Raw genomic sequence first — 56,537 nt, forward strand, 5'->3', positions numbered from 1 at the left:
AACTATATCGAGAACCGTGCCCTTCGGGCCGTCGCAACGGGCGCCGTAGGAGACGGTGAAGCCGCTCTCCGTTTCGGTGACAGCAAGGTTAGACAGCGTGGGGTTGTAGGTGCCCCAGTCGCAGTCGCGGACCACATAGGAAATGGCGCGCAGGACTTCGACGCCGTCGTAGATGATGGCACGAAGGTTGCCACCAGCAAGTTGCGCCGTCAGTTTTCCGGCCCTCAGGAGACGCGGGACGGGTTCGGCCTGGATGGTTCCGTAAAGCCGGAAGGCAATTGCCGTGTCGCTCATTTCAGCAAGGTTCCGATCTCGACGGTCGCCTTGGAGGCGGCGCTTTCATAGGCGGCTTCGACGAGGGCGAAGGTCTTCAGATTGTCGGCGCCGGAGGTGCACGGTTCCTCTCGGCGGCGGAGGCAATCGGCCCAGTGCTGCTGGATGGCAAAGACGCTTTCCTGGATATTGTGCCACGGCCGCGAAGCCCAGGGCAGCAAGATTGGCGCGACGTCGGTGTTCGTCGTTCCCTCGGCATTGGTGACCTGCAGCTCGTAGCCCTGTGACAGGCGCAGCGAGCCCTGCGTACCGTCGAGCTCGATCAGCGTTTCGGGGAAAGACTCGACGGATTGTCTGGTTGCATAGCTGACATCGACGATGGAGGTCGCGCCGTTGTCGTGGTCGAGCAGGATGGTCGCCACGTCCTCGCCGCGGATTTTCGGATTAACGCGCTTTGTTCGCGCGGACAGGCTCGTCACGTCGCCGAGAATGTAGCGGGCGATATCGAGCGCATGGATGCCGAGGTCCTCGATGATAAAGCGTTTGCCGTCCGCCAGGTATGGCTGGCCGGAGAAAACATCGTAGCCGGAGCGGAAGGAGAAGCGGCCCCAGAAAGGGGTGCCGATTGCGCCGGAATCCAGCGCCTTGCGGACGGCCTGGATGGATGTCTGCCAGCGGAAATTCTCGTGGATCATAAGGGGGATTCCCGCGATATCGCAGGCGGCGACCATGGCTTTTGCGTCGGCAAGCGTCGGAGCAAACGGCTTCTGGCAAATCGCCGGAACCTTGTGGGTGGAGGCCAGCTCCACCAGTGTGCGATGACTGTTTACCGTGGTCGCGATATCGACGAAATCGAAACCGCCATCGGCGAACATCTGCGCTGCATCGGTGTAGCGCCGCTCGACACCGAACTGGTCGCCGACGAGCTTCAGCCGCTCGGGGTCGCGGTCGCAGATGGCGACGATGGACACGCCTTCGACATCGTTCCAGCCGTGCATCTGGTTGACGGCGAAAAAGCCGCAACCGACCAGGGCGCCGCGCAGTTCCATCATCTTCTCACCCCCTCTTCGCCAGCTGCATCAACGTCACCTGCTGCTGCAAGCGGCGCTGGGCCTGGTCGACCACCACCGCAACAATGATGACGATACCCTTGATCACCATCTGCCAGAAGGAGGAGACCCCCATCATCACCAGACCGTCTGACAGAATACCGATGACGAAAGCGCCGATGATGGTGCCACCGATCGTACCGCGACCGCCGGACATCGAGGTGCCACCGAGGACGGCTGCGGCAATGGCGTTAAGTTCGAAGGAGTTGCCAGTGGCCGGATGCGAGGCCATCAGCTCCGACGAAATGACAATGCCGACGATGGCGGCGCAGAAGCCGGAAAACATGTAGACGAACATCTTGACCCGGTCGACACGGATACCGGACATGCGGGCGGCGCGCTCGTTGCCGCCGACGGCGAAGATCTGACGGCCGATCGGCACGTATTTCGCGACATAGGCGGCGGCGAGTGCCACGACGATCAGGATCCAGATCGATACCGGCAGGCCGATGATGCGGCCGGAACCAAGGAAGCCGAAGCCGGTCGTTGCAAGCTCCGGCTTGCCGACGAGGTTCGGGAACGTCTGGCCGTCCGAGGAGAGGAGGGCGAATCCACGGGCGACGTAGAGCGTGCCGAGCGTAGCGATGAAGGGGGCGACATTGAGCTTGGTGATCAGGAGACCGTTCACCGCGCCGATCACAACGCCGACCGCGAGCGTGATCAGGCAGACCTCGACGACATTGAAATACATCGTATAGCCGAACTGCAGATCGATGCCGTTGAGGATCAGACCGCCCGCGACCATGCCGCAGAGGCCGACGATCGAGCCGACCGAAAGGTCGATGCCACCGGTGATGATGACGAAAGTCATGCCCATGGCAAGGAAGGCATTCAGCGCCACATGCTTCGACATCAGGATGATATTGGCCGTCGACAGGAAGTTCGGCGCGAAGATCGAGAAGAAGGCGATGACTGCAAAGAGCGCGATGAACGTCCTGAGCTTCATCAGCGTTAAAAGGACGGAGCCGCTATCGGTTGCCGGTGCTTTTTCGGTCGCGGTTGCGGTGATCATTACGCAGTTTCCCCAGTGGTTTTGTGTTCGGCCGATTTGTGTCCCTCGGACGCAGCCTTGACGATGAGCTCTTCTGTGGCGTCTGCCCTGTCAAGGATCATCGTTACCCTGCCGTTGCTCATCACGGCGATGCGGTCGGAGAGCGCCATGACCTCGTCGAGGTCGGAAGTCGAAAACAGAATGGCGAGGCCTTCACCAGCGAGCCTGCGCATGGTGCGGAAGACATCAGCCTTGGCGCCGACATCGATGCCGCGGCTCGGCTCGTCCATTAGCAGCACCTTCGGGTTGGTCATCAGGGCCTTGCCGATGACAACCTTCTGCTGATTGCCACCGGACATCGAGGTAACGTCGAAATCCGGATTCGGCGCCTTGATCGAGAGGTTGCGGATCTGTTCCTTGATGGCCGTCTGTTCGCGGTCGCCGGCGATGTGGAAACCGAACTTCACGAATTTCTCGAGGCTTGCCAGAGTGAGGTTAGAAGCGATCGACAAGACCTGCACGAGGCCTTCCCGCTGCCGGTCTTCCGGGATGAGCGCAAGGCCTTTTCGGATACGGGTGGAGGTGTCCTTAGCGAAGATCTCTTCGCCCGAGACGAAGATCTGGCCGGTGGAGTGCGCATAATGGCCGATGACGCATTCGAAGAACTCGCTGCGGCCGGCACCCATGAGGCCGTAGATGCCGAGAACCTCGCCGGCCCTGACCGAGATAGACAGGTGATCGACGGCAAGACCGCCCGTCCTGCGCGGCAGGCAGATATTCTCCGCGCGGAAGGCTTCACTGCCGAGCTTGTGGTCAACGGATTTGGCAAAATCCTTGGCATCGGAACCGATCATCGAGCGGACGATCCATTTGGTGTCGATATCTCGAACCATTGCCTGGCCAGTGATCTGGCCGTCGCGCAACACGGTGATGTAGTCGCCGATGCGCATCAGCTCTTCCAGCCGGTGCGAGATGTAGACAATGGCGACGCCTTGCGCCTTCAACTCGCCGATGACCTTGAAGAGGATATCGACTTCAGCGGCCGACAATGCCGAGGTCGGCTCGTCGAGAATGAGGATACGGGTATCGAGCGAGATCGCCTTGGCGATTTCCACAAGCTGCTGTTGACCGATCGGCAGGTCCTCGACCATGGTTTCGGCGCTGATGCCAGCGTCGAGCTTGTCGAGGAAATGATTGGCCTTTTCGACTTGCGCCTTGTGATCGATGCCACGAATGCCGCGGGTGATTTCGCGGGTGGCGAAGATGTTTTCGGCGACCGAGAGATTGCCGAACAGGTTCAATTCCTGAAACACCATGCCGATTCCATGCCTCTGCGCATCGGCTGGGGAGTTGAACTCGACCTCCTTGCCGTCGAGCAGGATGCGGCCGAGAGAAGGTTTCTCGACGCCGGCGATCATGCGCATCAGCGTCGACTTGCCGGCGCCGTTTTCGCCGACGAGCACGTTGACCGCGCCGCGCTTCAGCTCGAGGCTCGCATGCTTGACTGCAACGATGCCCGAATAGACTTTAGTGACGTCGTCGAGCTTTAGGATGGTCTCGTGTGTCTCGGCTGCCATGTCAGCCGCCGATCGTGATGGTGGCGGGGGTCAGCAATGCCGGCTGGCCGTTGGACGGCAGCGGATAGGCGCCGAGCGCTTCCACGTTTTTGCCTTCGAGGCCTTCGCGCGGCAGCTTTTCGAGGGTCAGGCCGTTGACATGGATGTTGAAGGCCTTGCCGAATTCAGCCCACTGGATCTGGTTCTTGAATTCGTTGAAATTGACGAAGTCGAGGCTGTCGCGGATCGCGGTGCCCTTGATGACCGGGCCGATCTGGACGCGCACATCCGCCTTGCCGTCGCCATCGACATCAGTGTCGAGGTAGGCAGCACGGGATTTCGTTTCGGCCTTGACGATCGTGCCGGAGACTTTCGCGGCAAATGTCCAGGGGGCCGTGCCGTCCTTTTCCTTGTGGCCGTATTTTGCCGCGGCGGCATCGAGATCGGATTTCGACAGAGCGGAAACCTCCTGGAAGGTTCCGGCGCGCGTTTCCAGGAACGGAATGACTTTTGCTTCCCATACTTCCGCGACCTGGCGATCGGGATTGAACCCGCCGCTTGCAGCTTCTGCTGCCTCTTCGGCCGTCGGCGTCTTGATGATCTTGCAACCGGGCAGGGCCAGCACGATGGCGAGCGAGATTGCGGCGGCTGTCACGACGTTCGGCATGGAATTCTGCTCCGGCACATGGAAATAAACGCAGGGCGGAGTGTGTCCGCCCTGCGCGCATCCTTTGGGAGGATCAGTTGGTGAGCGCGAAGGTTTCGAGCTTGGCGGAATTCTCGCCGTTGATCAGCACGCAATCCATGAGCTGCTTTTCCTCGGCCGGTCCCTTACCCGTCTTGATAAAGACGTCGGCCTGCTCGACTGCCATCTGAGCCTGCGCGTACGCGGGTTGCAGCACTGTCGCCTTGATGCCGCCGGAGGCGATCGAATCGCGCACGTCGTTGGAGCCGTCGAAGCCGACGACGATCACGTCCTTGCGGCCGGCGGCCTGGAGAGCGGCGATCGCGCCCATGGCCATCGTGTCGTTGCCGGAGATGACGCCCTTGATATCCGGGTTCGCCTGCAGGATGGTCTCCATCTTGGAGTAGCCCTCCGTCTGGCTCCAGTTGGCCGACTGCTGGGCAACCATCTTCATGTCCGGATATTCGTCGATGATGTCGTGGTAACCCTTGGAGCGGATGCCGGCGTTAAGATCGGCTTCGCGGCCGAGCAGTTCGACATAGTTGCCGGCCTCGCCCATCAGCTTGACGAACTCTTCGGCACCGAGCTGCGCGCCCTGATAGTTGTTGGAAACGATCTGCGAGACGGCAACGCCGGTGGCATTGATTTCGCGGTCGATCAGGAAAGAGGGGACGCCTGCGTCCTTGGCCTTCTGAACGGCGGCAATCGAGGCTTCCGAGCCGGCATTGTCGAGAATGATCGCCTTGGCGCCGCGGCCGATAGCGGTGTCGATCAATTGCGACTGCTTGTTGGCGTCGTCATCATGGACGAGTACCAGGGTCTCGTAGCCGAGTTCCTTGGCCTTGGCTTCCGCGCCGACGGCTTCCGCCTTGAAGAAGGGGTTGTCGTGCGAGGGGGTGATGATTGCGATGAGGTCGGCGGCAAAGACCGGCATGGCAACGCCCAGTGAAAGGGCGCCGGCAAAGGCGGCAAGGGTTAGTCTGCGTGTCAGTTTCATGTGGTTCCTCCCAAGTGAAAAAATTGAACGACCCCGCTCCCGTCAGGGCCGATGATTGACGGGGCTTTCGCCCCGTTTCGTCAGGTGATGCGCCGAATGCTCTCGGCGATCTCCTGTGGTTCGAAGACTTTTTTCCAGTCGTCGCGCATCAGCGCCGGGATGCCGAATTCAATGGCTTTGTTGCAGGCATCGGAGAACACGCCCTGGACTTCGCCGAAGATCACGGCGCCGAGCACGTTCATGTGGCCGAGCAGGAAGTCACGGGCGGCCTCCTCCGGCACACCGCGTTTCACACACTCGTCCATGGCCTGCTTCATGACGACCAGCAGCGAAGCGCAGACGGTTTCCGATAAGCCCGGCTCCAGCATCGCCATCTGCTCGACAGTAACGCGGTGCGAGCGCATGACCGGCGACCAGATGACCTTGGCGATCTCTTCGCCGAGGGCGTAGGCTTCTTCCGGTCCCTGCATCAGGGCGGAAACGATATGCTGCTTGGCAAACAGGCCGCCGAAATGATCCCTCTTCGCGGCCATGTCCGTTTCGTCGTTGAAGATCGGCGGATGGCAGGGATGGGTGACGAAATAGGTGAGGTCGGCCCGCACCGGCAGGTGGCCGGCAAAGGGGGCCGCTGCGTCGAGAGCCACAACCATGGTGCCCGCTGCGAGCTTGTCGACGATACCGGCCGCGACCTTGCCGATTGCCGTATCTGGAACGGCGAGAATGACAACGTTGGCGCCATCCAGCCCGGCATTGGCCGGTACGCAGGAGATCCCGAGATCGTTTTTCAGCCGCGCCTGGCTCGCATCGCTGACTTCGATGTGGCGCACGTCAAAGCGTGAGCCTTTTAAGTTCTTGGTCAGCCGGTAGCCCATTTTGCCGCCGGCGCCGAAGAGAGCAATTGAAGTCATTTTTCCTCGCGTGTGTCTGGTTGGCGACGACTATAGCCAACTGGTATAATGAGTCAATCAGTATATCAGTAGAGCTGACGAATTTTTTCGCTTACTAAGAAAAGAAAATTCAGCGGCATCGCAGTCCGCTTGCTCGGTTACTTCACCCTGTCCAGCCGGTTGATGGCCTCAACATTTTCGGCCGACGCGCCGTTGGGGTCGAAGTCGGATTCCAGCCACTTGTCGACGATTCTCTTGGCAAGTTCCGGGCCGATGACACGGGCACCCATCGTGATGATCTGCGCGTTGTTAGACTTCGCCGCGCGTTCAGCCGAATAGGTGTCGTGGGTCAGAGCGGCGCGGATGCCGGGAACCTTGTTGGCCGAAATCGCTACGCCGATGCCCGTGCCGCAGATCAGAATGCCGCGCTCGTTCTGACCATCGATGATGGTCTGCGCCAGCGCCAGCGACAGGTCGGCATAGTAGCCGGATTGGCTGAGGTCGCTGACCTTAAGGTGCGGCCGGGTGGCGAGGTGGGCGGCTATGACGTCGAGCAGCGGCTTGCCCGCGCTGTCTGCTCCGATCGCGATATTCATGGGGTATCCTTCCGTTTTTCGTGGCCTGGTTGAGGGAGCGCCTTGGAGACGCGGCCGAGAATGTCGAGATAGCCGGAAACCGCCCAGGCCGAGCGGCCGATGAACAACCCGTCGATATGGCTGCAGGCGGCGAACTCCACGCAATTGTCTGGATTGACGCTACCGCCATAGAGCACCGGGATTTTTCGCCCGAGCACGGCTTGCGCGGCTTCGGAGATCTTCGCATGGCGCGCATCGGCATAGTCCGAGGATGCCGGAATGCCCTTGACGCCGATCGCCCAGACTGGCTCGTAGGCGATCAGGATGTCAGCATTCTTAGCCTCGCCTTGAAGCCGCCCAAGAGCACCTTCGACCTGCGCCTTCAGCACCGCATCCGCCCGCCCGCCCTCGCGCTCCACAAGCGTCTCGCCGATGCAGATCAGCGGAATCAAAGCATGACGCACGGCGCTCTCGACCTTCAATCCAATGGTCTCGTCCGTCTCGCCGAAGAATTCTCGGCGCTCGCTGTGGCCAAGTTCGACCAGATCGAGCCCGCAATCGACCAGCATCGGCGCAGAGATCTCGCCGGTCCAGGCGCCGGCATCATCCCAGTGCATGTTCTGGGCTCCAACCCTCACAGAGGTACCGTTCAGCGCCGCCTTGACCTCACGCGCGGCGGTGAACGGCGGGATGACAAAGCGCTGAATGCGCGCATCGCGCGCGGCATCCGTAACGACAAGAGCATTCGCAAAGGCGAGAGCCTCCGCGAGCAGCTTGTTCATCTTGAAGCTCGTCCCTACCCAGAACGTCATCGTTTCATTCTCCCTCGATTACGCCTGCACGCCGTCCCGGATCTGCGAGAAATAGGCATCCGATCCCACCTGGCCGCCCTTCAGGGCGATCTGCAGTCCGTTCGTCGCGGCGTGCGTGCCATGGGCTGTACAGAGGGGGGAACCGGGCGTCTGGGGCAGCGGTAGCAGGGTCGTCAACGCCTCCACGTTCAACTCCCGCAGCGCATGGCTTGACGTGTCTCCACCAGCGATGACGACGCGTTTCAGGTGCTGTTCCTCAGTGAGGCGACGCAGGATTTTGCCGAGCATTCGGCCGAGGCGATGGCGGCTACCGGCAATCCTGTCGATATCGCTGCGACGGTCAGCGGATGGGCCGAGTGCAGTGTTGAGGATGACGCTGCTGCCCTGTTGCAGACATTCGATGCCCGCGGCGACGGCACGTTCCAGCGCAGCGTTACCGTTCTCGCCGAGCAGTTCCATCGGCTCGAGGTTGATGCCGGCAAAGCCGTTTTCGGTGGCGTGGCGGATCTGGCGCTCTGTGGTGGGCGAGACGCTGCCGGAAACGACGGCGATGCGATCAGCCCTTCCGGGGAGAGGAAACGTCCCGCGTCCCGACGTCAGCCCGGCTTGCGACCAGGCGGTAAGGAGCGCGTATTCGACGCCAGAAGAACCCGAGACGAACCAGCCGTTGCCGGGCTTCAGCCGGAAGAGCTGGCGACCGGCATTGATCTGGCTTGCGACGCTATCGACGTCGAAGAGTACCATGCCGTCTGCGTGTTCGCAGAGGGCATCAATCTTGTCATCGGCGTCTGTGGCGGCCAGCATCGGGAGATCGGCAAGCCGTGTCTCAAGCGCCGTCTGTTCTTTGAGGTGCAGACGCAGGTCAGCCTCGGCCATGGGGGTTACAGGGTGGCGGCTCATCACCGGGTGCCGGTCGATGCGATAGACCTCGCCCTGATAGGCAGCGAAGAGTTGGCCAAAAGCTGTATAGCGTTTCAGCTGCGGCGCGCCGACGACGAGAGGAACATAGGCCTGATCGAACAGTTTCTTTCCGATCTCGACCGCCTTGCCGATATTGCCGATTTGCGGGCTCGAGTCGAAGGTCGAGCAAACCTTGTAGTGGCAGATGGCGGCATTCAGGCCTTTCAACCAAGCAAGGGCGAGCGTGAGGTGTTCATCCATCCAGTCCGGGGTTTCACTGCGGCTCGTGCCGGCAAGACCAATCGCGCGGCAATGGCTGAAGCGATGCAGAAGACCTTCATCCGGGATGTCCATGAACAGGACAGTCTCCACGCCGTTGGAGGCAAGCGCTTCCATCACATCGGTGGAACCGGTGAGGTCGTCGCCATAATAGGAAAGGAGTAGATCGTGTTTCGTCATGGCTCTCACTCGCCTTTGCCGAATTTCTTGAGCGACGCCGCCAACTCCGGATGGTCCTCGGCATAGGTTTCGAGCGGAATGTTCGCAACCGCTGCTTGCCAGGCCTGCTGCACGGCATGCACACCGGCGGCGGGGCCACCTGGATGACTGACGATGCCGCCGCCGCACAGATAGAGAAGATCCGTCGTGCGGCCGGTGCGGCGGTAGGTTTCGGGCGCTTGCCCGCCCCATTGACCGGAGCCTGCAACGGGAAGCGCGCAGTCGGACGCGTCGAACAGTGGCGTAGTGACAGCCTTGAAGGATTCGACGAAGCTCTCGTCCGGTTCCCAGTATTTGACTCCGATACCATTGATCTGGAACTGGTCGACGCCGAGCAGACGCCAGAACTGCTGCCAGACCTTGAAATCGAAACCAATGCCGGGATGACGCGTCAGCACGTCCCAACCGTTGCGATGAGCATGCAACACGAGGCCAGAGCGTTTGCGCAAAAATGCCATGGCGCCCATGCCGATGGAGTTGATGTTGACGACGGCGCAGTTGCCACCCGCCTTCAGAACGAGGTCGTGGTTTCGCATCATCTCGTCCGGATCAGTGTGGGAGATGCCGAACGCATACATCACCTTCTTGCCGGTCTTCTGCTCATGATCGAGGATCCTGGGCATGATGGCGGCAATGCGTTCCCCGAGCGGAGAATAGACCGGGCTCATCAGTTTCTCGTCGTCCTTTATGAAATCGACGCCGGATTGGATGAGTTCGCCGACGAGTTCCGCGGTTTCCTGCGGACGCAAGCCAAGCGCCGGCTTGACGATGGTGCCGATAATCGGGCGGTCGTAGACGCCGGTGAGCCTCCGGCTTCCGGCAAGACCGAACTGCGGGCCGGGGTAGGCGCCGCGATATGCCTCCGGCAGCTTGAGATCCACAACCCTGAGGCCGGTCAGGCCGCGAATGGAAAAGATGCCGCCGACAGCAATGGTCATCAAGGCAGAGAGATCGGTGCCGATGGCATCGAGCGGAAAGGCGATATCGGTGTCGGCGCGGTGGATGACGCCGTGCCCCGCCGGTGCTTCCGGCCAGCTTGGGGACGGCGCGTCGGGAAGAGGACGAATGGCAAGCACATGAGCGGCGACGCGCGCCTTTAGCTCCTGCGTCTCCCCTGGAACCGGTACGAATGTGCCTGTCGATTGATCGCTGGCGATCTTTTCCGCCATGCCCTCGACGCTGCCGGGCGTTTCAATACGGTAGGTGATGGTGATCATCATGAATTGTCCGTTGCTCCTTTATGCCAACACGTTTATTGATGACGTCACCTCATGATCTGGTATAATGAGTATTCCATTCGCGCAAGATGTTTTAGGCTGTCCCTGGAAAGTTTTCGGCTCAAAAAACGGCCACTTGATCTTTCCTTGCCAGCTCACTCAGGTGCATAAGGAGGGGAGACCTTGATCCAGCGAGTCAGCATGAGCCAGCCAGTAGAGCAGATCGTGAGGCGCAAACTCTCCGATGAAGTGTTTGACCGCCTTGAGCGGATGATTACATCGGGTGAATTGAAGCCGGGCGACGACATGCCGTCGGAACGTGTCCTCATGGAGCGCTTTGGCGTGGGGCGCCCGGCGATACGCGAAGCGATGCAATCGCTGGCGAACATGGGCCTCGTGGCGATTTCGCATGGCGAGCGCGCGAAGGTTTTGGAGTTGACCGCGCAGTCCATCTTCCGGCAAGTCGATGCGACCGCGAAGATCATGTTGTCGCGATCATCCGACTCGCTGGAACACCTGAAAAGCGCGCGTATTTTTTTCGAGCGGGGCATGGCGCGCGAAGCAGCGGCAAAAGCCACGGAACGGGATGTCGAAGAACTGCGCGAAATCCTCGGACGGCAGCGGCGATCGTTGGGAAAAGCCGAAGAATTCATTTCCGCCGATATGCAATTTCACACTCGCATCGCTCAGATCTCGGGCAATCCGATCTTCGTTGCGGTCAGCGAGGCGATGTTAGCCTGGCTCAAGGAATATCACACCGACATGCTCATTTGGACCGGCAAGGAAAAGTTCACGCTTGTTGAACACGAGAAGATAGTAGATCGACTGGCAGCAGCGGATGCCGATGGGGCCGAAGTCGCAATGTTGGTGCACCTTGAGAGATCAAGCGCGCTGTATGTGAAGTAGCTGTGGGGCTGTATTTTCCTCCAATGGCCGACTCGTCGAGGCGCGCCAGCGCCAAATCCTTGAAGAGACGGCGCATGCAGACGGAAGCGAACGATCTGCTTTGCGATCTGGAGAACCGGATCGCATAACATCTCCTCGGGAACCGCGGGTTTCCTGATCGTGCAGCCGGTTGCTTGCCGTGGGCTGGACGCCTGGTTCGAAGGTGAGGAGGTCGAGTTTCGCCGCTTTGCGCGACTGTTTCGCAGGCTCCAGACTAAGGCTCGTTAACATTGTCCTGCGCGCAGGAAGATGAAGGCCTGGAAGATGGGCCGATGCTCCACGTCGGATTGGATGAGCCCTACACGGCAATCCCACGAGTGAGCCTTAGCAATGTCCGTTCAGTTTGAGGATCTTATGCGCCTCGATCGATGCACGAAGCTCGTCTTCGGAGGTACGGCTCCCTTGGTTGGCGTCGGGATGGTGCATTTTGAGCCGTTCCTTGTAACGGGCCTGATTTCCTCCGGTGTCGCCTCCGGCGAAAGACCGAGTGTCTCGAAAGCCTTGGCTTCAAGCACTTTGAGTTTTCGTCTTTGGAGACTGCTCTTTTGTGCCTGGTGCTGTGCGGTGGCTCTGCGGGCATTTAATGCCCTCGCAGAACCGTGTGTTTAAGCATGGAATGTTGACCCCTCTGTGGAGTGCGCCCATGAGGGCGGGCAGTGATCAGGCCGCTGTTTTGCCAGTCTGCCGGATCCGGATTTGCCTATCTTCCCGAACCCGAGGTGCTGCCCTTCATCGAGAGTGGCGAACTTCTGCAGGTTCTGGCGGACTGGTCGCCGTATTATCCGGGCTACCACCTCTACTACCCGAGCCGGCGCCAGCCGACCCCTGCGTTCAGCCTGCTGGTGGATGCGCTCAGGCACCGCCGGGGTTGAATAGGGTTGGAGTCCACATGGTCATCAGCGCGGTCGCGACGACCGCTGATCATCAGGCAGCCAGGAGTGGTAGAGCGGATGGTCAATCGTGATAGGAAGGGCAGCGGGCCGACCTGTGCGCTGGCTGTGGTAGGCAGCCGTCACCAATTCCAGTGAACGGCGAGCGTCAAGAAGCGTCACCGGCAGTTCTCTGCCTTCCGTGATTGCTTGATGGAAAAGCTCGAACTGGCGGGTGTAGCCGTATTCCTTCACCTCGTAGTCCGCAAGCGTTGGTCGACAAGCTTCTGTTGTGCCTCGTCTCCTGCCGTGAAGCTCCAAGGGTCGCGACCCATCGTATAAGGATCGAGAGTGCTTTCCGCCACGAGGTCGTGGAAACAGAAGCGGAGACGCGATATTTCCTTTACGGAGCCGAGCGTCATCGAAAGCGTGGCAAGGGAGCCGTTTGCCATTCTGACCGAAAGGGCGGCCGTATCTTCGACTTCGATATCGTTGACAAGCGTTGCGTCGAACGAGAACACGTCCTGGCATTCGCCATGAACGTAGTTGAGCATATCGTGTGCGTGGATCGCGTGTCCGAGAAGCCCGCCGCCCAGCTCCGATTTCCATTTGCCGCGCCATGGAACCTGATAGTAGTCCGGCCCGCGCCACCAGTGTGTTTCAATCGTGGTCAGGAACGGACGGCCCGTCAGGGCCTTCTCGATCAGCAACTTCAGCTTTTTGGAGCCCAGATCCATATCGGTACTGAAAGATCGGCATCAGCCTCTTGCCACCTGCTCTGGCAACGATTGTCGACATCTCATCGACTTCAGCTATGGAGCCAAACAGGGGTTTTTCGCAGATGACGTGCTTGCCCGATTCTAATGCCTTCCTGCAAAGATCGAAATGAGAGTCAGGAGGCGTGCACACATCGATGACATCGAGATCATTGCGGGCGAACAAAGTGTCGATATCGGTGGTGAATTCAGCGATCCCATGGCGGGTGCAGAGATCGCGGCCACGCTCCTCATCAAGAGAGCAAAGCACCGCGACGTCGAAGAGGTCCTTCGCCCAATCGTATCCGGAAAGGTGGCGAGCCGCGATTCCAGCTCCGACAACGCCGACACGTAATTTTCTAGTCATTGCCGATCTTTCCCTGTTGGTTCCCGATTCGGACGGCTTTTGCCTGTGCTTCCAGCGAGAGCCGGCAGACCTCGTAGACATGCGCCTGCGTCATCGCAGTTGCGGTCCGATCGCGCACATCATTTGCAAACGCCTGGAAATATTCGAGCTTCTCACCGCTGCAATCGATGTAGGTGCTCCCCGCGTCATTCACGAGGAACAGGTGGTCCTTGCCGGGGCGACCCGAGATATCGATGTATTTGCGAAGCTCGATGTAACCTTTGGTGCCCAGGATCGTCAGCCGCCCATCCCCCCAGGTTCCCAGTCCGTCTGGCGTGAACCAATCGACCCGGGCAAAGCCGGACGCAGTCTCCGAGCGCAGCAGCACGTCCGCGTAGTCTTCGAACTTCGGTTTGTCCGGCATTGCGAAGTTGCCGACCGTGCTGGCAATGACGTCGGCAGTCTCCGAGCCCGTATAGAACAGAAACTGATCGATCTGGTGAGACGCGATATCGACGATGATTCCCCCGAAATATTCCGGATCGAAGAACCAGTCCGGGCGCGCCGATAGCTGAAGCTGATGGGCCTCCATTCCCATCGTCTGGACGACTTGCCCGATTGCTCCCTGCTGAACGAGCTTCCCCGCCTTAACTGCCGAGCGGACGCTGTGGCGTTCCGTGAAGCAGATCGAAAAAATCTTTCCGGTTGCTTCGACGGTGTTCCGCACCGACGACAACTGTTCGACGGTCGTGACGCCGGGCTTGTCCGTCATGACATCCTTGCCTGCACGCATCGCACGTATGGCGAGGCCCGCCCTGTCGCGAGGGATCGAGGCAATGCAGATGATATCGATTGAGGGATCGGCGAGGATCGCGTCGCGATCGGCCTGCGGGACGTCGAGATAGTCCGTCGCAAGCTTTACCAGAACGTTGGGTGGGGTGGTCTCGGGACAGTATCCGACGAATTCGCACCCGGCGGTAAGCAGGCCTTTGATGTGGTCGAAAACGTGTCCATGGTCGATGCCTACCGCTGCAAACCGAAGCATAGCGTCCCTCCTGGCAATCCCAGCCAACATTGCAAATCCACCATTCGTCTATCGACTGTTGGCAGCTCTTCGAAATCAATGACCGCGATAACAGTGATCAGCAGGACCTTCGAGGATCAATCCGAACTCAATGCAAGGCTTCTACCACTTGCCACACCATAGTAAAAATACGAAATATCAGCACTAATATAGATCTGGTCTATGGGAGATAGATATGGATAGGGCGCTGGTGCAGTTCCTCGAGGTTGCCGACAAGGGAAATATCAGCAGGGCGGCGGCCTCGCTGTCGGTCACCCAGCCCACTCTGACGTTCAACCTTAAGAAGCTTGAGCAGAACCTCGGCGTCGAGTTGTTCGAGCGCTCCTCTCGTGGCGTCGTCCTCACCACCTACGGCGAGACACTCTACGAACATGCCACTCTGATGCGTCGGCTCTATGCCAACGCTCTGGCGGCGATCGAACGTCAGAAACTGCTGCGGCAGGAGAGGCTTAGTATCGGTACGGGTTACTCCTGGTGGGAGCTGCTGCTGAAGCCGATTGTTATGGACTACTGCGCGACGCACCCCGAATTCCCGGTAAACGTGAGCCTCGGCAGCACGCTTCGCTGTATGGACCAGCTTCTCGCCGGAGATATCGTGTTTTTCATCGGACACAGGATCGAGGCTCTTGCCCGAGGTATGCGTGTCGATTTCATCCAGCTCGGAATGATCCGGGACGGCTATTTCAGCCGGGACGGCCACCCGTTGCTCGGCGCCAGACGCAGCATGCAAGAGGTCTTGAGCTATCCTTCTGCCGAGGCTTTCCCGTCCGAGGCGAGACACCAACGGCTCCTGCTGGAAGCGGAGGCCATCGGCCGGCCGGGTGAGCTTCCGGACTATGTCGCGTTTACATCGGACTCTCTCGAAGCCTGTCTCGAGTATGTGGCTTCGAGCAATGCGGTGCTAAAACATACGGATCTCATGGCGCCGATATTTCGTGCCAAAGGGTTCCAGATGGTCGACGTGCTCGCGGGAGAAGTGCCCCCGAAGCAAGCCGTCGGGATCTACATTCTTCCAGAACGGCGATCCGACCAACGCATCGCCGAGCTCATCGAACTCATTCAGGATAAATCAAGATTGGTAATCAGTCCCCGGTAGGGCGTGAAGGTCTCGCGGGAGTTTCGGCGCGGGTTGCTGCCCTGAGCCATAAGGGCAGCTCCCCCGCCTCGGCCACAGCGACGAAGTGCTGGAAGACTTAGCTCAAGCGGATCAAAGGTTGATTTCGTGGATGTTATGAAATCAGCGACGACCGCTGCCTGTCGGAAACGTCCATCGTGATCTGGAAACAGCGTCCGGTCACCGGGCTAAAGATATACGCCTTGCTTTCATGTTGAACGGAATCTATTTTATGTCTAACACAGGAGGCTAGCATGGGTGCCCAAATCCGTTCCGCTGCAGAAAACGAGGCAAAGGTTGCGTTGACTCGCAACAAGCTGGTGCTTGAGCAAGCGCGGGCCGTTGGCCTTCTCGGCACTGCGAAAAATACACGTTTGTCAGGGCGTGTACCATCGGAGTTGATCGAAGCCGCGAAGAAACGAGCTCACGTCACTTCCGACACGGAACTGTTGGAACTGGCACTGTCGCGGTTAGCGCTGGAGGACGACTTTGGCGGCCGCCTTGTCGGCCGAAAGGGCAGCATTCCAGCGGACATCGATCTTGGGATTTGATCTCTTCGAGACCCTCCGATCACTGAAGCCCCAAAAACGCTTAGGAACGCTCGAACGTCGGGCCGATGATGATTTGCTCTGGGTCGATGACGAGCCAACCATTGGTGGTCCACTGTTTCTGGACACAAGCGTCTATCTGGATGTGCTGCAGGGACGATCACCGGCAGAGGTCGATGCGCTTCTGACATACCGGCTATGTCACCATTCGGCTGTGTGTCTCTCTGAACTGACCCACGCATTTGGCCGCCTGGATCCGAAACATGCTTCAACGAAGTCGGTCCTGGAAACAATTCAGGCGACGGTAGACGACATACCGGAGCACAGACTTCATGCCCCGGACGCTGCTATCTGGGGGCAAGCCGGCGTCCTCGCCGGCTTGCTCTTTCGGTTGAGCAACGTGCGAAAGGGTGAGGGTCACGAGCGCCGGTTTGTCAACGACGCTCTGATTTTCCTGCAGGCGCGGCAATTGGGTGCGAGTGTCCTTACCGGAAACATCCGGGATTTCGACTATCTTTCCCAGATCATTCCAACGGGGAGCGTCATTCTGTACCGATCTCCTGAAGCGCCACGATGAAGAAATACGTGGTGGTTAGAGCCCACCTCGACCGCGCCAAGCGAGGCTTCCGTTTTTTAGTTATGGCAACTGTATTGGGGACTGTCGGATTATGCAGCGCTTCCGAACACACGAGATCCTGGGCGGCGCATGGACGGTTTGTCGCTTCCCGAACACGGCGCAGGGTCGCAACTGTCGGCGACTAGATAGCCGTCATCCCTCCGGCGCGTTCCCGCGGCGGTTATAGCGTCGGCGAAGTTCATGAGTTCTCTCCCTGCCCGTTGTGATGGCCGGTTCGCTGCTAGTTAGAATCAGGGGTAGCGCAGGCTTTTGCCGTGCCTTAAAGTCGCCACATGGCAATGGAGGTTGCCAGAGGAGGATCTCATGAACGACTCCATCATTGGATTTTTGGTCGCAGGTGAACTTTCATGCCTATTCTGGGCTGCAGTGTTCATGTTTGCCGGCTAAGCCCCAGCGCTGCATCAATCTTCCTTGACCTCTTGGAATATCTCCGGGCAAAGCACGATCTCGCCCTGGTAAGGCTCGACATCGGCAAGGTCTGGTGAATCCGGGGCAGCGCCGCGCTCGTCGGCGCTCTACAGTGTCGCGACCATAATCGCTGGAGTTGTGATATGGTACTCCGTTATACTTCCCGGAGAGCCTGACTTCAAAGCGACGCTTGACAGCAGTCGAATCCCTTGCCTTCCGCGCTCGGTGTCGATGTGCAGCAGATCAAATCCACAGAGGATGTCGATGTTGAGTTGGAGCCGCGAAGCAACATGGCTCGCCAAGCGTGATTGATCGACTAAGGGCTGCGGGCACCGTCCCCTGAATGATCCACACCGACAATCACTGATATAGCCGCAATGAGAAACAGGCTCGTGTGGCTTCCGCGCCTGGCGCAAAGCGGAAGCGAACGATCTGGGTTCCCGATCCGTGCTCGCAGGATCGCATAATGCCTCCTCGGGAACGGCTTTACGACGACCGTCGCTGCCGCTGGCTTGAGGGCGAAATAGGCTCGAATAATTTGAGGGCGACAGCGCCGGTTCATATCCCTTCAAGAACTGCAATGAGCACCTCCATTGACTGCCTTACAGACCTTTCGCCGAACGGCCGCTTCGCGCCCTCAAGACGGTCGTTGACACACCCGGTTTGTCGTTCTGAAAACTGCCGGTCGGCTACGAAAGCGACAATGCCGCCAGTGAGCCGTTCAGGCGGCCAGCGTCTTTCCCGCAATAATCGAGTGCTTCCCATCCCATTCACAATACTTTCAGGGCTTCAGGAGAGTTGAGCGAGGATATCGTCGACGACACTTGGGACGGTACCCGCCGTGTCGATATTGATCCCGACGGGAAGATATTCCCGGGTATGATGGTAGTGGAGTACCAGCGCCCGCTCGGCCGGCTCGAAGCCCGGCTCATTTGGCCGCCCATCTAATCGCCGGTTCAATGTCTCAACGTCTATATCCAGCACGAAAACCTTGTCGAATAGGTCTAGGAATTTATCGAAATTGCGCGAGCCGCCACAGAAGAAGGTGGCAGGATGGGTGGTGTCGGCAGCAATAGCGCGGACCTTGTCGACCGGCCAAATCCAGTGCGCGTATCCCCAAACGATGCGGTCCGCGCCTTTGGGCGGTCCTGCGAGTGCGTGGCCTGTCTCGGGGTCGCCGACATAGGCCAAGACCCGGTCACCATGGACGACATGGTAGCCCCGCCGCTCCAGTTCGGTAGCGACAGACGTTTTTCCAGTGCCGGAACTGCCTTCGATCAGATAGTTCTTTATTCCCATAGGCGCCGTTTATCACGGCCTTCAATCCGGTGAGAAGACACTCTGACCTGATCAAGGTAGCTTTCGGTACTTTTCGAATTAGCGGCGAATGTCTGGCGGATACACGCCCTCGCTCTGGCCGGAAAGGCCGGTGGGGTCACCTCCCCAAGAGCAGACGTTCCCCGAGGCGAGTTTCCCGACCCGCGCTACTCGCCTATGCTGGAAAGCAATTCGTCGAGCTGCTCCAACTGCTCCGGCAATGCGGCCGCCGAGCCCTGTAGTGCTTCCTCAAGCGCCTCCTTGGACGGATAGACTTCGCGGAAATTCAGCAGCGTCCTCCCGCCTTGGTCCTCGAAGGTCACGGTCGTGACCGCGCCCTCGTCGCCCTCGTCGTTGGTCCAGACGATGCGCTCGTTCGGCACCACCTCGAGATACTTGCCGTAGAAGGCCATGGTGTCCGAACCGCCGGCGCCGAATTCCAGCCGATATTTGCCGCCGGTACGGACGTCCATATCGCACGATACAAGCGAAACGCCGGATGCCGATTTTGGCACCCACCAGCGCTGGAACAGCTCGGGCTGGCTCCACGCCCTGTAAACCGTGCTCGGCGGCGCATTGAATGTCCGCGTTACAACGAGTTCGCGGTCCCCTCGGCGCTCGACTGACGTGAGGTTCTTCGCACCACCTGCACTGTTAACTTGCTGATTCATCGCTTCCCTCCTGTTTCATTTCGCTGATGATTTCGTCCAATGCTTCGAAGCGGGCCTCGAAGAGCTTGCGATGCGCCTCGATCCACTCGGCCTCCGCCTTGAGGCCACGTTTCCCAAGCTTGCAGGTTCTCACCCGTCCGACCTTCTGCGTGACGACCAGCCCCGCCTGCTCGAGAACCTGGACGTGCTTCTTCATGCCGGTCAGCGTCATCTGGAACTTATCCGCGAGACTGGTGATCGACGCGTCCCCTCGCCCAAGCTGATCGATGATCCCGCGGCGGGTCGCATCGGACAGCGCCGCAAACGAGAGATCGAGGGGAGGACTTATATACTGAACCATCTAGTTCAGTATATAACCTGCTCGCGCAGGAAGCGCAAACATCCCGAACTTTCCATGCCGTAGGTCGGCCCCCAACCAGTCATCCCAGCCAGGCCAAGTTCATGTTTTGGCTAGAGAATCTGATACAGATGAAAACTGTAACAACAGGGTCGTTGGTTCTGATCCCTTCAAGGCGCACAAGTTTTTCTGCCCTTTTCACTTTGACAGGGGCGGGATGTCGAGATGCTGGCTTCCAACCAAGCTGTGCGGCGAGCTGATGTCGGACGGCGCAGCGCCTCCGGATATCCAGCTTCAGACGGTTTCCATCAGATCGCGGCATAGATGGTTCCTTCGTCAGCCACGGGAGCTTCTCCCGCGAACAATCGATCCAGCAAGATCCTGGCTTGAATGGATTTCTGACTGCGTGAAGGGTAGGAGCGGGGCGACCGCCACGGGACGAGTATATCCTGACGCTGGCTGGACAGGATTTACTTCCCTGTTGTTTGATCCTTGGCGCGTGGGCGAGCAAGCACCGTCGCGGCGGAGACGTCACTCGACCGGATAAACCGGTGCACCGATCGGTACTCGTTCCATCCGCACTGTCATGCCGCACTGATGCCGAAAATTGTCCAAGAAAGCTGGCTCGCTGGCGCCAGGCAAGGAAGCAGACATCATCTTCGAACGATCTGCCTGCATAATTTTAAAAGAGATATGCAGGCATTCAACACTGATCGCTCAGGGTTGCGCCTTAAGATAGGATATGAGGTCCTGCCGGTCCTGGTCTTTGGATATCCTGACTGTCATCGTCGTGCCGCCTACAAGGGTGACCGGCGCGGCAAGATATGCATCCAGGTTCTCCTCCGTCCAGACAAGATCTGCCTGGGCGAGTGCTTTTGAATAGCGTGCGCCTTTGACCGAGCCGGCTTTGCGGCCGACGACACCCGCGAGCGATGGGCCGATCTTGTTCGTGCCATTCACCGTGTGACATGCGCTGCAGCGGGTAAAGAGCTTTTCACCCCGGCTCGCATCGCCTTCTGCGGCGGCGACCGACGGACAGAGCGCCAGTGCGGTGAGAACGACAATTGACGCAGTTTTTTTCATGGTCATGGCCGAATGATGCCCTCTCGGTTTCAGTTTTGGGGGATTGGCACGTCTGCCATCCTGTGGACAGGCTCACAATTTACGCCTGCGTGCGGAGCAGCCGGGAGATTCAGTAGCGATCTTCCACCCGGCGCGTTAGCTCGATCCTGTTATATTCTTGCCTATTTCTGTCGACATCAAAAAAATGTGATAAGACAGAAAATAGTCTTCGGGATAGATGATTAGAGTCGAAAGAGGGCCTCCAATGGACCAAAACCCACAGCGAAGCGAGGAGTTGAGTGCGCGAACCGCGTCTATTCGAGTGCGTATTCTCGACGCGCTCTCGCACTTGTCATGGGACGGTTTCAGCTTCAAGCATTCAATCCCAGGACTATCGCTCTACAGGATTGTGGAGTCTGTCGGTCCCTTTTCCAGTGTGTACGAACCCAGTGTCTCGCTGATCATCAAAGGCAGCAAGCGGGTTAACGTCGGCGACGAAACGCTCGTCTACGATGAATCATGCTTCTTTCTGACCGCCGTTGGCCTACCTATGACCGGCCAGATTTGTGCGGCGAGCGAGGAGGAACCCTATGTAGCAGCTATGTTGCGGCTTGACCTTGAGAAACTGCGGCGCCTGATTACCGAATACGATATACAGCCGGCGGAGATGCCCGATCCTGATCGCGGCGTCGCGATCGGCGCGGCCACCCCGGAATTGTTCGATGCTTTCCTGCGGCTGATTTTACTCGCAAATTCGCCGAAGGACATATCATTCCTTGCCAATCATATTCATGCAGAAATTCTCTATCGGCTGCTCTCGGGCGAGCAGGGAGCGCGACTGCGGCGTTTTGCGCTTGCTGGCACCAACAGCAACCGCGTGGCAAAGGCGGTTGCCTGGCTTAAGGAGAACTACACCTTGCCGCTGCGCGTCGAAGAGTTGGCTGACATGGCGAACATGGGCGTCTCCACGCTCCACCATCATTTCCGCGCGATGACTGCCATGAGTCCGCTCCAATTCCAGAAGCATCTGCGGTTGCATCACGCGCGAGAGCTAATGCTTTCCGGGGCGCTTGATGCGACAACTGCCGCGCTCAGGGTCGGCTATGAAAGCCCTACGCAGTTCAGCCGGGAGTATCGGCGCAAATTCGGTCACCCCCCGCTACGTGACATAAGGGGGATTCTGGATTCCGACCCTTCGGCAGGGCGCGGCCCAGTGGGTTAGCTAACAGGATGCCGGGCCTAAGGTGACGGCCATCCGAGCAGGCCCTTGAAGTCGCGTGTCGCGAAAGCCGACAGGAATAGGCAATAATCAGACAGGATCGAACCTACCACGCGTCACGGTCGTGCTCTACAGTCGCGCAAGACTGGCAAACGGCAGCAGTGCGTGATCCGGCGTGTGCGGATCAATCTCTGCCATCGCGCCCACCACAAGGAGAACACGATGGTGACTCTAACGATCAACGGCACCGAGCATCAAGTCGAAGCAGAGGCGGACATGCCGCTTCTGTGGGTGATCCGCGACCTCGTCGGCCTGACCGGCACAAAATTCGGTTGCGGTATGGCACAATGTGGTGCCTGCACCGTCCATGTCGATGGTGTCCCCGTGCGGTCCTGCCAGACTTTCGTCGGCGATCTCGACGGAGCGAAGGTCACGACCATTGAGGGGCTGACGGGTAGGGTAGCGGAAACTGTACAGACGGTTTGGGCTGATCTCGATGTCCCGCAATGCGGTTACTGCCAGTCTGGCCAGATCATGTCGGCTGCCGATCTCCTTACAAACAATCCGAAGCCGACCGACGACGACATCGACGCAGCGATGGCCGGCAATCTCTGTCGGTGCGCCACCTATCACCGAATCCGCGCCGGGATTCACGAAGCTGCCAAGCGTCTGGAGGCCTGAGCCATGATCCCGAAACTGATGCAATCTCTCGTTCGTCCCGCCGCACAGGTGCAGGCATCCCGGCGACAATTCCTACTTGGGGCACTTTCTGTCGGCACCGGTGTCGCAATCGGCTACCGCATCCTGGCGGCGTCGCCCGCGAGCGCAAGTGAGACGGCAGCAGATGAGAGTGGGTCGCATGCCTTTACCCCCTATCTGACGATCGGCGGCGATGGCAAGGTCACCGTGCTTTCCGCTCAGTTCGAAATGGGGCAGGGATCCTATAATGGCCTGGCGACACTGGTGGCGGAAGAGCTCGACGCCGACTGGTCGACGATCGACGTGAAGGGCGTTGCCGGCAATGTGAAGGCTTACGGCAACATCGCCTTCGGCGGCGCCATTCAGGGAACGGGGGGCTCCACGTCCATGGTCACCTCATGGGAGCGATATCGCAAAGCGGGTGCTGGCGCGCGCGCCATGCTGGTTGCCGCAGCGGCGTCAGATTGGGGTGTCCAATCGGCTGAAATCACGATCGCAAACGGTATCCTGACGCATCCGTCCGGAAAGAGTGGCGGGTTCGGAATGTTTGCAGCCAAGGCGGCGACAATGCCGGTGCCGAGCGAAGTGACGCTCAAACAACCCGGGGAATGGAAACTCATCGGCAATACCAAGCTGAAGCGCTTCGACAGTGCCCGCAAAGCCAACGGGACCGAGCAATACACGATCGACGTCAAGCTTCCGGGCATGCTGACCGCTGTGATGATTCACCCGCCGTTGTTCGGCGCCAAGGTCAAGTCTTTCGATGCCGCAGCGGCCCGTTCCATGAAGGGCGTCGTCGACGTCGTCGAGACGCCGCGTGGCGTTGCCGTGGTTGCCGAGCAGATGTGGGCCGCGATCAAGGCCCGCGATGCAGTGACTGTGGAGTGGGATGAGACCGGTGCCGAAAAGCGCAGTACGCCTGACTTGATGGCGATGTATCACGACATGGCGGGCAAGGCTCCGGCAGCCATTGCGCGCAAGGATGGCGACGTCGATGCCGCTTTTGCGTCCGCCGCCAAGGTCATCGAGGCAAGCTTCGAGTTTCCCTATCTGGCGCACGCCGCGATGGAACCGCTGAACGCTGTCGCGCGCAAGAACGAGGACGGAACGCTGGAAGTATGGGGCGGGCATCAGTTCCCCGATGTGTACCAGACGCTTGCCAGCGAAATTGTGGGTATCACGCCCGATAAGGTGCATCTGCATGTCATGAAAACAGGGGGCAGTTTTGGTCGGCGTGCGGTATTCGACGGCGATGTGATCGTCGAGGCGGTGCATATCGCCAAGGCGCTCGGATACAGGGCACCTGTGAAGGTACAATGGACGCGGGAGGACGATATGCGCGCCGGCCGCTATCGGCCAGCCTATGTGCACAATTTAAAAGCCGGGATAGACGGTCACGGCAAGCTCATTGCTTGGACCAATCATGTGGTCGGTCAATCCATTGTTTCGAAAACCATGTTTGACGGCATGGTCCAGAACGGTGTCGATCCGACATCTGTGGAAGGGGCGAGCAATTTGCCTTATGCCATTGCCAACCAGACGGTCGGTCTGACGACAACGGAGGTCGGCGTTCCGGTCCTGTGGTGGCGATCGGTAGGTTCGACGCATACCGCTTTTGCCGCAGAAGTCTTCCTGGACGAAGTCGCCGAGGCGACGGGGCGCGATCCGATCGAGTTCCGCTTGTCGATGCTCGAGCCGCAATCGCGCCACGCGGTCGTCCTCAAGCTCGCGGCGGAAAAGGCCGAATGGACAAAGCCCTTGCCGGCCGGCCGCTTCCGGGGTGTTTCCGTTGCGGAAAGCTTTGGTACGGTGGTGGCGCAGATTGCTGAGGTTTCGGCCAATGACAGCGGAAACATCAAGGTCGAGCGGGTTGTCGCAGCCGTTGATTGCGGGTTGGCGATCAATCCCGACCAGGTCCGAGCCCAGGTAGAGGGCGGCATAGGCTTCGGCCTGGGCGCCATAATGGGTGAGGAGATCACCTTGTCCGAGGGAAAGATCGATCAAGGCAACTTCGATTTGTACACGCCGCTTCGGATCGACGCGATGCCAGCCGTGGAGGTGCACATTCTCGCCTCTGCAAACCCGCCTTCGGGGATCGGTGAACCAGGCGTTCCGCCCATCGGCGCCGCAGTCGCCAATGCCGTGTACAAAGCACTCGGCAAGCGGATCCGGGTCATGCCTTTCGCCAAATCGCTCAACGCTTGACGAAACATCCCCGGCCGGGTGCGGCCGGGGATTGGTCCTTATGGAAAAACGCCGGCAGCCTGCGCGCCGTTCCTCAGTCGTCGAGAAGAGATTGCCGCGCAGCGATGGGCGGGGAAGCCACCCGGTCAATCGATGCACAATTCGCCAAGCTTCGGTTCACCATTTTGATCAAGACGCCTGCGCACTCGTCCGCCGTACCCCAGGATAGTCTGCCTTCACGCCACAAAGGAGTCGAAGGCTTGCTTCCGGGCCTGCTTCTTGTTTTCATCCAGGCTTGCGACGTTCGGGAGCCTTGCGCGGTTTTTGGAGGTTGAAGAGGATATACAGATGAAAGTGAAACCCGGGATCAGCACCGCACATCAAACGCTAATGCCATCCGAGATTTCTGATCCGCTTGTGACGGCAGAAATCTGGAAAAAGGGTGGCCGCGAGGTTGCGATTGCGACCGTGATCGAAACATGGGGGTCGGCGCCCCGATCAGTGGGAAGTCACTTGGTCATTGACCGAGACGGTAATTTTGAGGGCTCCGTTTCGGGAGGCTGCGTTGAAGGTGCCGTGATCGCGGAAGCGATCGACATCATCAGTGACGGCAAGGCAAAGCTTCTGGAGTTTGGTGTTTCGGACGAGACCGCCTGGCGCGTCGGACTTTCGTGCGGCGGGCGCATCAGCGTCCATGTCGAGAGGCTCGACTGATGGATTTTACCGTTCTGATGCGCCTGAATCTGGCCCGTCGATCTCGCATTCCCGTGGTTCTCGTCAAGAACCTTGAGCGAGGCACGGACCGCCTGATCACTGAAGACGAAGATCCAGGTGGTGCATTGGGTGAAGCCGTTTCGCAGAGCTTCCGCTCAGGTCGGTCCCGGCTAGTGGAGGTGGATGGGGAGAGGCTGTTTCTGAACGTGCAATTGCCGCCGCCGCGCATGGTTATCATTGGGGCGGTTCATATAAGTCAGGTGCTCGCTCAAATGGCTTTGCTCGCTGGTTTCAATGTCAGGATCGTTGATCCACGGACAGCTTTTGCCACCCCCGAACGCTTCCCAGGCATCGAACTGGCTGCGGATTGGCCAGCCGATGCGCTTAAGGAGCGGCCGCTTGACGCACAGACTGCGCTTGTTGCCCTAACACACGATCCGAAGATAGACGATTTCCCAATAGCCCATGCGATCCGTTCCGGCTGTTTCTATGTCGGTGCACTCGGCAGCCGCAAGACCCATGCGTCGCGTATCGAACGCCTGCAGGCAGGTGGCTTGAGCAAGGATGACGTTTCGAGAGTTCGGGCGCCGATAGGCCTCGACATCGGAGCTGCGAGCCCGGCTGAAATTGCCCTGGCTATTCTGGCCGAAGTCATTCAGTCCCTGCGCCTTCGCGACATATCCTCACCAACGAAGATCATTTCATGAAGTTCGGTACGTATCCAGTCGCGGTGGTGCAGGGGATGGTACTTGCCCATTCGGTCAAGTTGCCTGAGGGCGCGCTTCCCAAAGGACATGCGGTAACCGCCAGTGATATCTCACAGCTGAAGGCTGCCGGCATCGAGCGGGTAGTGGCCGTTATGACAGAGGGTGGCGACCTCAGCGAGAATGAGGCAGCATGCCGGTTGTCGCAAGCCATCGCCCCCCGCCATCTACGCTACTCCCAGGCGACAACCGGACGCGTCAACGCATATGCGGCAAGCTCTGGCCTTTTTGTCGTCGACAAAGCAGTTGTCGATCATGTTAACCGCATTGATCCTGCAATCACGCTTGCCTGCCTTGCTGACCATACGAGGGTGAATGCCGGGGACATGGTTGCGACCATCAAGATCATCCCGCTTGCAGTGCGAGGGGCAGCCGTTGAATCAGCCTGCAGCGCACTTCGTGCAGCCCCGGTGTTCGAGATCAAACCGTTTTGCAAATTTTCGGTTTCGCTTATATCAACCGAACTGCCGTCGCTTAAAGTCTCAGTCATGACCAAGACGAAACGCGTCCTCGAACGGAGGCTTGCTGTTTCCGGAAACGGTATTGTCCGCGAGCAGCGCGTGGCGCATGAATGCTTGGCTCTTTCCAGGTCGTTGCAAGACGTGATCTCGGCAGCGGATGAAGCGCCCAAGCTCGTCATCATTTTTGGCGCCTCGGCCGTCGCTGACATAGCCGACGTCATTCCAGAAGCAATCCGAGCGGTAGGGGGAGAAGTGGTGGCTGTCGGAATGCCCGTTGATCCCGGCAACCTCCTGGTCCTCGGCCGCGTTGACAACACTTACGTCATCGGTGCGCCTGGCTGCGCGCGGAGTCCAAAGGAAAACGGCTTCGACTGGGTCCTGGATCGGATCGTCGCTGGCGAGAAGCCCGACGCTCACGATCTGGCTGGTATGGGTGTGGGAGGACTTCTGACGGAGATAACCATGCGGCCCCAGTTGCGCGATGGCCCGTCTATGCAGACTACGACCCCATCGGTTGCGATCGTTCTTCTTGCGGCCGGTCGTTCAAGCCGCATGGGCGAGGGCGGTTCTCATAAGCTTTTGGCGGAGTTCGACGGAGTGCCGCTTGTGCGACGTTCGGCTCAAACAGCACTGGAAAGCAATGCGCTTTCCGTGACGGTCGTCACAGGACATCGCCGAGTTGAGATTGAGCAGGTGTTGTCGGGATTGTCTGTCAACCTCATAGAGAACCCGGACTACGTGTCCGGCATGGCAAGCTCGCTCATTACCGGCATTTCGCTAGAGGCGGTACGGGACGCCGATGGAATCCTGATTATGCTTGCTGACATGCCGGGCGTTTCGGCGGACGATCTCAATATCTTGATCGCTGCGTTTGTTGACTCGGGGGCGCGTGCCATTGTGCGCGCTGTCTCACGTGGTAAGCGTGGCAATCCCGTTATTTTACCACGCTCACTGAATGCAGCCATTCTGCGTCTCGAGGGCGATGTCGGCGCGCGGCATATCATTGAGACAGCGGGTGTCCCAATTGTCGACATCGAGATCGGCGATGCGGCCCACCTCGACGTCGACACGCCGGAAGAGGTGATTTTGGCAGGTGGTCTGTTGAGAAATTAGTCCCTGGGAGCTGAAGTCTTTGGCAACGAATGGCATCACCGTGTGTCGATTGATCAATTAAAAGTGTGCGGCCGCGTCTTTGAGGCCTTAAATAGGCTTACGGTGCAGGCGCTTGAACTACATGGGCGCGGTCAAGCGCACAAGTGTTGGAGCAGGGGAGACGCCGATGGAAGCTCAGCGAAACTCTTAGGCTTTACCGGACTAATTCTCGGCCACGCTTGGCGCTCTCGCCCGCAAGCGGCTCCGTCGACGTCGGCTGACCCGCTTCGTTGAACCAAATGCGGCGTCTTGCCATCCCTAACGCCGAGTCCGCGGCGCATTGGTCGACCTCCTTTGCGCACGGCGGTTGGCTCCTGGACTGGTCATCTTCGGATGTTGTGCTAGTTGTGAGAGTGGGCGTCGCCTCTCTCGAGGGCAAGTTGCCGTGGCGTGCATTTGGCTGATCACGACTGGGGGAACCATAGCTTCGAGATACATCGGAGCTTCTGGCCACGTTGACGCGCCAACCACTCGCCGTTGGTGACATCAGCTAGCTTTGCGACACCGGGGTCACGCCGCTTGCGGCGTCGCAATTTCCGAGTCGCGATAGCAAGGCCACAAATGCATCGTGCCAGGTTCGGATTTCCCCCGCATTGTAAACAGGCCCGCTTGGCGACGAGGTGCGTTCCAACTCTGTCCCATGCGGAGCCACATGCCACAATCCAGTTTGCTCCGCCTTTACCAACGAGAAAGCCTCTGAACCTTTTCCGGGATAGCCGGCGTTCGATCCGTGGTTCATGCGGTCAGGACATCCTCAATCTTGATCGGCAATGTCCGCACACGCTTGCCCGTCGCGTGGAACACTGCGTTGGCAATTGCCGGAGCGGTACCCACCAGCGCGATCTCGCCCAGCCCTTTCACGCCAAGTGGGTTCACATGTGGGTCGACCTCGTCGACGAACAGTGCCTCCAGCTCCGGAGTATCAAGGTTCACAGGCATGAGGTAGTCAGCCATGTGGGCGTTGACCGGCCGTCCGTCACGCACATCCAGAACAGTGCGTTCCATCAACGCCATACCGATGCCCCCGATCATGCCGCCCGTGCATTGGCTTCTGGCAAGCAGCGGGTTAACTACCCGCCCGATGCCATACGCACCGACAAGGCGACGTACCCTGATCGTTCCGACGTCCGGATCGACCGAAACTTCGGCAAAAACTGCCCCGAAGGAATGCATCGAATACTTTTCGGCAGTCTCCGGATCGCGTTGGGCCGAACCGTCAACCTCGATCGGATTGCCCGTCTTGGCCAAGATGTCCTGGTAGGATAGTCCCGGGGATGCGTCTCCGCGTCGACGGAGGCGTCCGTCCACCCATTCAAGGGCTTCTATCGAAGCCTCAAAGACAGGCGAGCCAGCATCGGCAATCGCCTGGCGAGTTGCCTGCGACTGCACTTCCAGGCAAGCGGCACGGATGGCGGACCCCACCGAGGCCATCGTCCAGGAGCCGCCGTGGGAGGGTGTTGGCGGGTAGTCCGTCGTGCCAAGCCCGAACCGTACCTGTTCCGGCTGCAGGCCCAGGAATTCTGCCGCCACCTGCGTCATTGACGTATAAGTGCCCGGCCCCATGTCGCTGGCGGCCGCTTCAACTTCGGCAGTTCCGTCCGCGAGCAGCCGCACCCTGGCGCTCGAGGGCGCATGGAAAGCTGGGTAGGTGGCGGTTGCAGTGCCCATGCCGATCAGAAGACGTCCATCGCGCATGGAACGCGGTTCGGGAGTCCTTCGAACCCAGCCGAAGCGTTCGGCACCAAGTCCATAACATTGGATCAGCGAGCGGCTGGAGAAAGGCTTGTTTTCAGCTTCGTCAATCTGCGGCTCGTTCCGGCGTCTCAACTCGATCGGGTCGACCCCTAGCTTGTAGGACAGCTCGTCCATGGCACTTTCGAGCGCAAAGATACCGCTTGCCTCGCCGGGGCCGCGCATGTGGTTCGGCGTGGCCGTATCGAGTTGTGCAAGGCGGTACTGGGTGCGCACGTTTGGGCAGGAATACAGGTAGTCGGTGACGGCGGTCAGGGCTTCCGTGAACTGCTCGTAACGGCTCGTCTCTCCGGTACCTTCGTGGATAACGCCCGTAATTTTGCCATCGGGAGTGGCACCCAGCGCAACCCTCTGGAGCGACCGCGGCCGATGGCCGGTCGTGAAGAACATCTGCTTGCGGGTGAGCACAAGCTTGACTGGCCACCCGACATGACGCGCCGCAAGTGCCGCTAGCGTCACATGCGGCCATGTCCTCAGGCTCGTGCCGAAGGCACCGCCGATGAAGGGACAGATGACCTCGACGTTGTCGACGGGCAGGCCGAACACCGCGGCGATCTCCGCCTGCTCGTTCATGAGAAACTGGCTCTTGCTCCATAGGGTCAGCCGATCGCCGTGCCAGGCGGCGATCGTCGCATGCGGCTCCATTGGGTTATGGTTCTCACGGGCTATGTCATAGACCTCGTCGACCTTGACGGCCGCCTCCGCCACCGCGGCATCGGCATCGCCCCGCGATCTGTCGGCAGTGCCCGTCCCCGGAACGATTCTGGCTACCTGCTGATCGGCGTGGTCGACGATTGGTTGACGGGCGTCATAGGTGATACGCATCGCGGCGGCGGCGCGCTCGGCATGGTCGATGGAATCCGCCACGATGATGGCGACGGGCTGGCCGTAAAAGCGAACGCTGTCGTCCTGCAGTACGTGAAGGCGTTCACCGACCGCTGGATCGATGACGGCCTTGTGCGGCAGATAGGCCAATTTCGGAGCATTGCGGTGCGTGATCAACGCAACGACACCCGACATGCCCTCAACATCGGCGCTTTCTATCCCGGTCAATCGGCCAAGTCCGACGGTCGCGCTTACGAGCACGGCGTAGAGCTGGCCTGGCTGGTTGAAATCGGCGGCGTAGCGCGCCTTGCCCGTGACCTTGGAGCGGCCGTCGACGCGGGTTAAAGGCTTTCCAATTACGTTCATCTTCATGCGACCTCTCCCGCCATTTCCAGCGCTCGGACGATCGTCCTGGGCAATAGCACGACCTTGAAGGCGTTATGGTACAACGGCCGAACGCCCTCGGTGGCCAGTTGCGCAGCTTCCTCGAAGGCCTGCCTGTCCGGCTTTCTTCCGCCAAGCGCGGCCTCACACGCGCGCAGCCGCCAGGGACGCGTACCGACGCCGCCTGCCGCAATGCGGGCCTCGCGGATCACGCCGTCCTCGATTGCGAGGACGGCAGCGGCGGACACCAAGGCGAATTCGTAGGAGGCACGATCGCGGACCTTGAGATATCGGGCGCTGCGCGTATAGGGTCCGCTCGGCACGCGGATTTCGACGATCAGTTCGCCTGGCAGCAACGTATGTTCGAGATGAGGCGTATCACCTGGCAGCCGGAAGAGTTCCTCCACCGGGAAGCTGCGCTCGCCCTGCGGACCTTGAACCCGCATGGTGGCGTCGAGCGCCACCAGCGCCACCGCGACATCGGAGGGATGCGTCGCCACGCAATGGTCGCTCGTGCCGAGGATCGCATGGCCCGCGTTCAGCCCCTCGATCGCGGCGCAGCCTGATCCGGGCGTGCGCTTGTTGCAGCCGGCATCAAGCATGCGGAAATATGGACAGCGCACACGCTGCAGCAGGTTCCCGCCCATCGAGGCCATGTTCCGCAACTGAGGCGACGCGCCTTCGATCAAGCTTTCCGCGATCAACGGCTGCAGGCGCTTGACGTTTTCGTCGGCGGCGACTTCGGCCATGCGCGCGAGCGCGCCAATGACCAGGTCTTCGCCTTCCACACGAATGTCGCCCAGAGGCAACCTGTTGATATCGATGAGCCGCTCCGGGCGCTCCACCTCATCCCGCATCAGGTCTACGAGAGTGGTTCCGCCGGCGATGTAGCGCGCGCCCGATGCGGCAGCGGCGATCGCGGCCTCGGTGCTGCCTGCCTTTTCTAGCGTGAAGGGAAACATGGGTCAGATCCTTTCCGCCGCGTCCGCGACAGCCGCGACGATGCCCGGGTAAGCGCCGCAACGGCATATGTTCCCGCTCATCCAGAACTGAATCTCCTCAGGCGATCCCACATGACCTTCGGCTATGCAGCCAAGGCCGGACATGATCTGGCCCGACGTGCAGAAACCGCATTGGAGGCCCTCGTGCTCAACGAAGGCCGCCTGAAGAGGGTGAAGCTCACCGTCGTTTTCCAGTCCTTCAATAGTTTGGATGTCGGCACCGTCGTGCATCGAAGCTAGCGTTAGGCAAGAGACGATACGTTTTCCGTCGACGAGAATAGTGCACGCGCCACAGGCACCCTGATTGCAGCCCTTCTTGGTTCCGGGGAGATCGAGCGTCTCTCGCAGGACATCGAGGATAGACTGACGCGGGTCGACAATGAGGGTATGGGCACGACCGTTCACGTTCATCGATACGGCTATGTCACTGCTGACGCCTGCAGGAGACCTTCTCGCCGCCGCTGATTGAAGCGGCAATGCGGCCAGCGCTACCGCCCCGGCTGTTGCCTGAAGCGCTTCCCGGCGCGATACGATTGGACCAGACGAATGCATTTCCGACGAAATCTCGGCCATGAAGGAACTATCCTCTTCAGCTCAGATGATCGCGAAGAGGATAGTTCCTATGCCGCTGTGACACAGTCGCGTTATTTCGGGAATTGTCTTAATCTTGCGGCAATCGGCGGAGAGCGAGACGGCACAGCGCAAAGGCTTGGTGCGGACCCGTTCAGGGGATTTGATGGCCCGCGACGGCTGGGGTTGGGGTGCCACGATCAAAGTCGGCGACGGAACTCGCTCGGCGTGAGGCCAACCACCTTGTGGAAATTCGCCGAGAAAGAGGAGGGTGTTTGGTACCCTACGACAAGAGCTATGTCGGTGATGCGCAACGTCCCGTCTTTCAGGAGCTTCTTCGCATAGGCGATCCGCTGCCGGGTCAGCCATACATGCGGCGTACACCCGGTCGCCATGCGGAAGGCCGTGCAAAAATGGAAGCGGCTCAAATTGACCAGATCGGCCAATTCCTGGATGCGGATATCCTGCGCAGAATTTTCCCGCATATAGGCGGTGACGCGCTTGACCTGCCAGCCCGCCAGCCCGCGCCGCGGTCCAGACGAGATCGGCATCGAAGTTGCTGAGTGGGCTCTGAGGAGCTGAAGGCACACAAGATCGAGGAGCTGCTCAACGAACAGGTGCGACATCGCGTCTCCCGAACTGATCTCGTCGTTGATCAATGACATGATCGTAAACAGTTTGGAATCGCTAAAATTTACGCGGTCAAGTAGCTCGGGCTCGCGGCCATTCCCTACCTGATCGGCACACGACAGGAGGCGATTATGGCCCAAAAAGATGTTCGAGACCTCGACGGCACCGTCCACCCGCCACTGACCATCATGCCCTCTCGGTGCGAATGTTATCGTCCCGATCGCCGCGGGAGCGCGAATAATCTGGCGGCCTATCTTCACCGAGGCCATACCATGGCCTGCGTACTTCGCAGAGATGACATGATCTTTGAGGGGCGGTAAATTGTATTCGAACGGCTCGTTCCGCCATCGGCCGACTAGACGGGTATCGCCTGAAAATACCTCTGGAATCACGGGTGGCAAAATGCCCCGCTGCAAACGACCTATATGAACCGTCGTGTCCGCAAGCGCTTGATGCAGCCTCATCTGGATTTCTCTTGTCGAGCTGTAAGAGCCTTTGTCCTTGCGCGACACTAGCATTTGTCGCTTCGCCCGAAAACATCGTTCTAACAGCTAAACCTACATCTTTGAAGATGTAGGTACGACTCGGGGCGCGGACGAGGTGGTCACAGCCCGACACCTTTCGTCAAACCAAGTGCGGTCAGTTAACCTTCAGCTTCACGTATTTCGGGTCGTGGTCGCTCGTCTGCTTCGATTCCGGCATTACCGAATTAACGTGCAACGTTGTCAGCTCGGCCGTCTGGTTCGCGCCGAGTTTTGCGACTGCGAGCTTCTGTCGAAGACGTAACTTATCCGTTCCACTCTCGGTTCAGCCATTGCGAGGGTTGACAGTGCTGGGTCCCCGCCAATGATGAGCATCATGGGCTCCTCGTACCAGAGCGTATTGAAGTCCCCCACGATCAGAATCGACCGGTTCGCGTCAAGCCTGCGAACGAATTCACACACCGCCCGTGCCTGCTCGGTCCGCGCGGTGATCGTCGCGTCCTCCGGAGGCTGGTTCTTCCCATAAAGCGGTTCGCTCCCGCCTTTCGACGAGAAATGGACGTTGATCACCATGATCTGTTTTCCCGCGAAGACGAACGGGACGGCAAGGCGCAGGCGCGTGCGCCCGAGAATCTAACAACAGCGGTAGTCGCGTTAAACGCCTGGTGCGGTGCGCGTTCCATCTCGGAGAAGCCCCAGAGCTTGCCAGAAGGGACTTTTCGGCAGGTTTGGGACCTCTTGCTTGCCATGGCGTGAGCGGCGGCTAACCGCCTTGGACGGCTGCGACTGCGGCTTGCGCGACCTGGAGGTCCTGGGCTACCGCCCCTCCGGACACGCCGACCGCGCCGAGCAGTGCGCCGTTCTCGTCGCGGATCGGCAGGCCACCGGCGAAGACGACGAGCCCGCCGTTCGTCAGCTCGAGGCCGGGCGATGTACCGCCCGGTTTGCTGAATTCCCAAATCGCCTCGCTGCTGAGCCCGAACAGGGCAGCGGTCCTGGCCTTCCCAAGAGCGATGTCGATCGAGCCCAGCAAGGCTCCATCCATGCGGGAGAAGGCTTTCAGATGAACACCGGCGTCGAGGACGGCGATGTTCATTGGAACGCCGATTACCTCGGCGGCCTCCCGGGCCGCGGCGAGCGCCGCTTCGGCCTGAGATAGGGTAATGCTCATGTCAGTGCTCCTCGAGAGAAAGGTCCGGCCGTAACGTGACGGGGCAGGGGGTGTTCGCATCACGGCCGGATGGGGCGTCAGATCTGATTTTCCCAGGCGGCGATCTGATGGTCCTTCAGCATCTCCTCGATGACCTTCGGGACGACGTTGCGGAACTTACCGGTATCCGCCGGAACGACATCGATCATGCGGTCGATCATTTCCTTCGGGTCCAGCCTGCCTTCCGGGGTTGCGAAGAAGTCGTCGAAGCCTTTGCGCAGGTCGGCGCGCTTGGTGATGTTCTTGCTGTCGTCCAGCCAGCGGAACGGATTGTCGGCCATGGTTTCGTTGTAGCCGGTGTAATAGGCGCCCGGATTAATCGTCTGGATCTTGATCCCGTATGCGGCCAGCTCCTGCTGCAGCGCCTCGGCGATCGACTCCAGTGCGTGCTTGGTGGAAACGTAGGTGCCCCAGTTGGCCGGGGTGAACAGGCCGCCCATCGAGGAGGTGAAGACCACCTTCTTGCCCTGGCTCTTGCCCTCGCGCACCCACTTCTGAACGACGCCCTGCGTCAGCGTGAGTGGCAGAAAGACGTTGATCTCGAAATTGCGACGCACGATGTCGACCGGAATTTCCCAGACCGGGCCGGGCTCACCCTGACCGGCATTGTTCCAGAGAATGTCGAAATCCCAGCCCTCGGCCTGGCGGATGTCGTAGGGATCGGTGAGGTCAAGCCGCTCGACGCGAATTCGGTCGGCCAGACCGAGCGCCTCCACCTCGTTGCGCAGTGCGGTGACCATCGGCGAAACCTGGCAGGTGGCGATGATGCTGTGGCCGTTCTTGGCCATGCCGATGGCGGCGCCCTTGCCAAAGCCCGAACCGGCGCCGGTGATGAGAATGGTCTTCTTGCCCATGATCAGTTTCCTTTTCTGCGGTGAGGCGGTATTGCCGTCGAAGAAAAGAATTACGTATTGTGCTGAAGTCGGGCCGTCGCTCGGTTGCGACAAATGTTCGTAGATTGCGGCTATCGCACTCTGAGAGGGGTTGATGACATTTCCAACGCGAGCAACGACTGCGGAAAATGCCCGCGATAAGGCATCCATTCGCCTCGCTGGTGATGCCGTCGAAAGCATTGGCAGGATCCTGGACCGTCCACCCGCTCTGGTGGGCGAGGCGCTTCGAAGTAAAACCCGACTGACCACGCGCTGGAGCCATGGGGCGCTGCACGATTCGCTGCCAGGGCTATCGAGCCATGTGGTGATGACCTATTACGGTGCCGACCAGGAGATATCCTGGCGTTGCGGTGGCACGCGCCATGCTTCAAGGACAAGGCCCGGAACGATCACGCTCATTCCAGAAGGTCATGACGGGCGCTGGGATATCGCCGGGCCGATCGAGGTGTCGCACGTCTATTTCCCTCAGGAGCGGCTCCAAGCGAGCGCTGATCTCCTCGCCGGCGGCAAACGCGTCGAGTTGATCGGGCGCGTCGGCTTCGAAGACCCTTCGGCTGCGCGCATTCTCGAATTGTTGAGCCGCGAGGCGCGGCTGGACGACCCGTCGTCACGCTTGTTCGTGGAGCAGGCCATTGACCTCCTGTGCCTGCAACTCGTGCGTGGACACTCCTCCTTTGGGGCGCTGGCGGTCGAGGAACCTCGCGGAGGCCTTGCGGACTGGCAGGTCAAGCGCGTGACCGCCTATATGCGCGCGCACCTTGAGGAGGAAATCGGGCTCGGTGAACTGGCGGCAACGGTCAATCTCAGCCGCTTCCATTTCTGCACCGCCTTTCGGCGTGCCACAGGACAGACGCCGCACCAATGGCTGGTCAATTTGCGGATTGCGCAGGCGCGGCAGTTGCTGGCCATGCCGGAGCTGCCGGTGACGGAGATCGCCCTCTCGGTCGGCTACCAGACACCCTCGGCGTTCGCTGCGGCGTTCCGTAAGGTCACAGCCACCACGCCGACGGAGTATCGCAGAGCGCTGTTGGGGACGGGGCTGGGGACCTAAGCTCATTCAAGCAAGGGCGGCACCCCTAGAGGTCTCGCCTGCTTAGCCGCCATGCTTGCTGGCAAACAGTTGTAGTCTGCAAGACACGTTGGCCAGGCGACTACCTGCCGCCGGTACTTCCAAGCTTGCTCGTGTCGCTCGGATCGTCGCCAAGCGCGAGTACGATCGATTGGGCCCGGTGGCGATGGCCGGCAAGTTCATAGCCGACGATCGTAACGACTGGTGCCAGCATCAGGATGATCAGGCACACGGACATTGGAATGCCTGCCAAGGCAGCGGCGATGGACGCCGCTAGCACCACAGCCGTCCCCGACAGGAGCCAAGTATGGAGGCGGTCCGAACGGCGCAGCAGATACGTGTACATGGCGTAGATCAGCGCCACGTAGATCGCGACTGGAACAGCAACCGTCAGCACCGTCGCCACCGAGGAAATATGCGCCTTGTGCTCGATGTAATAGGCCGCCACATGCAGGCCTGCGCCGGTCGCAACGATCGAGGCGAAGATCGGGATGTGACCGTAGCCCCAGACGAAGCAGCGCTCACGGAAGCGGTGCAGGATCTCCGCGCTCGGAAGCAGGAAATAGATCCACCACATGCCGAAGGTCAATCCTGTCCCGGCGATGCAGACGAGAGCGACGTCGAGGTTCCAGCCGTGCCCCTCGACAACGGCCGTGACCGACGCAACTGTTCCGACCACGCCCTCGCCAAGCGCGATGATGGCAAGCAGGCTGTGGCGTTCGGCGACATGATGGGCATGCCAGGGCGTTCCTCCCTGGTGTGATTCCGCAATCACAGGCCCGGTCATTTCGACCGCCGTTAACACGACAACGAAAGCAAAGGTCATGAGAAGCGAGAAGTCGAGGAAGATCAGCACTGTCCAGCCGAACTGGGCAATAGCGATCGCCGCCGCGTAGGTCATGCAGGCTCTGCGGCGGAGCGGATCCTGGCGCGCCGCCCGAAGCCACTGGAACACCATCGCAATGCGCATCAGGACATAGCCGAGCACCATGGTGCCGTTGTCCAGATGCTCACCCTTGTCGATGGACTCAAACATCGGAGGAAGGCCGATCGCAAGGATCAGTACTCCGGCCATCTGCACCATCGTCACTATGCGGAAAACCCAGTCATCCGTGTCATAGGCGGATGCGAACCACGAGAAGTTCACCCAAGCCCAGCAGATCGAAAAGCTGGCAAAGCCGAACCCAATCAACCCGGCCTTGAAGTGGCCCTCCGCTAGGAGGTGCGCGAGTTGCGAGGCAGCCAGACCGAAGGCGATCACGAAGGTTAGATCGAAAAGTAGTTCCAGCGGGGTTGCCGCGCGATAGCCCTCATGTGGATCGCGACCCGTCATTCTCGATATGTGGTGCGCATGCGAATGCGCCAACGGCTTGGTCTTGGACATTTGAGCGCTCCTCATCGAGGTTGTTCGAACAGTTGCTCAGAATACTCGGGATCGTGACAACATCCTCGCACCTTCGAGTGCCCGAGTCGCCACGCTTTACAGATGACGCGCGCCGGCAGGCGGTGTACGCCGACGCGCACGAACTCAGGCGTTCGCCGGCTCAGGCGCGGCAAAGTCCGTCGAAAGCGAGACCTGCCGCCATTCTGCCATGATCGCTGTGTCGGCGGCGTGCTTCGCTTCGATTGCAGCTACAGTGTCGCTCCCCAGCGGCAGCCGCACCGGCGGATTGACCGCATCCGCAAAGGCCACGAGCACGCTGGCAAGCTTGGCTGGATCGCCGGGCTGGCTATGGTTGAGGTCGGTTGCGCGGCTGCGTGTGGCGCCAGCCGTGCCGTTGTAATCCTCAATGCGTGTGGGGCTCACCGAGAGCGACGATGAATCCAGGAAGTCGGTCCGGAAATAACCTGGCTCAACGACGGTGACATGGATGCCGAGCGGCGCGAGCTCCTGGTTAAGTGCCTCGGAGAGACCTTCTACCGCGAATTTGGTGGAGCAATAGACGCCGAAGCCCGCCGCGCTGCGATAGCCGCCGATAGAAGAGATATTGAGTATGCGTCCGGAGCGTTGCGCACGCATGTAAGGCAGCACCGCGCGGGTGACGCCGAGTAGGCCGAATACATTCGTGCGATAGAGGCGCTCGACCTCCTCAGCCGTGGCTTCCTCGACAGCCCCGAGCAGGCCGAAGCCGGCATTGTTCAGCAGCACATCAATGCGGCCGAACCGCTCCACGGCGCGCGCCGCCGCCGCGCGGGCCTGCTCCTCGTCGGTGACATCGAGCGGCAGCGCTAGCAGGTTTGAATGCTGGCCCAGCTTGTCCGTGACAACGGCAGCGTTCCGTGCAGTGGCTACGACATTGTCGCCCTGTTCGAGCGCCAGTTGCGCGACCCTTGCGCCAAAGCCGCGCGAGGCGCCGGTGATGAACCAGGTTTTCATGATCATTATCCTTCCATTTGTGAACTAGACGTGGAGGATTTAGCTTCCCTTGTGAACATGCGCCGTCTCCCGCTTTCGGCCGCTGTCGCATTCTTGCGATGTCAGTGCACTGTCAGCCCGCGCCGATGGGCGATCAGGCAACCTTGAGACGTGCATTCTGATTCTCGCGCTTGTACAACTCGGCTTGCCGCCGAACAGCAAGATGTCGACGTTTGATTGAGCGTCGGAGCTGAATGGCAGATTGGGCCTCCATCAACTGCGCGCAATGGCGCGGATGGATCGTTTCGAGGCGGCGCTGAACACAATAAGCTGGTGGTCCTGCTGGGAGTTCGATCCGGAGTCAAAAGGCCGAGATGGGCCCAATCGAGACGTTCATCGCACCGGACGCAATTACAGCAACGGGCCGAAACGAGCCAGTGCCGACCGGGCTGCAGATGACAGCCCTTGGCGCAAAGCGGAAGCGAACGATTTGCGTTCCCGGTCTGTGCTCGCAGGGTCGCATAACATCTCGTCGGGAACGGCATTGAGAAGCCCCGCGATTGTGCCGCGAGTCCTGTATTTTAACCTACTCTAAATTACCATACATGGTAAATTGCTGACGGGCTCGCAACAAAGTCGGTAGACGAAACTCGGAGGACAACACAATGCCAGTTTTCGCTGTGGAACGCGATCTGAAGGGTATCACGATGGACCAACTGGCCGATGCGCAGAGGCGGGCGATCGCGTCGTCCAAGAAGTTCTCGGAGCCAGGCAAGGATGTTCGATACATTCGCTCGACTTTCATTCCAGGTGAAGAAAGATCAATGTGTCTGTTCGAGGCGCCGGATGCCTCGACCGTGGAAGATGTCAATCGAGATGCGGCCATTCCATACAAGCGCGTCATCGAAGCACTTGATCTAACGCCATAGCGTCGGAGACGTCCGATGCCAGGGTTAGCATGCGGCGAATGTGGCGATTGCAACCCGGAGGGCGCGAGCTTCTGTATTACTTGCGGCAGCAGGTTGCCCAATCCCTGCCTGAGATGTGGTGCCGCGTCGCCTATAGGTGCATCGTTTTGCCCGCGATGCGGTGAACGCCTAAATCCTGTAGCGGACCAGCCCGAAATTCCTTCCGGTGAAGCTCACGCTGCTCGTTTCCACGCGCTTGGAGAGCGCCGCGTCGTCACAGTGCTGTTTGCTGACATTGTCGGGTCCACGGCCAAGGTAGCAGGGATGGATCCGGAGGATGCACGTGACTTGGTCTCGCCCGCAATTTCGTCCATGGTGGATGCCGTCAGAACATTCGGTGGAACGGTCATCAAAACCATGGGCGATGGTCTGATGGGCGTGTTCGGCGCGCCGAAAGCCGACGAAGCGCATGCAGAGCGAGGCTGCGCGGCGGGACTGGCAATGATCGCCGGGACGGCGATGCCGATTCGCGTCGGAATAAGCACGGGTGAGGTCGTGCTGACGAACGAGGGGAACTCCGGCACTTTCGACGTAGCGGGCGAGATCGTGAATCTTGCCGCGCGGCTTGAGCGGATTGCGGAACCGAATGCGGTCTATGTGTCGCGGCCGGTTGTGAGGGCTGTTGCCAGCCGGCTTGAGACTGAATTTGCAGGGTTGCACGATCTGAAGGGGTTTGCGAGCCCGGTGCCGGCATGGTGTCTCACGGGCCAGTCGGTTGTCGCGATCGATAAGAAAACTCCCATCGATCCATTTGTCGGCCGGTCGCGTGAGATGCGCAGCTTCGAGCATGTGCTGGACCAGGCTGCCCAAGGCTTTGGACATATGATCTCGATTGCAGGGGAGGCTGGCGTTGGAAAAAGCCGGTTGACTGCGGAGTTCACGAGGCGAGCTGCATCGCGTTGCTGGGAAGTCTTGCGGGCCAATGCCAGCATTGCGCGAAAGGATGTAGCCGATGATGTTTCGTCTCAACTGCTGCGGCAGCTCATTAGCCGTGCGATCGGTAGTACTCAGGTCAGTCGCGAAGCCGTCACGCTTTGGCTGTCCCAACAGAACGAGCCATTCGATGGTTTTGGCGCAGGCGTCCTCTGGCTACTGGGCCACGGTGATGAACCCTCACAATCGAGTCCGGAAGCCGCCCTGTTGAGGCGACGGCTTGCCATCCGAGCCTTCCAAGCAGTCATCGTCGGAGAGGCGTGTTCATCGAAACTGCTGATTGTGATTGAGGACATTCAATGGCTCGACAGTGCGAGCCGCCAAACGCTCGAAGCCTGCCTATCGCAGCTCGCTCGGCTGCCGACTGTCGTGCTTGTGACCAGTCGATCGGATACGAACGGTAACATCAGCAGCGACGCGATCAATCTTCTGCGCCTCCATCTTCCGGCGCTGGAAGACGACGAGGCGCGCCAGTTGACCGAGGAGTTGCTCGGACCGGATGCGCGTTTGCTTGTTCCTCATATAGTCGGACGGGGCGGCAACAGCCCGTTTTTTATCCGGGAGATTGTGCAAAGCCTTATAGACGTCGGATGTCTTGAGGGAGACGCGGGCAAGCTTCACATGTTGAAGGTGCCGAGTGTCCTCGATATCCCGGACACGATCTCGACCGTTCTGGCGGTGCGTTTTGATCGGTTGAACACCGTGCAGCAATCGGTGATGAATGTACTCGCCACTGGCAGAGTGCGGCTGTCAGCAGATGCACTTGGCTTAATTCTGGCGACGGATGAAGCCGCGATCGACGAGTGTTTAGATAGACTGACAAACGTTTGCCTCATCGAGCATGATGGGACCGGGGTCGCGATAAGGCATCAGATCATCTCGGATTTCGTTTACAGGCGCCTCCTGAAACCGCAGAGGCGCGAGCTCCATGCGTCAATATTCCAATATCTCCGTGGGCTGGGCGACCATGGGCTCTTGCGAGAGGCGGGCGAACATGCCGCCAAGGCTGGGTTATTCCACGATGCCGCAGAAGTTCTCCTTGCAGTCGGACTGCGAGCTTACCAGCGGTCGGCCTATACCGAAGCTCGCGACATCCTGAACGCCGCTCGGGCCTCATCGTTGCAGATCGAGCCGGCCCGAGTCGATCTGACAGCCGAAATCGACATCGCGCTCCGGGACGCGCTCTTCGCGCTAGGGGAACTCGAGGCAATTCCTCCTATTCTCAGCGAGGCGGAGAGGTTTGCCAGTCAGGACCCCGGCAGGCTCGCGGAGATCCTCTGCCTCAAAACACATAGCGCTCTCTGTCTTGGAGATCACCAGTCCGCCCTGATGCTGGCTGAAAACGCGATATCCTTTGCGCAGGCACAAAAGTTGCCTAAAGCCGTCATTCTCGCACGATTCTTTCGACTCCAGGTCCTTGCGAGTACAGGACAGTATGCCGCCGCCGCTGCCGAAGCCGTTTCGGTCTTGTCGTCAATTCGTCAGCGTCAGCTGTCCGAAGACACAACCGACGGAACGATGACGCATCTGTGCCGAATGTGGGCATTGTGGTGCTATGCGGAGCTTGGACTGTTTGACAACGCCAAGGCGCTGTTAATCGAGGCGCAAGGGATCATTGCGGCAGAAGCAACTCAATCGCCGCACGAAACGGTTTCGGCCGCATTGGGCTGCGGGCTATTCTGGTTGCGGTATTCGTTCGTTGATCCGTCCGCCATCGATCTCTGTGTCGAAACCCTTTCTCCGGCGTTCACCTTGGCGGAGGAGAAGGGACTGGACACCTGGTTACCAGCGATCGGGTCGCCTCTGGGTTATGCACATGTTCTCGCCGGTCATCCCGAGAATGGCTTGTCTTTTCTGCAATCCGCCGTTGCCACGACGAAGTCCAAGCGCGGGTACGGAAACGCCTTGAGGTTATGTCATTTGTCGTTTGCGATGAGCGCTTTGAATAACATTGGGGACGCCGAAATCACGGCGAATGAGGCCCTTAGTTTGGCGCAACGATCGGGCGAGAAAGGTCACGAGGCCTACGCAAATCTCGTACTGGCGGAGATCGCGCTTGCCAGGCAGGATCGCCAACAGGCGCAGAGCTACATTGAGGTGTCACGACAAATCGCAACTGAACTCGGAATGCGTCCCTTACTGGTCAAGTTGGACAACATGGCACGATCCCTGAACGTTAGGCGCAATGAATTCGATCCTGCGTGACCGAATTTATCTGGCATGTCGCCGAGCAATCTTTCAGTGGTTCTATACTCCTAATGCCTTCTCAAGCCGAGGAAACGATGTCGGCTTACGGCGATGCAAGTGAACTTCGCTCCACCCTGCCGCTGTCAAGTTAGGGCGTTTTATGGCCGAGACGTTGTATTTCTAAATTCAGGACGCGCTTGTATCCAGCCCGTGGCTCGACGAGATCGCGGCCGGATACCCGCTCCTATCCCCATCGGGTGGACATTCACAGGATCGCGAAAGAAGTCGTCGGGGAACGATAAGACTGCAATCGCGGCGTGATGCGATACCTGCCCGTGAATCTGCTAGGCTAAGCTGTTCCTTTGGTTCGAAAGGGCGCCGAATGCGCGGACCGCTAGGCCCGTGACTGCGCGCGCAGTGGACAGCCCGGCTGTCGATATCAGTTGGCCCACCAGGATCAATGCAAGGGGGCAATGAACTACTATGGCACTGAGAAACAGCAGCGTCTCCAGCGGCAATGTGATGAGGCGCAGGCGGTGATTGCGGTCACGCCCGGACTCGTGCAGGCGGGAAGGTTCTTCTGCGTCGACGATATCGACCGCATTGACTGGGCTTTTGTCGAAGATCGGCTCGCCAGCGACGGTGTGTTCGGCTTTCGCATGGTGCCGACCACTCGGATGGGGGAAATCCACGAGAAGCTGGGACCGTCCTACCGACTCGACCTGTGGAGCGTCTTCAGCGCTGATCGAGACACGGCGATCGCCAAGACGATCGTTTTCCCAGCCAGCCCCGGCTCGTTCGCTTCAGGGCGCATGGGGTGATGCCGTGACATCCGTTATCGATGGAAGACACGTGGCGGCTTCCGTGATCGGAGCTGTCAAGGTCGCAGCCGTCCAGGGATGATTGTCGCTGGCCGTTCATCTGCCTCTCATCCCTGCGATCATCCTTATTCCCGCTAGGCGGCGGATTGGTCTTCATGACGGCCGCAGCCGCTGCTGGCGAAATATGCATCCGTCAGCTGCTCAGCGCTGATCGGTTTGCTGAATAGATATCCCTGCAGCGCTTCACAACCAGACACCCTAAGGACCTGGGCCTGGGCTTCTGTTTCGATCCCCTCGGCGGTGACAGGTATGTCGAGCGAATTCGCCAGAGCAATCGTCGCGTGCAGCACCGCTCCGGCGTTCTGGTCGTGGTCAAGTGCTACGATCAGCGAACGATCCACTTTCATGCGATCGAAACCGAACTGGCGCAGTGTTCCAATGCTCGCAAACCCCGACCCAAAATCATCGAGGGCAATTTTGATGCCCGCAGCTTTCAGGCCATCTATGGCGCGGCGTGCCTGACCCGGGTTGGAGATCAGCACTCCTTCCGTCAGTTCGATGCTCAAGCGGCTGGGATCGAAGCGCGCCAACGCCAAGGCGTCGGTGACCTGTTTCACAAATCTGGGGTTTTTGAGCTGAAGTGGCGAGACGTTGACCGCCAGGCTGATGTCGGGCCAAGAGGCCGCCGCCTCGAGGGACTTTTTCAGAACCTGCATGCCGAGTAGGTCAATGAGGCCCGATCGCTCTGCCAACGGGATGAAGACGTCGGGACCAATCCGGTCTCCACCCTCCGTGACCCAGCGGGCAAGTGCTTCCACGCCACAAATCGCGCCCGACCTCGCATCGATAAGCGGCTGGAACGAGACATCAATGCCTCCATTCGTCAGCGTGGTCCGTAGCTGTGCTTCGAGAGCCGCCCGTCTGTTGGTATCGTCATCAAAGCTGTCCTCGAATTCCACGATTACACCGCGGCCAATGTCCTTGGCGCGATAGAGCGCGATATCGGCGCGGCGGATAAGCTCGCCCGTCTCGACCTTGCCGGACGGCGAGATTGCGACACCGACGCTTGCACCGATTTCGATCGTGCGGCCGCCAATCTCAAACACCGTTGCCAGGGCGACCTGAATTTGATGGCCGACATCGAACGCAGGCAGAAGGAGCGGATTCTCGATGGTGACGACGCCGAACTCGTCACCGCCCAATCGGGCGATGACCGCATTCTCCGGGAGGGCGCCGGTCAAACGGTGCGCGACCGCGACGATGAGGTCATCGCCGACACTGTGTCCCCAGGCATCATTAACCGCCTTGAAGCCGTCGAGGTCGATGAAGTGAAGCTTGATGTCCACGTCATTCGAATTCGCTTCCGCCGATTCTCTGGCAATGCTTTCGAGCAGGCCCGCACGATTGAGCAGCCCCGTAAGCGCATCGTGTAGCGCCTTGTAGCGTGAGCGGCTTTCACTCGCTTTTAGATTGCGGACAGTAACGGCTCCGGCTGCGCCGATACCGCACAGGAAAAGCGCAAGAACGGCGCCGGCCGCCTGTAGGTCGCCTCTTACCATTGCATAGCTTTTCGTCCCCGGAGCTTCCGAAGGCCAGGTGAACACGGCTACCCTGTTACCGATCACGTCCGTCAGCATCGCCTCCAACCGTCCTGGAATTGGATAGGCGTCGAGGCTGAGGCCGGCTATGTTGACGTTCTCCGATACCTCGGCGACCACTTGTGGTGTGATATGCTTGGCAAACACAAGCACGTAAAAGTCTTCGGGCTTGCTGGAAGGATCGCGCTCAAACGGCTGGATGGCGGCCGCGCCGATCAAGGCGGTGCCGGCCGACGAGTGGGCGAAGTGCACAGGAACCGGATCCGACGACCCGGCTCGTCTTGCAGCATTCAGGAGGGGCTCGAAGCTGTTGAAGAACTGTCGGGGCGGAACATCCATCGGCATGCCGTTGCGATAAGCGATAACGGGCAGATTGTGGCTGTCGACGACAATCGCGGTATCGTAAAGTGGGTAGTCAGCGGTTGTGGAACCCCAGTTCTCGACAGTCCAGTCCACGCGTGCGTCCGAGTTAATCTGTTCGAACGCGTCGTCCCAATAGGCGTTATCGCGAAGCGTTGCGCCGAGCTGTTTGCGAAGAGATTGCAACGCCCCGGCGGTGGCATGCCTCGCACGTCCGTCGTCAATCGCGTCGGCGGTCGTCGTGAGCGTATTGATTGACACGGCGACCAGCCTGGCCAGTACTGTGGCGACCAGGATAAAAACCGTTGCCACAGCAATGACAGATAGTTGCCCGCGACGGCCCTCAGAAAAGGCGAATTTCTGCACCTGCTAGAATCCTTGCTCATGGAATGTCAGTATGTTCCCGAACTGGAAACTGCAGAAAGGCGTCATGCCCGCGGGGCGCTGCAAGCTGGCCTTAGCATAGCCCTGTCTAATATGCGGTTAAGAATTGGCACGTCACCTGTCGGCTGTGCAGGGCACCATAGCCCGGCGGTCGGACCACAATTTTTCCGCCGATGGTTGCCGTTCGCCGGAGTGACCCCGAGCAGTGGCGGAGGTGATCTCGGTTTCCTCGAGCCAGCGGATAATCGCTTCGAAGCCGTGCTGCGCGACCCGTTTTGCGACGCGAAGGCTTTCGCTGTTGAGATCGCAAGCCGCTGCAATTTCCTTCCAGTCGAGCTTGCCGGCGTGCTGTGGCGGCCTCGCTCGCCGCGTGATCAAGCCAAGCATGTAACTGCGGAGATTTTCGTGGCCGTGTCTCGACAGCGCGCAGGCGAGACGCATGTCGCAAAAGGATGAAATTTTCTGGCGGAAAACGGAAGAAGAGGCGGGGAGGCGGGGCATGTCATTCACAATTCGAATTAGTTAGCTTGCTCAACCGGCAAGGGGCCGGGGCACGGCCAGCTAATGGAATTGCGTTAATAAAGGGTTGCGTTCGGTGCTATCGCTTTGATTTCTCTATACCCGTCGACCGGTTGGCATCTCCACAACATCATTTCATTAGCCGCCCGAGACAGGAACGTCATCCCTCGGGTCGCAAGCTTTCAATCGCAGCCCGCCGCTTCGTACGGCGGGCCTTTGCTAGCCCGGGTTCGGGCTTAGGCGTGAGCGTGGGGATGATGATGATCCCAGACTGCCCAGAGCGATACGACGGCGACGAGCAAGCCAAGCACCACGTTGGTCCACATCACGTTCACATTGGCCGTAAAGCCAAGGAGCCAAGGGGACGCGGCCAGCCAGAGACCGAGCACCAGGTTTACCCATTCTTCCCATTCGGCGAATGCCGAAATTGCCGCGACCGCCAGTCCGCCGAGCAGGAGCCCGACGATCCACGCGTTCCAACTCGGCATGGCTTCGGCCACAAAGCCGATGACCCACGGCGAGATGAATACACATGCTGCCAAGACCAGATTGGCCCAGTCCTGGACTTTCTTTCCTTCCATCAGAGCGTTTGGCATGTCAGACCTCCAAGCCTGAAGCTTAATTGAAGTATTATATCGCGTGACCGGCACGCTTAACAATAAAATAATTTTGAGCGGGTCGACCATCAAGAGATGGCGGCAGCGGAACGTCACCATCACGCAGTCACGCGTGATCCTGAACACCTTTTTCAACCGAACAATTTTTGACATGGCGACGATTTAAACTGGATTCGCCATGTGGCGAGAGCGGTGCGAGCCAAAAGGTCGTTCCATGACATCCGCTGCGTTGCCGTTCATCTGTAAGATTCGACACTCTCACATGCCAGCCGTTTTTGCGATGAGGCTGGTTCAATCACTGGACTGCGGGTTGTCCATAGTCTGCCGCGCAGGCGGGCCGGAACATTGCGATCCTGCCTGCATCGGATCGAGGCATGCGGCACAAGAATCCAACCAGCTCACTTGTTCTTGAAGCGCGCTGCTTCCTCGGAGCCGCCCGTCGCGTTGCCGGCACTATAGGAATGGGCGCCGGTGCCCGCGAGTTTTCCACCGTCGACAATCAGGTATTCCTCGCGAATGGGCCGTCCTTCGAACCAGCATTCAAGAATTTCTCGTGTCCCCGCTGCGTAACGCGCCTGGGCGGACAAGGATGTTCCGGCAATGTGCGGCGTCATCCCATGATGGGGCATGGTGCGCCAGGGATGTTCTTTCGGTGCTGGTTGCGGAAACCAGACATCGCCCGCATACCCAGCCAACTGGCCGCTTTCCAATGCCCTGGCGACAGCATCGCGATCGCAAATCTTGCCGCGGGCAGTGTTCACCAGATAGGCACCGTGTTTCATCTGCGAGAGCATTTTTTCGTTGAACAGGTTTTCCGTCTCCGGATGAAGCGGACAGTTGATGGTCACGACATCGCAGACCTTGACCAGATCTTCGACAGTGGCATGCCACACGACGTCGAGCTCTTGTTCGACCGCTTTCGGAAGCCGGTGCCGATCATGATAGTGAAGATGCACGTCGAAGGGTTTGAGGCGGCGCAGCACGGCAAGGCCGATACGCCCGGCGGCGACCGTTCCGACATGCATTCCCTCGATGTCATAAGAACGGGCGGCACAATCGGCGATGTTCCACCCGCCCTTGACCACCCATTGATAGGACGGAATGTAGTTTCTCACCAACCCGAGGATCATCATCAGAACGTGTTCCGAGACGCTGATGGAATTGCAATACGTCACCTCCGCAACGGTCATGCCGCGGTCGATCGCAGCTTGGAGATCAACATGGTCCGATCCGATGCCCGCCGTGATCGCCAATTTGAGCTTCGGTGCCTTGGCCATACGTTCGGCAGTCAAATATGCGGGCCAGAAGGGTTGCGAAATCACGATTTCGGCGTCCTGCAGTTCCCTTTCGAAGACAGAGTTGGGCCCATCCTTGTCGGATGTGACGACCAGCGTGTGGCCAAGCGATTCAAGATATGGTCGCAGGCCGAGTTCACCCGAAACGCTTCCAAGCAATATGCCAGGTTGAAAGTCGATCGCCTTCGGTGTGGGGAGAGTCTGACCGCCTGGATAGTGATCCATCTTTGGCAGGCCGTCGCGTGCATAAGATGTCGGATATCCATCGACCGGATCGTCATAGAGAACACAAACTATTTTGGCCATGGTCGTTTTCCTTTCTGATGCTGGCAACAGAAAACGCCGCTGACAAGGCCCGAAGCAAAGTCAGTGGATATGGATCGTCATGGGTGAGCGAGACGTTCTCGGGCCGAGCCCGAGAGACTCCGGCTCTTTGTGTTCCCCGCCCCTGGATCGCCAGCTTTATGAAGCTGCTCTTGCGGGACATCGCAATTCTCTCACGTTAGGCCGATACGTACAAATCAAAGATTTGGAGGGCGACCGGCCAGTTGCCTCTGCTGTTGGAGATCTGGCCGGTGTCTTGTTGCCCGTCAACTTGGCAATGGCGGCGAACTGTAGGTCCTGCCGCTCGCTCATTCGGAGGCAGCGTGCGCTCAAATCGTCGGGCGCCGGAATGGACGATTTTTGCCAGCCGTAATTGCCGTTCGTCTTGATCTCTAGCTGCAGGCCCAAACGTCTGATTACACTCCGGGGTACACGCTTTCCATCCCCTTGAGTTCACGGTTCAGTCGGTTCCGCCAGGCTCTGTCTTCGACCAGTGCCGGAGGAAAGAGACCGGGGACGGCGAAAAAGGCGGACGGTGCGCCGGTGTCGATCGCTTCGGCGGCCGCCACATTCAGTTCGTGTCGGCGCGGGTCTTCTACATCCGGTGTTTGGAGCACATAGCTTATCCACAGTGCGGTGGCATAGGCGAACACGGCGCCGTCGCGCCCGGCTGCGAGATCGTCCACCGCTGCAGCAAATATCCTCTGTGGCAGTTTCTGGCTGCCATCCATGGCGATCTGACGGGTGCGGTGGGCAATCGTCGGGTTGGCGAAGCGTTGCATCAACTGCTCCTGGTAAGCCTCGAGGTCGATGCCCGGCACCGGGTCGAGCGTTCGAGCCGCTGCTTCCATGTATTGCCGGACCTTGCTCTGACAGTGCGGAACGGCCATGACGTCGCGAACATAGTCGAGACCCGCCAATTGACCGAGATAGGCGATCATCGAGTGGGCGCCGTTCAGCAGCCTGAGCTTCATCTTCTCATAGGGCTCAACATCCTTGACGAAAAGCGCACCGGCCGCCTCCCAGGCGGGGCGGCCCGCGGCGAAATGATCTTCGACCACCCATTGCATGAACGGTTCAGTGTCGAGCGCGAGCTTGTCGTCGGCGCCGAGCAATGCCGCTGTGCGCTCCCGCGTCTGCGCCGTGGCTGCCGGAACGATGCGGTCCACCATGCTCGAGGGGAAGGCTCCATGCTCGGATATCCAGCCGGCGAGCGTAGCGTCTCGTGCCGCCGCCATTTCGATCACAAGACGACGGACGACGCGGCCGTTGGTCGGCAGGTTATCGCAGCAAAGAACGGTAAAGGGCGGAAGACCGGCGGAGTGCCGCCGCGCCAGACCCTCGACTATCAAGCCGATCACACCGGTCGGCATGTCCGGGCAGAGGAGATCGGCTGCGATCGCCGGATGATGGCGGTCGAGGCCGCCGGTGACCGGATCGATGCCATAAGCCTTCTCGGTGACGGTGATCGACACGATGCGGATTGCGGGATCGGCCAGCCGAGCGAGCAGTACCTGGTGGTCCTCGATGGCAGACAGCCCACCAACGACCGAGCCGATGATCCTAACTTCGGCACCCGCGGCCCCGCGGCTCGCCACCGAAAACAGATGGTCCTGTGCCCTCAGGTCCCGTATCGCGTCGAGAGACCGCAGGCTGACACCGATAATACCCCAGTCACCGAAACACTCGGTCAAGGCACTGTCGGTATAGACGGCCTGGTGCGCCCGGTGAAACGCGCCGAAGCCGATATGCAGAATACCGGGTTTCAGAGCCCCGCGATCATAGCGTGGCGTGACAACAGCGGCGGGCAGTCGGGTCGAGGCGGACAAATGCTCCATGTTCAGCCTAATCCATAGGTCGCGTGCGACAAGGCGCGTTCGATACCGCGCAGTTCGGCAAGCCCCTTCAGGCGGCCAATCGCCGGATAGCCGGGCTGGGCGCCGCGTGTCAGATCGTCGAGAATCTCCTGCCCGTGGTCGGGGCGCATGGGAATCTGGTGGTCCGTCCGCCCCTCGGCGCGCCGCCGCTTTTCTTCCGAGAGGAACTCGGCAATCACCGCCACCATATCGGTGTCGCCCTCAAGATGTTCGTCCTCGTAGAACGAGCAGGGTGTCTCAAGCTCCTCGCGGCGGACGTTGCGAAGATGGATAAAGTGGATGCGAGGCGCGAACTGACGCACCATGGCCGGCAGGTCATTGGCTGCGCGGGCGCCAAGCGAGCCCGTGCAGAAGGTGACGCCGTTTGCAGTGCTGTCGATCTCACGCAGCATGAAGGCATAATCCTCGGCGCTCGACAGGATACGCGGCAGCCCGAGCAGCGCCCAGGGCGGATCGTCCGGATGGGCGCAGATATTGATGCCGACCTGCTCCGCCACCGGCGTCACTTCGGTCAGAAAATCGATAAGATTGCGCTGCAGCCTTTCCCTGTCGATTCCCGCGTAAGTCGCCAGATGCTCCCTGAGTTGCGGCAGGCTGTAACCGTCGGCAGATCCTGGCAAGCCCGCGCCAATATTGCGCGACAGGCCCCGTTTGCGCTCGTCGGTCATCTCGCGGAATCGCCGCTGCGCCTGCTCGCGCGTCCCTGCGTCATAATCCTTTGCGGCGCCTGCCCGCTCCAGGAGATGAAGGTCGAAGGCGACGAAATCGATCCGGTCGAAGCGCATGGCTTTTGCACCATGCCGCGCGGTCCAGCGCAGATCGGTGCGCGTCCAATCGAGAACCGGCATGAAATTGTAGCAGACCGTACGGATGCCGGCGACCGAGAGACGGCGCAGTGTTTCCTGCCAGCTGGCAATATGTTCGCGCCAGGGACCCGTTTGCGTCTTGATGCTTTCCGAGACGGGAATGCTTTCGACGACCTCCCATTCCAGGCCGCCGGCACGGACCTGATCCTGCCGCTTGGCGATCTCGTCCAACGGCCAGACGTCACCGGTCGGAATATGATGCAGCGCGCTGACGATGCCATGTGCACCGGCCTGGGCCGCATCCTGCACGCTCACCCGGTCCACCGGGCCGAACCAACGCCATGTATGTCGCATGTGAACTCCTAAGCCAGAAAGCTGAGCTGCACCTTGCAGCCAGCCGAGCGGTCGCCGGCCTGCTCGAAGGCCGCGACCGCCTGATCGATCGGGAATGTGTGGGAAATGACCGGCCGGACATCGATCCGGCGATCAGCGATGAGCTCGACTGCAAGGGCGAATTCGCTGTCGAACCTCTGTGATCCGATCAACCGCAATTCCTTGCCGACGAGGGCATTCAGCGGGAGCGTAATGTCACCTGTCACTCCGACCTGCACGATGAGGCCGCGCGGCTTGACCGTGGCGATTGCGCTGCGCAGGGCCGGTTCGGCGGCGGAGCATTCGAACACGACGTCGAAGTGACCCTTGTCCGCCTCGTATTCGGCAAGCAGCTGGGGGTCGCGGCGGACGTTGATGACGCGATCGGCTCTGCAGGCCAAGGCGCGCTCCAGCGCAGCATCGACAAGGTCGGTCACCACGATCGCGGCCGCACCAGCATGGCGGGCGGCCGCCACGACCAGTGCGCCGATCGGCCCCGCGCCGGTAACCAGCACCTGCTTGCCGGAGAGATCGCCGCCTTGCGCGACCGCATGAAGGCAGACCGCCAGCGGTTCGGCGCAGGCGGCTTCGCCGGCGCTGACCAGAGTGCCGGCAGGCAGGCACTGGATGGCTGGAACCACCAGCCAGTCGCGGAACATGCCTTGCGCATGGGGCAGGCGCATGGCGCTGCCCATGAACTGCATGTTCAGGCAATGAATCGCGAGGCCTTCCCGGCAGAGGCGGCAATTTCCGCAGGGCTGGCTCGGGTTGACCGCCACCAGGTCGCCAAGAGCAAGGCCGGAGACATTGCGACCAAGGACCGCGACGTGGCCCGAGGCCTCATGCCCTGGAATGATCGGCTCGCGCACGCGCACGGGGCCGAAGCCGCCATCCTGGTAATAGTGAAGGTCGGAGCCGCAAATGCCGCCTGCCGCCATTTTCAGCAGCACTTCCCCATCGCCCGGTTCGGTGACATCGGCCACTTCCACTCTCAAGTCGCGCTGGCCATAGAGCCGCGCGAGACGCGCCAGCATGACGGTTCTCCCCATTAGCGGATCAGCCCCACCTCAGTCGGCAGCCATAGCGTGATCGCCGGAACGAAGGTGATCATGATGAGCGCGATGAACAGCGGGACGAGCCAGGGCAGGATCGCCATTGTGGTCCGCTCGACCGACAGTTTGGCGACGCGCGACAGCACGAAGAGCACCATGCCAAGGGGTGGATGGAGCAGCCCGATCATCAGGTTCAGCGTCATGATCAGGCCGAAATGCACCGGATCGATGTCGAACTGGGTGACCAGCGGCAAAAGGATCGGGACCAATATGGTGATTGCGGCAATCGTGTCCAGGAAGCAGCCGACGAACAGCATCAGCAGGTTGACCAGGATGAGGAACACCCACTTGTTGTCGGTGATCGACAGGATCGCACCCGATAGCATCTGGGCGGCCTGGCTGACCGTCAGCAGCCACGCGAAGATGGAGGCGGCTGTGACGATGAACAGCACCGACGCTGTGGTTTCGATGGTGTCGAAGGTGGCTCGCGACAGTGTCGATAGCGTCATGGTGCGGTAGCGCACCAGCCCGAGGAACAGCGACCAGAGCACAGCGGCAACGGCAGCTTCCGTCGGCGTGAACCAACCCATCGTCATGCCGCCGATCAGGATGACCGGGGTCATCAGCGCCATGACGGCGGAGAAGTCGAAGTACCAGTCGACGGCAAGCAGCGCCGCAAGCGCGATGCCGACGGCGACGTTCATCGACAGGCCGGCCGACATCAGGAGGTAGATCAGGAGCGGCACGGAGAAGACCACCACGACCTCGAGCGATGCTGACAACAGGCGTTTCATCTCGAACGGCGTGTCCGAACCCCAGCCGCGCCGGTAGGCGAAGATCGCGACGGTCACCATCATCAAGACGGTCATGACCACCCCCGGCACGATGCCCGCCATGAACAGCGCGCCGATCGAAACATTGGCCATCATGCCATAGATGACAAAGGGCAGAGATGGAGGAAAGATCGGGCCAAGCGTGGCCGAGGCGGCGGTGACGCCGACGGCTGTCTCGACGGGATAGCCATGATCCTTCATCGCCTTGATCTCGATCGTGCCGATGCCAGCGGCGTCGGCGAGCGCCGTGCCCGACATGCCGGAAAAGATCACCGAGCCGATGATGTTGACTTGGGCAAGCCCGCCCTTCATCCAGCCGACCAAGGCGACTGCGAAGGAATAGATGCGGCCGGTGACGCCGGCGGAATTCATCAGGTTGCCGGCGAGAATGAAGAAGGGAACGGCGAGCAGCGGAAAACTCTCGACCCCGGCGATCATCCGCTGCGCGGCAATGATGTCGGGAGCGACATTGTAGAAGACGAGATAGAGAACCGAGGCTACGGCCATGGAGATGGCAACGGGCACGCCCACCACCATCAAGACGAGAAACGAACCGACGAGCAGAAGCATGGATCAATCCTCAACCTTCTGAAATTCTTCGGGCCTTTCGAGAACCGAATAACCGCGGCGCTGATTGGCGATGAAGACCTGGATGGAGCGAAAGAGCATCAGCACGAAGCCGGCCATCACGCTATAGAAGACGATATTGCGCGGCAGGTTGACGGTCACCATGCGCTCGTCGGCGACGATTGCCACATAGCGCCACATCAGCCAGCAGGCATAGGCGAAGAAGCCAATGCGCACGAGATCGACGAAGATCGCCAGTCCTCTGGCAAGGCGCCGCGGCAGGTAGTGATAGAGCACGTCGACCTGAATGTGGCGTGATACGCGAACGCACATGACAGAGCCCAGAAACACGACGCCGATCAGGCAATTGATCGCAATCTCCTCGGTCCAGGCATAGGAGTCGTTGAGGACGTAGCGGGTGAAGAACTGCAGGAAGACGCAGCCCGTCATCACCCAGAAGATGGCAAGCGTGGCCCAATCTTCGACGGCATAGTGCGAAACGTCGGCGACCGGCGCGGCTTCTTCGAAGGAATGGGCGATTTCCTCCGGTGTTATCAGCGTATGGACTTCTTGTTGCATGGGCGATCATCCGACGAAAAGAGGGGCGGAAATGCCGGCGGCTCTTGCGGGCAGCCGGCATCGATGGCTCACTTGACGGCGCGGATGGCCTCCCAGTCTGCCTTGTTGTAGCCGAAATCCTCGAGCGCGACCTTTTCCACGACGGTCTTTTCGAAATCGGCCTTGTCGACCTCGGTGACCTCAATGCCACGCTCCTTGAAGGTGGCGACCAGGCTCTTCTCACGCTCCTCGATGATCTTGGTGCTGCGCTCGGCGGCCTCCTGCATCACCTCGGTGAAGATCTGCTTGTCGGCATCGGCGAGCTGCGACCACAGGCTCTTCGACACCAGCGTGTTCAGATGATCGACGATATGGCCGGTGAGCACGATGTGCTTCTGTACCTCGTAGAACTTCTTCGCATCGATCGTGGTCAACGGGTTTTCCTGAGCCTCGACTGTCCCGTTCTGCAGTGCGAGATAGACCTCGGCAAAGGCGATCGGCGTCGTATTAGCGCCGCACGCGCGTGGCATGGCGAGATAGGCCGGCACGTCCGGGACGCGCATCTTCAAACCCTGCATGTCGGCGCATTTGCCGACAGGCCGGTTCGATGTCGTCTGACGCGTGCCATAATAGGTGACTGCGGTAATATGATTGCCGGAAGCGTCCTCATATCCCTTGGCCAGTCTCTTGAATACATCGCTCTTGGTGTAAGCGATGAGATGCGCGGGATCGCGAAACGTATAGGGGTAGTAGGTGACGCCGATCGGCGCATATTCGCGCGCAGCAAAGCTCGAGCCGGAGATGATGATATCGACCGTGCCAAGCTTGAGGCCCTGGTTGAGATCGGCTTCCTTGCCGAGTTGCGAGGCCGGGAAGACATCGATCTTGTAGCGGCCCTCGGTGCGTTTACCGATCTCTTCGGCCGCCCAGACGGATTCGGTGTGGAACGGCTCCGAGGTCTCGTAGACATGCGCCCATTTGAGCACGGTCTCGGCTTGCGCGGTGAGCGCCGAGGCCAGAACGGCCGCTGTCGCACCCAGCAACATTGTCAATCTGAACTTCATGTTTGTTCTCCTCCCAAGTTGAAGTCATTAGGTCCTGTGGCTAATTGCCCCCGACGCGCCTCCACGCGGCCGGTATCGCGCTGTCGGACGGTTCCTCCTCGAAACTTTTCGACAGACGAAGCTGAGATTGGTCGAGATGCGCGCGCATTGCGGCCCGCGCGGCGCTCGGATCGCCGGCGGCGATCGCGTCGCGAATGGCGCGATGCTCCTCCATCGCGGCTCGCCAGGTTTCGGTGTTTTCGAAATAGCTGGCGAGCTTCTCGAAATAAGGGGTCATGCGCATGTCGTGGATGCTGCCGATGAAACGGTTCAGCGTCGCATTGGCGATTATGCCGGAGACGATGACGTGAAAGTCGCGATCGAGCGCCAGAGCCAGGCGCCGATCCTCGAGTGCGGCTGCCATCTTCGTCAAGTTATCGTCCATCAGTGCGATATGCTCCGGCC

The 56,537-nt window shown here is 59.8% G+C and carries 51 protein-coding genes and 4 pseudogenes (2 of these 55 only partly in view); 16 read left to right on the forward strand and 39 right to left on the reverse strand.

All coding sequences use genetic code 11. The annotated features are described in order from the left end of the window. From apnL to oiaX, 11 genes are all read right to left on the reverse strand, one after another. A protein-coding gene (apnL, locus tag ACSQ2W_RS23100) for a D-apionate lactonase (protein WP_436088485.1) crosses the window boundary here: on the reverse strand, positions 1-294 show its 5' end (the start). Its footprint begins 1,656 nt before the window's first position; the window shows 294 of its 1,950 coding nt (coding positions 1-294); its start codon is at positions 292-294; its stop codon lies beyond the left edge, outside the window. Continuing rightward, positions 291-1,325 carry a Gfo/Idh/MocA family protein gene (locus tag ACSQ2W_RS23105; RefSeq protein ID WP_436088486.1) on the reverse strand — a complete coding sequence of 345 codons (1,035 nt, stop codon included), beginning with the start codon at positions 1,323-1,325 and terminating at the stop codon, positions 291-293. Before ACSQ2W_RS23105 ends, apnL begins: the two co-directional genes overlap by 4 nt. A gap of 4 nt (positions 1,326-1,329) precedes the next feature. Next, positions 1,330-2,394, reverse strand: coding sequence for an ABC transporter permease (locus tag ACSQ2W_RS23110; protein ID WP_436088487.1), 1,065 nt, complete (start codon positions 2,392-2,394; stop codon positions 1,330-1,332). Then, positions 2,394-3,950, reverse strand: a complete 1,557-nt coding sequence (locus ACSQ2W_RS23115) for a sugar ABC transporter ATP-binding protein (RefSeq protein WP_436088488.1) — start codon at positions 3,948-3,950, stop codon at positions 2,394-2,396. Before ACSQ2W_RS23115 ends, ACSQ2W_RS23110 begins: the two co-directional genes overlap by 1 nt. A gap of 1 nt (position 3,951) precedes the next feature. Further along, positions 3,952-4,596, reverse strand: coding sequence for a DUF2291 family protein (locus tag ACSQ2W_RS23120; RefSeq protein WP_436088489.1), 645 nt, complete (start codon positions 4,594-4,596; stop codon positions 3,952-3,954). A 73-nt stretch (positions 4,597-4,669) separates the two neighbouring features. Continuing rightward, positions 4,670-5,611 (reverse strand): D-ribose ABC transporter substrate-binding protein, encoded by a 942-nt coding sequence (locus tag ACSQ2W_RS23125; protein WP_113005607.1) that lies wholly within the window; start codon positions 5,609-5,611, stop codon positions 4,670-4,672. Between the two features lie 80 nt (positions 5,612-5,691). Further along, on the reverse strand, positions 5,692-6,519 hold the full coding sequence (locus ACSQ2W_RS23130; RefSeq protein WP_436088490.1) for a phosphogluconate dehydrogenase C-terminal domain-containing protein: 828 nt from the start codon (positions 6,517-6,519) through the stop codon (positions 5,692-5,694). Positions 6,520-6,656: 137 nt separating this feature from the next. After that, positions 6,657-7,094, reverse strand: a complete 438-nt coding sequence (gene derI, locus ACSQ2W_RS23135) for a D-erythrulose-4-phosphate isomerase (protein WP_436088491.1) — start codon at positions 7,092-7,094, stop codon at positions 6,657-6,659. Then, positions 7,091-7,885 carry a triose-phosphate isomerase gene (locus tag ACSQ2W_RS23140; protein ID WP_436088492.1) on the reverse strand — a complete coding sequence of 265 codons (795 nt, stop codon included), beginning with the start codon at positions 7,883-7,885 and terminating at the stop codon, positions 7,091-7,093. The genes derI and ACSQ2W_RS23140 overlap by 4 nt, the downstream gene beginning before the upstream one ends. 18 nt (positions 7,886-7,903) lie before the next feature. Next, on the reverse strand, positions 7,904-9,244 hold the full coding sequence (locus tag ACSQ2W_RS23145) for a four-carbon acid sugar kinase family protein (protein ID WP_436088493.1): 1,341 nt from the start codon (positions 9,242-9,244) through the stop codon (positions 7,904-7,906). Positions 9,245-9,249: 5 nt separating this feature from the next. Continuing rightward, positions 9,250-10,503 carry a 3-oxo-isoapionate-4-phosphate decarboxylase OiaX gene (gene oiaX / locus ACSQ2W_RS23150; protein ID WP_436088494.1) on the reverse strand — a complete coding sequence of 418 codons (1,254 nt, stop codon included), beginning with the start codon at positions 10,501-10,503 and terminating at the stop codon, positions 9,250-9,252. 198 nt (positions 10,504-10,701) lie between these two features. Here oiaX and ACSQ2W_RS23155 point away from each other — a divergent pair, with 198 nt between their 5' ends. Next, a complete protein-coding gene (locus ACSQ2W_RS23155; protein ID WP_436088984.1) occupies positions 10,702-11,406 on the forward strand; it encodes a transcriptional regulator NanR in 705 nt (234 codons plus the stop codon). 363 nt (positions 11,407-11,769) lie between these two features. On the opposite strand, the pseudogene ACSQ2W_RS23160 reads toward ACSQ2W_RS23155, so the two are convergent. Then, positions 11,770-12,044, reverse strand: a pseudogene (locus ACSQ2W_RS23160) (J domain-containing protein); the annotation flags it as partial. An 87-nt stretch (positions 12,045-12,131) separates the two neighbouring features. Here ACSQ2W_RS23160 and ACSQ2W_RS23165 point away from each other — a divergent pair. Continuing rightward, positions 12,132-12,317, forward strand: a pseudogene (locus tag ACSQ2W_RS23165) (LysR substrate-binding domain-containing protein); the annotation flags it as partial. A gap of 24 nt (positions 12,318-12,341) precedes the next feature. Here ACSQ2W_RS23165 and ACSQ2W_RS23170 read toward each other — a convergent pair. Both ACSQ2W_RS23170 and ACSQ2W_RS23175 read right to left on the reverse strand, forming a co-directional pair. Continuing rightward, positions 12,342-13,436: pseudogene (locus ACSQ2W_RS23170) on the reverse strand (Gfo/Idh/MocA family protein). Further along, the gene (locus tag ACSQ2W_RS23175; RefSeq protein WP_436088495.1) at positions 13,429-14,460 is read right to left on the reverse strand and encodes a Gfo/Idh/MocA family protein; all 1,032 of its coding nucleotides are present in this window, start codon (positions 14,458-14,460) and stop codon (positions 13,429-13,431) included. Before ACSQ2W_RS23175 ends, ACSQ2W_RS23170 begins: the two are co-directional and overlap by 8 nt. 214 nt (positions 14,461-14,674) lie before the next feature. Here ACSQ2W_RS23175 and ACSQ2W_RS23180 point away from each other — a divergent pair, with 214 nt between their 5' ends. The 3 genes from ACSQ2W_RS23180 to ACSQ2W_RS23190 all read left to right on the forward strand — a co-directional run bounded on the left by ACSQ2W_RS23180 (position 14,675) and on the right by ACSQ2W_RS23190 (position 16,738). Next, positions 14,675-15,595 (forward strand): LysR family transcriptional regulator, encoded by a 921-nt coding sequence (locus tag ACSQ2W_RS23180; RefSeq protein ID WP_436088496.1) that lies wholly within the window; start codon positions 14,675-14,677, stop codon positions 15,593-15,595. A gap of 272 nt (positions 15,596-15,867) precedes the next feature. Continuing rightward, positions 15,868-16,164, forward strand: coding sequence for a hypothetical protein (locus tag ACSQ2W_RS23185; protein ID WP_436088497.1), 297 nt, complete (start codon positions 15,868-15,870; stop codon positions 16,162-16,164). Next, positions 16,154-16,738, forward strand: coding sequence for a type II toxin-antitoxin system VapC family toxin (locus ACSQ2W_RS23190; RefSeq protein WP_436088498.1), 585 nt, complete (start codon positions 16,154-16,156; stop codon positions 16,736-16,738). Before ACSQ2W_RS23185 ends, ACSQ2W_RS23190 begins: the two co-directional genes overlap by 11 nt. A gap of 1,257 nt (positions 16,739-17,995) precedes the next feature. On the opposite strand, the gene ACSQ2W_RS23195 is transcribed toward ACSQ2W_RS23190, so the two are convergent. The 3 genes from ACSQ2W_RS23195 to ACSQ2W_RS23205 form a co-directional block, all read right to left on the reverse strand. Further along, positions 17,996-18,505, reverse strand: coding sequence for a nucleoside kinase (locus tag ACSQ2W_RS23195; RefSeq protein ID WP_436088499.1), 510 nt, complete (start codon positions 18,503-18,505; stop codon positions 17,996-17,998). 185 nt (positions 18,506-18,690) lie between these two features. After that, entirely contained in the window at positions 18,691-19,194 is a 504-nt protein-coding gene (locus tag ACSQ2W_RS23200) for an SRPBCC family protein (RefSeq protein ID WP_436088500.1), read from the reverse strand. After that, on the reverse strand, positions 19,178-19,534 hold the full coding sequence (locus tag ACSQ2W_RS23205; RefSeq protein ID WP_436088501.1) for an ArsR/SmtB family transcription factor: 357 nt from the start codon (positions 19,532-19,534) through the stop codon (positions 19,178-19,180). Before ACSQ2W_RS23205 ends, ACSQ2W_RS23200 begins: the two co-directional genes overlap by 17 nt. Positions 19,535-19,956: 422 nt before the next feature. Here ACSQ2W_RS23205 and ACSQ2W_RS23210 point away from each other — a divergent pair. After that, positions 19,957-20,129 (forward strand): annotated as a pseudogene (locus ACSQ2W_RS23210) (winged helix-turn-helix transcriptional regulator); the annotation flags it as partial. Positions 20,130-20,248: 119 nt separating this feature from the next. On the opposite strand, the gene ACSQ2W_RS23215 reads toward ACSQ2W_RS23210, so the two are convergent. After that, entirely contained in the window at positions 20,249-20,620 is a 372-nt protein-coding gene (locus tag ACSQ2W_RS23215; protein ID WP_436088502.1) for a c-type cytochrome, read from the reverse strand. 238 nt (positions 20,621-20,858) lie between these two features. On the opposite strand from ACSQ2W_RS23215, the gene ACSQ2W_RS23220 reads away from it, so the two are divergent. The 6 genes from ACSQ2W_RS23220 (at position 20,859) to ACSQ2W_RS23245 (ending at position 27,747) form a co-directional block, all read left to right on the forward strand. After that, positions 20,859-21,815: an AraC family transcriptional regulator N-terminal domain-containing protein gene (locus ACSQ2W_RS23220; RefSeq protein ID WP_436088503.1), complete on the forward strand. Its 957-nt coding sequence runs from the start codon at positions 20,859-20,861 to the stop codon at positions 21,813-21,815. Between the two features lie 219 nt (positions 21,816-22,034). Beyond that, positions 22,035-22,493 (forward strand): (2Fe-2S)-binding protein, encoded by a 459-nt coding sequence (locus tag ACSQ2W_RS23225; RefSeq protein WP_112858283.1) that lies wholly within the window; start codon positions 22,035-22,037, stop codon positions 22,491-22,493. A gap of 3 nt (positions 22,494-22,496) precedes the next feature. Beyond that, positions 22,497-24,716, forward strand: a complete 2,220-nt coding sequence (locus ACSQ2W_RS23230) for a molybdopterin cofactor-binding domain-containing protein (RefSeq protein ID WP_436088504.1) — start codon at positions 22,497-22,499, stop codon at positions 24,714-24,716. A gap of 369 nt (positions 24,717-25,085) precedes the next feature. Beyond that, on the forward strand, positions 25,086-25,409 hold the full coding sequence (locus tag ACSQ2W_RS23235) for an XdhC family protein (protein WP_436088985.1): 324 nt from the start codon (positions 25,086-25,088) through the stop codon (positions 25,407-25,409). Beyond that, positions 25,409-26,116: an XdhC family protein gene (locus ACSQ2W_RS23240; RefSeq protein WP_436088505.1), complete on the forward strand. Its 708-nt coding sequence runs from the start codon at positions 25,409-25,411 to the stop codon at positions 26,114-26,116. Before ACSQ2W_RS23235 ends, ACSQ2W_RS23240 begins: the two co-directional genes overlap by 1 nt. Continuing rightward, positions 26,113-27,747 (forward strand): NTP transferase domain-containing protein, encoded by a 1,635-nt coding sequence (locus ACSQ2W_RS23245; RefSeq protein ID WP_436088506.1) that lies wholly within the window; start codon positions 26,113-26,115, stop codon positions 27,745-27,747. Before ACSQ2W_RS23240 ends, ACSQ2W_RS23245 begins: the two co-directional genes overlap by 4 nt. A 529-nt stretch (positions 27,748-28,276) precedes the next feature. Here the strand turns inward: ACSQ2W_RS23245 and ACSQ2W_RS23250 are convergent. The 8 genes from ACSQ2W_RS23250 to ACSQ2W_RS23285 form a co-directional block, all read right to left on the reverse strand. Further along, positions 28,277-28,525 (reverse strand): Stf0 family sulfotransferase, encoded by a 249-nt coding sequence (locus ACSQ2W_RS23250; RefSeq protein ID WP_436088507.1) that lies wholly within the window; start codon positions 28,523-28,525, stop codon positions 28,277-28,279. Continuing rightward, positions 28,522-30,735: a xanthine dehydrogenase family protein molybdopterin-binding subunit gene (locus ACSQ2W_RS23255; protein ID WP_436088508.1), complete on the reverse strand. Its 2,214-nt coding sequence runs from the start codon at positions 30,733-30,735 to the stop codon at positions 28,522-28,524. Before ACSQ2W_RS23255 ends, ACSQ2W_RS23250 begins: the two co-directional genes overlap by 4 nt. Next, entirely contained in the window at positions 30,732-31,709 is a 978-nt protein-coding gene (locus ACSQ2W_RS23260; RefSeq protein WP_436088509.1) for an FAD binding domain-containing protein, read from the reverse strand. Before ACSQ2W_RS23260 ends, ACSQ2W_RS23255 begins: the two co-directional genes overlap by 4 nt. Before the next feature lie 3 nt (positions 31,710-31,712). After that, a complete protein-coding gene (locus tag ACSQ2W_RS23265; RefSeq protein WP_436088510.1) occupies positions 31,713-32,321 on the reverse strand; it encodes a (2Fe-2S)-binding protein in 609 nt (202 codons plus the stop codon). Between the two features lie 197 nt (positions 32,322-32,518). Continuing rightward, positions 32,519-33,412, reverse strand: a complete 894-nt coding sequence (locus ACSQ2W_RS23270; RefSeq protein WP_436088511.1) for a helix-turn-helix domain-containing protein — start codon at positions 33,410-33,412, stop codon at positions 32,519-32,521. A 261-nt stretch (positions 33,413-33,673) separates the two neighbouring features. Continuing rightward, complete coding sequence (locus tag ACSQ2W_RS23275; RefSeq protein ID WP_436088512.1) at positions 33,674-34,003, reverse strand: hypothetical protein; 330 nt, start codon at positions 34,001-34,003, stop codon at positions 33,674-33,676. A 190-nt stretch (positions 34,004-34,193) separates the two neighbouring features. Then, positions 34,194-34,601 (reverse strand): GlcG/HbpS family heme-binding protein, encoded by a 408-nt coding sequence (locus ACSQ2W_RS23280; RefSeq protein WP_436088513.1) that lies wholly within the window; start codon positions 34,599-34,601, stop codon positions 34,194-34,196. A 77-nt stretch (positions 34,602-34,678) separates the two neighbouring features. Further along, the gene (locus ACSQ2W_RS23285; RefSeq protein WP_436088514.1) at positions 34,679-35,494 is read right to left on the reverse strand and encodes an SDR family oxidoreductase; all 816 of its coding nucleotides are present in this window, start codon (positions 35,492-35,494) and stop codon (positions 34,679-34,681) included. Between the two features lie 133 nt (positions 35,495-35,627). Here ACSQ2W_RS23285 and ACSQ2W_RS23290 point away from each other — a divergent pair, with 133 nt between their 5' ends. Continuing rightward, a complete protein-coding gene (locus tag ACSQ2W_RS23290) occupies positions 35,628-36,584 on the forward strand; it encodes a helix-turn-helix domain-containing protein (RefSeq protein WP_436088515.1) in 957 nt (318 codons plus the stop codon). A 100-nt stretch (positions 36,585-36,684) separates the two neighbouring features. Here ACSQ2W_RS23290 and ACSQ2W_RS23295 read toward each other — a convergent pair whose 3' ends face one another. After that, positions 36,685-37,986 (reverse strand): low temperature requirement protein A, encoded by a 1,302-nt coding sequence (locus ACSQ2W_RS23295; RefSeq protein WP_436088516.1) that lies wholly within the window; start codon positions 37,984-37,986, stop codon positions 36,685-36,687. A gap of 144 nt (positions 37,987-38,130) precedes the next feature. Next, positions 38,131-38,979, reverse strand: coding sequence for an oxidoreductase (locus tag ACSQ2W_RS23300; RefSeq protein WP_436088517.1), 849 nt, complete (start codon positions 38,977-38,979; stop codon positions 38,131-38,133). A 644-nt stretch (positions 38,980-39,623) separates the two neighbouring features. Here ACSQ2W_RS23300 and ACSQ2W_RS23305 point away from each other — a divergent pair. The 3 genes from ACSQ2W_RS23305 to ACSQ2W_RS23315 all read left to right on the forward strand — a co-directional run bounded on the left by ACSQ2W_RS23305 (position 39,624) and on the right by ACSQ2W_RS23315 (position 43,867). Further along, entirely contained in the window at positions 39,624-39,887 is a 264-nt protein-coding gene (locus ACSQ2W_RS23305) for a nickel-binding protein (protein ID WP_436088518.1), read from the forward strand. 15 nt (positions 39,888-39,902) lie between these two features. Continuing rightward, entirely contained in the window at positions 39,903-43,064 is a 3,162-nt protein-coding gene (locus ACSQ2W_RS23310; RefSeq protein ID WP_436088519.1) for an AAA family ATPase, read from the forward strand. 455 nt (positions 43,065-43,519) lie between these two features. Beyond that, on the forward strand, positions 43,520-43,867 hold the full coding sequence (locus tag ACSQ2W_RS23315) for a hypothetical protein (protein ID WP_436088520.1): 348 nt from the start codon (positions 43,520-43,522) through the stop codon (positions 43,865-43,867). A 134-nt stretch (positions 43,868-44,001) separates the two neighbouring features. Here ACSQ2W_RS23315 and ACSQ2W_RS23320 read toward each other — a convergent pair whose 3' ends face one another. The 11 genes from ACSQ2W_RS23320 to ACSQ2W_RS23370 all read right to left on the reverse strand — a co-directional run. Then, on the reverse strand, positions 44,002-46,191 hold the full coding sequence (locus ACSQ2W_RS23320; protein ID WP_436088521.1) for a bifunctional diguanylate cyclase/phosphodiesterase: 2,190 nt from the start codon (positions 46,189-46,191) through the stop codon (positions 44,002-44,004). Positions 46,192-46,323: 132 nt separating this feature from the next. Further along, positions 46,324-46,596: a hypothetical protein gene (locus ACSQ2W_RS23325; RefSeq protein ID WP_436088522.1), complete on the reverse strand. Its 273-nt coding sequence runs from the start codon at positions 46,594-46,596 to the stop codon at positions 46,324-46,326. Between the two features lie 368 nt (positions 46,597-46,964). After that, entirely contained in the window at positions 46,965-47,324 is a 360-nt protein-coding gene (locus ACSQ2W_RS23330) for an SPW repeat protein (protein ID WP_436088986.1), read from the reverse strand. Between the two features lie 419 nt (positions 47,325-47,743). Then, positions 47,744-48,946 (reverse strand): NAD-dependent formate dehydrogenase, encoded by a 1,203-nt coding sequence (locus ACSQ2W_RS23335; RefSeq protein ID WP_436088523.1) that lies wholly within the window; start codon positions 48,944-48,946, stop codon positions 47,744-47,746. A 434-nt stretch (positions 48,947-49,380) separates the two neighbouring features. Further along, positions 49,381-50,802 (reverse strand): mannitol dehydrogenase family protein, encoded by a 1,422-nt coding sequence (locus tag ACSQ2W_RS23340; protein ID WP_436088524.1) that lies wholly within the window; start codon positions 50,800-50,802, stop codon positions 49,381-49,383. A 2-nt stretch (positions 50,803-50,804) separates the two neighbouring features. Further along, the gene (gene uxuA / locus ACSQ2W_RS23345) at positions 50,805-52,001 is read right to left on the reverse strand and encodes a mannonate dehydratase (protein WP_436088525.1); all 1,197 of its coding nucleotides are present in this window, start codon (positions 51,999-52,001) and stop codon (positions 50,805-50,807) included. An 8-nt stretch (positions 52,002-52,009) separates the two neighbouring features. Next, positions 52,010-53,053: an L-idonate 5-dehydrogenase gene (locus tag ACSQ2W_RS23350; protein WP_436088526.1), complete on the reverse strand. Its 1,044-nt coding sequence runs from the start codon at positions 53,051-53,053 to the stop codon at positions 52,010-52,012. A gap of 14 nt (positions 53,054-53,067) precedes the next feature. Beyond that, positions 53,068-54,474, reverse strand: coding sequence for a TRAP transporter large permease (locus ACSQ2W_RS23355; RefSeq protein WP_436088527.1), 1,407 nt, complete (start codon positions 54,472-54,474; stop codon positions 53,068-53,070). 3 nt (positions 54,475-54,477) lie between these two features. Beyond that, positions 54,478-55,050: a TRAP transporter small permease gene (locus ACSQ2W_RS23360; RefSeq protein ID WP_436088528.1), complete on the reverse strand. Its 573-nt coding sequence runs from the start codon at positions 55,048-55,050 to the stop codon at positions 54,478-54,480. Between the two features lie 68 nt (positions 55,051-55,118). After that, entirely contained in the window at positions 55,119-56,093 is a 975-nt protein-coding gene (locus ACSQ2W_RS23365; RefSeq protein WP_436088529.1) for a sialic acid TRAP transporter substrate-binding protein SiaP, read from the reverse strand. Positions 56,094-56,133: 40 nt separating this feature from the next. Beyond that, positions 56,134-56,537 carry the 3' portion of a FadR/GntR family transcriptional regulator gene (locus tag ACSQ2W_RS23370; protein ID WP_436088987.1) on the reverse strand. The gene runs 340 nt beyond the window's last position, so only the last 404 of its 744 coding nucleotides appear in the window; the start codon falls outside the window, past its right edge; it ends in the stop codon at positions 56,134-56,136.

It is taken from the genome of Pararhizobium sp. LjRoot255 (assembly GCF_964252905.1).
In the GTDB taxonomy this organism is placed as follows: Bacteria; Pseudomonadota; Alphaproteobacteria; order Rhizobiales; family Rhizobiaceae; genus Pararhizobium.

Excerpts from the sequence above, each read along its gene's own strand:
- ACSQ2W_RS23325 (WP_436088522.1), bottom strand. The coding sequence starts at position 46,596 with ATGCTTGGCTTGATCACGCGGCGAGCGAGGCCGCCACAGCACGCCGGC.
- ACSQ2W_RS23105 (WP_436088486.1), bottom strand. The coding sequence starts at position 1,325 with ATGATGGAACTGCGCGGCGCCCTGGTCGGTTGCGGCTTTTTCGCCGTC.
- ACSQ2W_RS23295 (WP_436088516.1), bottom strand. The coding sequence starts at position 37,986 with ATGTCCAAGACCAAGCCGTTGGCGCATTCGCATGCGCACCACATATCG.
- derI (WP_436088491.1), bottom strand. The coding sequence starts at position 7,094 with ATGAATATCGCGATCGGAGCAGACAGCGCGGGCAAGCCGCTGCTCGAC.
- ACSQ2W_RS23200 (WP_436088500.1), bottom strand. The coding sequence starts at position 19,194 with ATGAATCAGCAAGTTAACAGTGCAGGTGGTGCGAAGAACCTCACGTCA.
- ACSQ2W_RS23330 (WP_436088986.1), bottom strand. The coding sequence starts at position 47,324 with ATGCCAAACGCTCTGATGGAAGGAAAGAAAGTCCAGGACTGGGCCAAT.
- ACSQ2W_RS23195 (WP_436088499.1), bottom strand. The coding sequence starts at position 18,505 with ATGGGAATAAAGAACTATCTGATCGAAGGCAGTTCCGGCACTGGAAAA.
- ACSQ2W_RS23245 (WP_436088506.1), top strand. The coding sequence starts at position 26,113 with ATGAAGTTCGGTACGTATCCAGTCGCGGTGGTGCAGGGGATGGTACTT.
- ACSQ2W_RS23290 (WP_436088515.1), top strand. The coding sequence starts at position 35,628 with ATGACATTTCCAACGCGAGCAACGACTGCGGAAAATGCCCGCGATAAG.
- ACSQ2W_RS23315 (WP_436088520.1), top strand. The coding sequence starts at position 43,520 with ATGAACTACTATGGCACTGAGAAACAGCAGCGTCTCCAGCGGCAATGT.
- ACSQ2W_RS23130 (WP_436088490.1), bottom strand. The coding sequence starts at position 6,519 with ATGACTTCAATTGCTCTCTTCGGCGCCGGCGGCAAAATGGGCTACCGG.
- ACSQ2W_RS23240 (WP_436088505.1), top strand. The coding sequence starts at position 25,409 with ATGGATTTTACCGTTCTGATGCGCCTGAATCTGGCCCGTCGATCTCGC.
- oiaX (WP_436088494.1), bottom strand. The coding sequence starts at position 10,503 with ATGATGATCACCATCACCTACCGTATTGAAACGCCCGGCAGCGTCGAG.
- ACSQ2W_RS23350 (WP_436088526.1), bottom strand. The coding sequence starts at position 53,053 with ATGCTGGCGCGTCTCGCGCGGCTCTATGGCCAGCGCGACTTGAGAGTG.
- ACSQ2W_RS23340 (WP_436088524.1), bottom strand. The coding sequence starts at position 50,802 with ATGGAGCATTTGTCCGCCTCGACCCGACTGCCCGCCGCTGTTGTCACG.
- ACSQ2W_RS23285 (WP_436088514.1), bottom strand. The coding sequence starts at position 35,494 with ATGGGCAAGAAGACCATTCTCATCACCGGCGCCGGTTCGGGCTTTGGC.
- ACSQ2W_RS23310 (WP_436088519.1), top strand. The coding sequence starts at position 39,903 with ATGCCAGGGTTAGCATGCGGCGAATGTGGCGATTGCAACCCGGAGGGC.
- ACSQ2W_RS23120 (WP_436088489.1), bottom strand. The coding sequence starts at position 4,596 with ATGCCGAACGTCGTGACAGCCGCCGCAATCTCGCTCGCCATCGTGCTG.
- ACSQ2W_RS23305 (WP_436088518.1), top strand. The coding sequence starts at position 39,624 with ATGCCAGTTTTCGCTGTGGAACGCGATCTGAAGGGTATCACGATGGAC.
- ACSQ2W_RS23205 (WP_436088501.1), bottom strand. The coding sequence starts at position 19,534 with ATGGTTCAGTATATAAGTCCTCCCCTCGATCTCTCGTTTGCGGCGCTG.
- ACSQ2W_RS23225 (WP_112858283.1), top strand. The coding sequence starts at position 22,035 with ATGGTGACTCTAACGATCAACGGCACCGAGCATCAAGTCGAAGCAGAG.
- ACSQ2W_RS23110 (WP_436088487.1), bottom strand. The coding sequence starts at position 2,394 with ATGATCACCGCAACCGCGACCGAAAAAGCACCGGCAACCGATAGCGGC.
- ACSQ2W_RS23180 (WP_436088496.1), top strand. The coding sequence starts at position 14,675 with ATGGATAGGGCGCTGGTGCAGTTCCTCGAGGTTGCCGACAAGGGAAAT.
- ACSQ2W_RS23355 (WP_436088527.1), bottom strand. The coding sequence starts at position 54,474 with ATGCTTCTGCTCGTCGGTTCGTTTCTCGTCTTGATGGTGGTGGGCGTG.
- ACSQ2W_RS23250 (WP_436088507.1), bottom strand. The coding sequence starts at position 28,525 with ATGAACCACGGATCGAACGCCGGCTATCCCGGAAAAGGTTCAGAGGCT.
- ACSQ2W_RS23265 (WP_436088510.1), bottom strand. The coding sequence starts at position 32,321 with ATGGCCGAGATTTCGTCGGAAATGCATTCGTCTGGTCCAATCGTATCG.
- ACSQ2W_RS23175 (WP_436088495.1), bottom strand. The coding sequence starts at position 14,460 with ATGCTTCGGTTTGCAGCGGTAGGCATCGACCATGGACACGTTTTCGAC.
- ACSQ2W_RS23235 (WP_436088985.1), top strand. The coding sequence starts at position 25,086 with ATGCCATCCGAGATTTCTGATCCGCTTGTGACGGCAGAAATCTGGAAA.
- ACSQ2W_RS23280 (WP_436088513.1), bottom strand. The coding sequence starts at position 34,601 with ATGAGCATTACCCTATCTCAGGCCGAAGCGGCGCTCGCCGCGGCCCGG.
- ACSQ2W_RS23145 (WP_436088493.1), bottom strand. The coding sequence starts at position 9,244 with ATGACGAAACACGATCTACTCCTTTCCTATTATGGCGACGACCTCACC.
- ACSQ2W_RS23155 (WP_436088984.1), top strand. The coding sequence starts at position 10,702 with ATGAGCCAGCCAGTAGAGCAGATCGTGAGGCGCAAACTCTCCGATGAA.
- ACSQ2W_RS23360 (WP_436088528.1), bottom strand. The coding sequence starts at position 55,050 with ATGCAACAAGAAGTCCATACGCTGATAACACCGGAGGAAATCGCCCAT.
- ACSQ2W_RS23220 (WP_436088503.1), top strand. The coding sequence starts at position 20,859 with ATGGACCAAAACCCACAGCGAAGCGAGGAGTTGAGTGCGCGAACCGCG.
- uxuA (WP_436088525.1), bottom strand. The coding sequence starts at position 52,001 with ATGCGACATACATGGCGTTGGTTCGGCCCGGTGGACCGGGTGAGCGTG.
- ACSQ2W_RS23270 (WP_436088511.1), bottom strand. The coding sequence starts at position 33,412 with ATGAGGCTGCATCAAGCGCTTGCGGACACGACGGTTCATATAGGTCGT.
- ACSQ2W_RS23215 (WP_436088502.1), bottom strand. The coding sequence starts at position 20,620 with ATGACCATGAAAAAAACTGCGTCAATTGTCGTTCTCACCGCACTGGCG.
- ACSQ2W_RS23185 (WP_436088497.1), top strand. The coding sequence starts at position 15,868 with ATGGGTGCCCAAATCCGTTCCGCTGCAGAAAACGAGGCAAAGGTTGCG.
- ACSQ2W_RS23275 (WP_436088512.1), bottom strand. The coding sequence starts at position 34,003 with ATGGTGATCAACGTCCATTTCTCGTCGAAAGGCGGGAGCGAACCGCTT.
- ACSQ2W_RS23300 (WP_436088517.1), bottom strand. The coding sequence starts at position 38,979 with ATGAAAACCTGGTTCATCACCGGCGCCTCGCGCGGCTTTGGCGCAAGG.
- ACSQ2W_RS23140 (WP_436088492.1), bottom strand. The coding sequence starts at position 7,885 with ATGACGTTCTGGGTAGGGACGAGCTTCAAGATGAACAAGCTGCTCGCG.
- ACSQ2W_RS23260 (WP_436088509.1), bottom strand. The coding sequence starts at position 31,709 with ATGTTTCCCTTCACGCTAGAAAAGGCAGGCAGCACCGAGGCCGCGATC.
- ACSQ2W_RS23335 (WP_436088523.1), bottom strand. The coding sequence starts at position 48,946 with ATGGCCAAAATAGTTTGTGTTCTCTATGACGATCCGGTCGATGGATAT.
- ACSQ2W_RS23115 (WP_436088488.1), bottom strand. The coding sequence starts at position 3,950 with ATGGCAGCCGAGACACACGAGACCATCCTAAAGCTCGACGACGTCACT.
- ACSQ2W_RS23125 (WP_113005607.1), bottom strand. The coding sequence starts at position 5,611 with ATGAAACTGACACGCAGACTAACCCTTGCCGCCTTTGCCGGCGCCCTT.
- ACSQ2W_RS23365 (WP_436088529.1), bottom strand. The coding sequence starts at position 56,093 with ATGAAGTTCAGATTGACAATGTTGCTGGGTGCGACAGCGGCCGTTCTG.
- ACSQ2W_RS23230 (WP_436088504.1), top strand. The coding sequence starts at position 22,497 with ATGATCCCGAAACTGATGCAATCTCTCGTTCGTCCCGCCGCACAGGTG.
- ACSQ2W_RS23255 (WP_436088508.1), bottom strand. The coding sequence starts at position 30,735 with ATGAAGATGAACGTAATTGGAAAGCCTTTAACCCGCGTCGACGGCCGC.